At 57.7% G+C, this 57,671-nt stretch carries 42 protein-coding genes (2 of these 42 running past the window's edge); 22 read left to right on the top strand and 20 right to left on the bottom strand.

Annotated elements, in window-relative coordinates; genetic code table 11:
• Window positions 1-786, top strand: partial view of an ATP-binding cassette domain-containing protein gene (locus HB393_RS02675; RefSeq protein ID WP_213803579.1) — the 3' portion only. The gene continues 27 nt to the left of window position 1, outside the view; only the last 786 of its 813 coding nucleotides appear in the window; the start codon falls outside the window, past its left edge; the stop codon is at window positions 784-786.
• Between the two features lie 60 nt (window positions 787-846).
• On the opposite strand, the gene HB393_RS02670 is transcribed toward HB393_RS02675, so the two are convergent.
• Window positions 847-1,797 (bottom strand): FkbM family methyltransferase, encoded by a 951-nt coding sequence (locus HB393_RS02670; RefSeq protein WP_213803578.1) that lies wholly within the window; start codon window positions 1,795-1,797, stop codon window positions 847-849.
• 559 nt (window positions 1,798-2,356) lie between these two features.
• On the opposite strand from HB393_RS02670, the gene HB393_RS02665 reads away from it, so the two are divergent.
• From HB393_RS02665 to HB393_RS02655, 3 genes are all read left to right on the top strand, one after another.
• Window positions 2,357-4,555: a dehydrogenase E1 component subunit alpha/beta gene (locus HB393_RS02665; RefSeq protein WP_213803577.1), complete on the top strand. Its 2,199-nt coding sequence runs from the start codon at window positions 2,357-2,359 to the stop codon at window positions 4,553-4,555.
• A 112-nt stretch (window positions 4,556-4,667) separates the two neighbouring features.
• Window positions 4,668-6,968 carry a DUF1800 domain-containing protein gene (locus HB393_RS02660; RefSeq protein ID WP_213803576.1) on the top strand — a complete coding sequence of 767 codons (2,301 nt, stop codon included), beginning with the start codon at window positions 4,668-4,670 and terminating at the stop codon, window positions 6,966-6,968.
• Between the two features lie 184 nt (window positions 6,969-7,152).
• On the top strand, window positions 7,153-8,475 hold the full coding sequence (locus tag HB393_RS02655; RefSeq protein WP_213803575.1) for a DUF1501 domain-containing protein: 1,323 nt from the start codon (window positions 7,153-7,155) through the stop codon (window positions 8,473-8,475).
• 615 nt (window positions 8,476-9,090) lie between these two features.
• Here the strand turns inward: HB393_RS02655 and HB393_RS02650 are convergent.
• Both HB393_RS02650 and HB393_RS02645 read right to left on the bottom strand, forming a co-directional pair.
• On the bottom strand, window positions 9,091-9,489 hold the full coding sequence (locus tag HB393_RS02650; RefSeq protein ID WP_213803574.1) for a DoxX family protein: 399 nt from the start codon (window positions 9,487-9,489) through the stop codon (window positions 9,091-9,093).
• A 55-nt stretch (window positions 9,490-9,544) separates the two neighbouring features.
• Window positions 9,545-10,468, bottom strand: coding sequence for an alpha/beta hydrolase (locus HB393_RS02645; protein WP_213803573.1), 924 nt, complete (start codon window positions 10,466-10,468; stop codon window positions 9,545-9,547).
• A 119-nt stretch (window positions 10,469-10,587) separates the two neighbouring features.
• Between HB393_RS02645 and HB393_RS02640 the strand changes: the two genes are divergently transcribed.
• From HB393_RS02640 to carB, 3 genes are all read left to right on the top strand, one after another.
• Complete coding sequence (locus HB393_RS02640) at window positions 10,588-10,899, top strand: Rieske 2Fe-2S domain-containing protein (protein WP_213803572.1); 312 nt, start codon at window positions 10,588-10,590, stop codon at window positions 10,897-10,899.
• Window positions 10,900-11,312: 413 nt separating this feature from the next.
• The gene (gene carA, locus HB393_RS02635) at window positions 11,313-12,452 is read left to right on the top strand and encodes a glutamine-hydrolyzing carbamoyl-phosphate synthase small subunit (protein WP_213803571.1); all 1,140 of its coding nucleotides are present in this window, start codon (window positions 11,313-11,315) and stop codon (window positions 12,450-12,452) included.
• A gap of 90 nt (window positions 12,453-12,542) precedes the next feature.
• Complete coding sequence (gene carB / locus HB393_RS02630) at window positions 12,543-15,830, top strand: carbamoyl-phosphate synthase large subunit (RefSeq protein WP_213803570.1); 3,288 nt, start codon at window positions 12,543-12,545, stop codon at window positions 15,828-15,830.
• Here the strand turns inward: carB and HB393_RS02625 are convergent.
• Window positions 15,827-16,306: a hypothetical protein gene (locus tag HB393_RS02625; RefSeq protein WP_213803569.1), complete on the bottom strand. Its 480-nt coding sequence runs from the start codon at window positions 16,304-16,306 to the stop codon at window positions 15,827-15,829. The genes carB and HB393_RS02625 overlap by 4 nt on opposite strands.
• A gap of 125 nt (window positions 16,307-16,431) precedes the next feature.
• Here HB393_RS02625 and HB393_RS02620 point away from each other — a divergent pair, with 125 nt between their 5' ends.
• A complete protein-coding gene (locus HB393_RS02620; RefSeq protein ID WP_213803568.1) occupies window positions 16,432-17,472 on the top strand; it encodes a dihydrodipicolinate synthase family protein in 1,041 nt (346 codons plus the stop codon).
• Between the two features lie 342 nt (window positions 17,473-17,814).
• Here the strand turns inward: HB393_RS02620 and HB393_RS02615 are convergent, their stop codons facing one another.
• The 6 genes from HB393_RS02615 to HB393_RS02590 form a co-directional block, all read right to left on the bottom strand.
• The gene (locus HB393_RS02615) at window positions 17,815-18,867 is read right to left on the bottom strand and encodes a tetratricopeptide repeat protein (protein WP_213803567.1); all 1,053 of its coding nucleotides are present in this window, start codon (window positions 18,865-18,867) and stop codon (window positions 17,815-17,817) included.
• 91 nt (window positions 18,868-18,958) lie between these two features.
• Window positions 18,959-19,732, bottom strand: coding sequence for an OmpA family protein (locus tag HB393_RS02610; RefSeq protein ID WP_213803566.1), 774 nt, complete (start codon window positions 19,730-19,732; stop codon window positions 18,959-18,961).
• Window positions 19,733-19,833: 101 nt separating this feature from the next.
• Entirely contained in the window at window positions 19,834-21,195 is a 1,362-nt protein-coding gene (gene tolB, locus HB393_RS02605) for a Tol-Pal system beta propeller repeat protein TolB (protein WP_213803565.1), read from the bottom strand.
• Between the two features lie 30 nt (window positions 21,196-21,225).
• The gene (locus HB393_RS02600) at window positions 21,226-21,948 is read right to left on the bottom strand and encodes a TonB family protein (RefSeq protein ID WP_345944987.1); all 723 of its coding nucleotides are present in this window, start codon (window positions 21,946-21,948) and stop codon (window positions 21,226-21,228) included.
• A 96-nt stretch (window positions 21,949-22,044) separates the two neighbouring features.
• Window positions 22,045-22,470 (bottom strand): biopolymer transporter ExbD, encoded by a 426-nt coding sequence (locus HB393_RS02595; protein WP_213803564.1) that lies wholly within the window; start codon window positions 22,468-22,470, stop codon window positions 22,045-22,047.
• A 3-nt stretch (window positions 22,471-22,473) separates the two neighbouring features.
• Window positions 22,474-23,247 (bottom strand): MotA/TolQ/ExbB proton channel family protein, encoded by a 774-nt coding sequence (locus tag HB393_RS02590; RefSeq protein WP_213803563.1) that lies wholly within the window; start codon window positions 23,245-23,247, stop codon window positions 22,474-22,476.
• A gap of 178 nt (window positions 23,248-23,425) precedes the next feature.
• Here HB393_RS02590 and recN point away from each other — a divergent pair, with 178 nt between their 5' ends.
• The 8 genes from recN to HB393_RS02550 all read left to right on the top strand — a co-directional run bounded on the left by recN (window position 23,426) and on the right by HB393_RS02550 (window position 33,090).
• Window positions 23,426-25,120: a DNA repair protein RecN gene (gene recN, locus HB393_RS02585; protein ID WP_213803668.1), complete on the top strand. Its 1,695-nt coding sequence runs from the start codon at window positions 23,426-23,428 to the stop codon at window positions 25,118-25,120.
• Between the two features lie 373 nt (window positions 25,121-25,493).
• Window positions 25,494-26,501, top strand: coding sequence for a 4-hydroxy-3-methylbut-2-enyl diphosphate reductase (locus tag HB393_RS02580; protein ID WP_213803562.1), 1,008 nt, complete (start codon window positions 25,494-25,496; stop codon window positions 26,499-26,501).
• A 33-nt stretch (window positions 26,502-26,534) separates the two neighbouring features.
• Window positions 26,535-28,559, top strand: coding sequence for a squalene--hopene cyclase (gene shc, locus HB393_RS02575; protein WP_213803561.1), 2,025 nt, complete (start codon window positions 26,535-26,537; stop codon window positions 28,557-28,559).
• A 60-nt stretch (window positions 28,560-28,619) separates the two neighbouring features.
• The gene (hpnH, locus tag HB393_RS02570) at window positions 28,620-29,756 is read left to right on the top strand and encodes an adenosyl-hopene transferase HpnH (RefSeq protein ID WP_213803560.1); all 1,137 of its coding nucleotides are present in this window, start codon (window positions 28,620-28,622) and stop codon (window positions 29,754-29,756) included.
• 2 nt (window positions 29,757-29,758) lie between these two features.
• Window positions 29,759-30,205: a hypothetical protein gene (locus HB393_RS02565; protein WP_213803559.1), complete on the top strand. Its 447-nt coding sequence runs from the start codon at window positions 29,759-29,761 to the stop codon at window positions 30,203-30,205.
• 87 nt (window positions 30,206-30,292) lie between these two features.
• Window positions 30,293-31,288, top strand: coding sequence for a hopanoid-associated sugar epimerase (gene hpnA / locus HB393_RS02560; protein ID WP_213803558.1), 996 nt, complete (start codon window positions 30,293-30,295; stop codon window positions 31,286-31,288).
• On the top strand, window positions 31,285-32,001 hold the full coding sequence (locus HB393_RS02555) for a nucleoside phosphorylase (RefSeq protein WP_213803557.1): 717 nt from the start codon (window positions 31,285-31,287) through the stop codon (window positions 31,999-32,001). Before hpnA ends, HB393_RS02555 begins: the two co-directional genes overlap by 4 nt.
• A gap of 36 nt (window positions 32,002-32,037) precedes the next feature.
• Window positions 32,038-33,090 (top strand): zinc-dependent dehydrogenase, encoded by a 1,053-nt coding sequence (locus tag HB393_RS02550; RefSeq protein ID WP_213803667.1) that lies wholly within the window; start codon window positions 32,038-32,040, stop codon window positions 33,088-33,090.
• A gap of 8 nt (window positions 33,091-33,098) precedes the next feature.
• Here the strand turns inward: HB393_RS02550 and HB393_RS02545 are convergent, their stop codons facing one another.
• A complete protein-coding gene (locus HB393_RS02545; protein ID WP_213803556.1) occupies window positions 33,099-34,544 on the bottom strand; it encodes a sigma-54 dependent transcriptional regulator in 1,446 nt (481 codons plus the stop codon).
• Window positions 34,537-37,545 (bottom strand): ATP-binding protein, encoded by a 3,009-nt coding sequence (locus tag HB393_RS02540; RefSeq protein WP_213803555.1) that lies wholly within the window; start codon window positions 37,543-37,545, stop codon window positions 34,537-34,539. The genes HB393_RS02545 and HB393_RS02540 overlap by 8 nt, the downstream gene beginning before the upstream one ends.
• Before the next feature lie 329 nt (window positions 37,546-37,874).
• On the opposite strand from HB393_RS02540, the gene HB393_RS02535 reads away from it, so the two are divergent.
• Complete coding sequence (locus HB393_RS02535) at window positions 37,875-38,801, top strand: alpha/beta fold hydrolase (protein ID WP_345944986.1); 927 nt, start codon at window positions 37,875-37,877, stop codon at window positions 38,799-38,801.
• Here the strand turns inward: HB393_RS02535 and HB393_RS02530 are convergent.
• The gene (locus HB393_RS02530; RefSeq protein WP_213803553.1) at window positions 38,798-39,490 is read right to left on the bottom strand and encodes an alpha/beta fold hydrolase; all 693 of its coding nucleotides are present in this window, start codon (window positions 39,488-39,490) and stop codon (window positions 38,798-38,800) included. The genes HB393_RS02535 and HB393_RS02530 overlap by 4 nt on opposite strands.
• Before the next feature lie 81 nt (window positions 39,491-39,571).
• Here HB393_RS02530 and HB393_RS02525 point away from each other — a divergent pair, with 81 nt between their 5' ends.
• Window positions 39,572-40,606 carry a M20/M25/M40 family metallo-hydrolase gene (locus tag HB393_RS02525; protein ID WP_213803552.1) on the top strand — a complete coding sequence of 345 codons (1,035 nt, stop codon included), beginning with the start codon at window positions 39,572-39,574 and terminating at the stop codon, window positions 40,604-40,606.
• Here the strand turns inward: HB393_RS02525 and HB393_RS02520 are convergent.
• A complete protein-coding gene (locus HB393_RS02520; protein ID WP_213803551.1) occupies window positions 40,603-40,989 on the bottom strand; it encodes a DUF3592 domain-containing protein in 387 nt (128 codons plus the stop codon). The two genes, HB393_RS02525 and HB393_RS02520, sit on opposite strands and share 4 nt — an antisense overlap.
• 73 nt (window positions 40,990-41,062) lie before the next feature.
• On the opposite strand from HB393_RS02520, the gene dnaE reads away from it, so the two are divergent.
• On the top strand, window positions 41,063-44,614 hold the full coding sequence (gene dnaE / locus HB393_RS02515) for a DNA polymerase III subunit alpha (protein WP_213803550.1): 3,552 nt from the start codon (window positions 41,063-41,065) through the stop codon (window positions 44,612-44,614).
• Window positions 44,615-44,629: 15 nt separating this feature from the next.
• On the opposite strand, the gene pyrF is transcribed toward dnaE, so the two are convergent.
• Together pyrF and HB393_RS02505 are read right to left on the bottom strand one after the other, a co-directional pair.
• Complete coding sequence (pyrF, locus tag HB393_RS02510) at window positions 44,630-45,391, bottom strand: orotidine-5'-phosphate decarboxylase (protein ID WP_218623857.1); 762 nt, start codon at window positions 45,389-45,391, stop codon at window positions 44,630-44,632.
• 72 nt (window positions 45,392-45,463) lie between these two features.
• The gene (locus HB393_RS02505) at window positions 45,464-46,024 is read right to left on the bottom strand and encodes a septal ring lytic transglycosylase RlpA family protein (protein WP_213803549.1); all 561 of its coding nucleotides are present in this window, start codon (window positions 46,022-46,024) and stop codon (window positions 45,464-45,466) included.
• 249 nt (window positions 46,025-46,273) lie between these two features.
• Here HB393_RS02505 and thiD point away from each other — a divergent pair, with 249 nt between their 5' ends.
• Window positions 46,274-47,086 carry a bifunctional hydroxymethylpyrimidine kinase/phosphomethylpyrimidine kinase gene (gene thiD, locus HB393_RS02500; RefSeq protein WP_213803548.1) on the top strand — a complete coding sequence of 271 codons (813 nt, stop codon included), beginning with the start codon at window positions 46,274-46,276 and terminating at the stop codon, window positions 47,084-47,086.
• A 210-nt stretch (window positions 47,087-47,296) separates the two neighbouring features.
• Here the strand turns inward: thiD and HB393_RS02495 are convergent, their stop codons facing one another.
• A complete protein-coding gene (locus HB393_RS02495) occupies window positions 47,297-47,512 on the bottom strand; it encodes a hypothetical protein (RefSeq protein ID WP_213803547.1) in 216 nt (71 codons plus the stop codon).
• 284 nt (window positions 47,513-47,796) lie between these two features.
• Between HB393_RS02495 and thiS the strand changes: the two genes are divergently transcribed.
• A complete protein-coding gene (gene thiS / locus HB393_RS02490; protein WP_213803546.1) occupies window positions 47,797-48,033 on the top strand; it encodes a sulfur carrier protein ThiS in 237 nt (78 codons plus the stop codon).
• A gap of 102 nt (window positions 48,034-48,135) precedes the next feature.
• Here the strand turns inward: thiS and HB393_RS02485 are convergent, their stop codons facing one another.
• Window positions 48,136-49,671: an FAD-binding oxidoreductase gene (locus tag HB393_RS02485; protein ID WP_255550718.1), complete on the bottom strand. Its 1,536-nt coding sequence runs from the start codon at window positions 49,669-49,671 to the stop codon at window positions 48,136-48,138.
• A gap of 197 nt (window positions 49,672-49,868) precedes the next feature.
• The gene (locus HB393_RS02480) at window positions 49,869-53,069 is read right to left on the bottom strand and encodes a DUF5107 domain-containing protein (protein WP_213803544.1); all 3,201 of its coding nucleotides are present in this window, start codon (window positions 53,067-53,069) and stop codon (window positions 49,869-49,871) included.
• 592 nt (window positions 53,070-53,661) lie between these two features.
• Here HB393_RS02480 and HB393_RS02475 point away from each other — a divergent pair.
• Window positions 53,662-57,129, top strand: coding sequence for a TonB-dependent receptor (locus HB393_RS02475; RefSeq protein ID WP_255550717.1), 3,468 nt, complete (start codon window positions 53,662-53,664; stop codon window positions 57,127-57,129).
• 16 nt (window positions 57,130-57,145) lie between these two features.
• Here the strand turns inward: HB393_RS02475 and HB393_RS02470 are convergent, their stop codons facing one another.
• On the bottom strand, window positions 57,146-57,671 hold the 3' portion of the coding sequence (locus HB393_RS02470) for a DUF6734 family protein (protein WP_213803543.1). 377 nt of this gene lie beyond the right edge of the window; 526 of the gene's 903 nt are visible here — the last part of the coding sequence; its start codon lies beyond the right edge, outside the window; its stop codon occupies window positions 57,146-57,148.

Genomic DNA, 57,671 nt, shown 5'->3' with positions numbered 1-57,671 from the left:
GTCAACATCGCCCGCGGCAGCAACACCGTACTCCACGACATCAACCTCACCATCGCCGCCGGCGAACACATCGCCATCCTCGGCCCCAACGGCTGCGGAAAATCCACCCTCATCAAGACCATCACCTGCGAGTGCTACCCCATCGTCCAGCCGGATACCTCCGTCAGCATCTTCGGACGCGCCCGTTGGGACCTCACCGAGCTCAAGAAGCGCCTCGGCGTCGTCTCTGCAGAACTTCCCGGCAAACCCACCCTCCACACCACCGGCCGCGACGCCGTCCTCACCGGCTTCTTCTCCAGCTCCACCCTCTGGCCCAACCTCCTCTCCTCCATCACCCCGGAGATGCAAGCCCGCACCGACGAGGTCCTTCACCGCATCGGCGGCGTCTCCCTCGCCAACAAGCCAGTCGGAGAGATGTCCGCCGGCCAGCAGCGCCGCATCATGATCGGCCGCGCCCTCGTAGGTTCAGCCCACGCCAGCTCAGAGCAAGCGGCCTCCTCCTCCATGCTTCTCCTCGACGAGCCCTCCAACGCCCTCGACCTCGCCGCCCAGCAGGACCTCCGCGACCTGCTCCGCACCCTCGCCCAGCAGGGAACCGGTATCCTTCTCATCACCCACCACATCGCCGACATCATCCCTGAGATCAACCGCATCATTATGTTAAAAGACGGCCGCATCCACGCCGACGGCCCCAAAGACACCCTCCTCACCGCCCCCATCCTCAGCGACCTCTTCCAAACCGAGGTGCGCCTCACCCAAAAAGACGGCTTCCACCACGCCTGGTAGATCCCAACGATTGCTATTTATAGAAGGACTCTTGAAACCCACACACCAAGAGCATCCCTCTTATGCACTCACACTCAGCGGTTTTAATTTCAAGCTGCGTTCCACCACATTCGGATGGGCCAGGCATCGGAAGCCATGTCCTGCCATCCGCCGCTTGACCCGCATGGGATCTCGGCTCGCTATGAAATTCTGGCATCCCTCATGAGAGCGTTCATTCAATCGAATGACATCCGTTGCCGTCTCAAGCAGTACCGGCCCAAATATCGTCTTATACAGCCCGAAGATCGTATAGCCAGCGGTCCGAAGAAGAACACAGACCGGCGATTCCATTCCGTGATCGTCCTCGAAGATGATGTCCCTTATTCTTCCAGCGCTGAGTACATCCAGACTAGCGTTGAAGGTGGCTAACTCGTGACCTTCAATGTCGATCTTCAACACCCCAGCCTTCCCGTCGCACTGCTCAAGAATCTCGGTCAGGGTAATAGTAGGAACCTCGACCTCCTTGAAATCGCCGTCCTGCCATCGATCCAACGACGCTAGCCCATAATTGCCCGCAAAATCTTTCTCCGGAAAACGGAGATGCGCCGTTCCTTTGTGGGTACTCACAGCCATCTGATTGACGCAGATGGACGCAGACATCGTTGGATACACGCCCACCCACAACGATCTGTTTTTATCCAAGTGTTTGAAGAGTTCAGGATGCGGCTCAAAGGAGAAGATCTTCTTCGCCCCCGCGGCGATCGCCACAGAGGACATGTACCCGATATTCGCGCCCACATCGAGGAACACATCGTCCGGCTCTGTCAGCCGGAAGATTCCTTCCACCACGGACATCTCAAACAGGCCATGATGTGCGATCGTCCGACCCATCACCTCGGACGTATTCACCTCGATGGGAAGCTTCCATGGAAGCTCAACCGTGACGAGCCCCTCCTCGGTATGCTTGCCGAACACCCTGCGGAGTAGAGCTCCTGGCTGGAGCAGATACTCCGGCTTGTTGACAGACCTCACTATATTCTGCATGCACACCAATACCACGCCCCATGTATCACTTGCACGAGTTAGTTTGAGTAAAAAAGCAACCAAATGCCGCAATGCAGTGAAATGATTCGGCTAAGTACATCCAGGCCAACACATGCAAAAGAATGCATCATCCAGGCGGGCATCATGAAAAACAGAAAACTTGTACAAAATGAGACACCTGATTAAGTGTCGATTTAGGAAAATCCAGAAATAAACTTTAGATTCACGGCCGACGATACGAAAATGACGAACAAGAAGCGAGCATCCGTGCGACCATATCCGCATAAAGAAGATGCACTTGTAACTTCTTCTCCACAGGGAAATTTGCCCATAAAACAGCGAAGAACATCGTCGCCAGGATCGAAATAACTCCGACATCAGCCGCGATCCCCAACCCCTCACAAGTCCATCTTTAGATGAGAGAATCGTAAGAGAATTGTGCGTTGGAACGGACCTCTCATAGGATGTTATTGAGTTCTGCGCGAGGCCTGCCGTAAGCAGGACAGCAGGGCCTTCAAAATGGTAGAAATTGGCTGAGGAGAACCGCATGGCTCGTCGCTCGGGAAGCGTCGCGGAAGAGGGTAAGCTAGACAGCAAAGAGCAGGCTTTCGAGCAGGTTACGGCGGATCTGACACCGGAGCGCCTGATCGAGTTCTATCGGCTGATGTATCTCTCCCGCCGCACGGACGACCGCGAGATCGTTCTCAAGCGACAGCAGAAGATCTTCTTCCAGATCTCCTGCGCAGGCCACGAAGCCTTGCTCGTAGCAGCCGGAATGGCCCTGAAACCAGGCTACGACTGGTTCTTCCCTTACTACCGGGATCGCGCCATCTGCCTGACCCTGGGGAACACCGTCGAAGAACAGCTCTTGCAGGCAGTAGGGGCAGCCGACGATACCGCCAGCGGCGGACGCCAGATGCCCTCCCACTGGTCCAGCCGCAAGCTGAACATCGTCACCTCTAGCTCCTCCACCGCAACCCAGTGCCTGCACGCCATCGGCTGCGCGGAGGCCGGACGATACTTCTCGCGCCATCCCGAAGCCGCTGCCAAGCACGAAGGCGACTACCGCGAGTTCAAAGACGTTAAATTCCACGGCGACGAAGTCGTCTACGTTTCCATCGGCGAAGGTTCGACAAGCCAGGGCGAGTTCTGGGAGTCCTTGAACACCGCCAGCAACGGCAAGCTCCCCGTCGTCTACGTGGTAGAGGACAACGGCTACGCAATCTCGACCCCAGTAGAGGCAAATACTCCCGGTGGCAACATCTCGCGCTTGATCGCGAACTTCCCCAACTTCCACTTCGCGGAAATCGACGGGACCGACCCCATCGCCAGCTACAAAGCAATGGTCGAAGCAGTCGCCTACTGCAGAGCAGGGAACGGACCCGCACTGGTCCACGGCCATGTGATCCGCCCCTACTCGCACTCCATGAGCGAAGATGAACGCGACTACCGCTCTGCGGCCGAACTCGAGGCAGACGCGCTGCGGGACCCCATCGCCAAGATGCAGGTGTGGCTTCTTCGTGAGGGAATACTCGACGCCGACGGCATCAACGCACTGGAAAAGAAGGTCGACGAGGAGGTGCAGCAAGCCTCGGACCGCGCCGTCAGGGCCAAGGCCCCCGAGGTCTCCACGATCCTGCGCCACCAGTACTCAGAAGATCTAAGCTGCACAGACGCCCGCTTCGACACCGCGCCCGTCACGGCAAACGACCCCGCCGAACGCACCATGGCGGACCTCATCAACACCTGCCTCAAGGACGAGATGCGCCGCGATGAGCGCATCGTAGTCTTCGGCGAGGACGTCGCAGATGCCACCCGAACCGCGCTCCTCCAGGACGAAAAGATCAAGGGCAAAGGCGGCGTCTTCAAGCTAACCTCCGGCCTGCAGCGCGAGTTCGGCAACGACCGCGTATGGAACTCCCCACTCGCGGAGGCAAACATCGTCGGCCGCGCCATCGGGATGGCCGTCCGCGGACTGAAGCCCGTCGTCGAGATCCAGTTCTTCGACTACATCTGGCCCGCAATGCACCAGATGCGCAACGAGCTCGCATTGATCCGCTGGCGGTCGAACGCAGGCTTCAGTTGCCCGCTCGTAATGCGTGTGCCAATCGGCGGCTACCTCACTGGTGGCTCCATCTATCACTCGCAGAGCGGCGAGAGCATCTTCACCCACACTCCCGGCGTACGCGTAGTCATGCCCTCCAACGCCCTCGACGCGCTTGGACTTCTCCGCACAGCCATCCGCTGCGACGATCCCGTGCTCTTCCTGGAGCACAAGCGCCTCTACCGCGAGACCTTCGGACGAGCCGCATATCCAGGCCCGGACTTCTGCATCCCCTTCGGCAAGGCAAAGATTGTGCGTCCCGGAAAGGACCTCACCCTAGTCACCTACGGCGCGGTAGTTCCGCGCGCATTGCAGGCAGCGCAAAAGCTGCACCGCGACGCCGGCATCGACGTCGAACTCATCGATCTGCGCAGCCTCAGCCCCTACGACTGGGAGACCATCGCCGAGAGCGTCCGCAAGACCAACCGCGTCATCATCGCCCACGAAGACATGCTGAGCTGGGGCTACGGAGCCGAGATCGCCGCCCGCATCGGCGACGAGCTCTTCCACGACCTCGACGCCCCCGTACGCCGCGTAGCAGCAATGGACACCTTCGTCGCCTACCAGCCGCTGTTGGAAGACGCAATCCTGCCGCAACCGGAAGACCTCTATCGCGCCATGGCAGACCTGGCAGCCTTCTAACGCTCCTCAAAGAACGGCATCGGCGCAACTGAAGCATCGAGCCGGGGTTCCCTCTAGTGTGTGTTGAAGTCCTGACGCAGACCATCCCCTGCGTTGGACAAAGGAGTGGACCATGAAGCCTCGCAAGTCCTTTGCCGCAACTTGGAAAGCTCCGATCCGCACAGGTGCAGCCGGACTGCTCTGTATCTTGCTAGTGGAACAGCCACTTCTAGCCGCCGGAATCGCCGCGAAGAACAGCCCCAAAGCACCCATCGCAACCCCACAGATTCAAGGCGAACAGAGAGTCTTGCACGCCCTCAACCGCCTCACCTTCGGGCCGCGCCCGGGCGAGCTCGAGGCCGCCCAGACCATGGGCCTGGAGAAGTGGTTCGAGCGCCAGTTAAATCCTGCCTCCATCGACGACTCCGCGCTCGACCGCCGTCTGGACCAGTTCCCCGCGATGCGGATGCAGCAGGCGGATCTGATGGACCGCTACCCCAGCCCGCAACTCCTGCGCCAGATGATCCGCACGAACGCTCCTCTTCCAAGCGATCCCGTGAAGCACGCCATCTACGCCGATCAGATCGCCTTCTACAAGGTTGCCCAGGCAAAGAAGGCAGCGACCGCAGCATCGCAAACCCCGGACAGCGTGGCCACCCCAAAGAGGACGCAGAGCGCCGATCCCATGTCGATGGAAGCCGCAAAGATGGCGTCCGAAGATCAGGAAGACAAGCAAAAAGCAGACAACGGCGACCCAGCCACAGCCGCAACGGCGACCCACCGCGACCAGTTCTACCCAGAGTCCGACACCGCAAGGATCCTCAATCTCCCGCCCGATCAGCGAGTGAATCGCATCCTCGCAATGCAGCCCCAGGAGCTCATCAACTTCCACAACAGCCTCAGCCGCAAGGAACTGGCCACCTTGGTCCAGGGTCTGGACCCCACACAAAAGGAAACCCTTGGATCGCTCCAGGGCTCGCCCCGATTGATCGGCGCGGAGCTCTCGGAGTCTCGCCTCCTGCGCGCCATCTACAGCGACCGCCAGCTCGAAGCAGTCATGACCGACTTCTGGCTCAACCACTTCAACGTCTACCTCAAGAAGAACCAGAACGAGCCGTACTTCCTGCCCTCCTACGAGCGCGATGTAATCCGGCCAAACGCGTTGGGCAACTTTGAAGATCTGCTCGTGGCGACGGCCAAGAGCCCCGCCATGCTGATGTACCTCGATAACTGGCAAAGCATCGGACCGTCTTCAGCAGCAGCGAAGAACGGCCAGCGCTTTGCCTTCCTGGCGAGAAACACCCAGGTAAAACAAGCGCTGAAAGATCGCGGCCTGAATGAAAACTACGCCCGCGAGCTGATGGAGCTCCACACCCTGGGCGTGCAGTGCGAGGTCAGCGAAGATCATCCCGCAACCGCCCTCAGCCCGGCATGCGGACACGGATACACCCAGCAGGACGTCACCCAGGTAGCAAAGATCCTCTCCGGCTGGACCATCGACCGGCCTCTTCGCGGCGGCGAGTACCGCTTCGAGCTCCGCCGCCACGAGCCCGGCTCCAAGCAGGTTCTCGGTGCAGTCATCCCCGAGAGCGGCGAAAGGGAAGGACTCGAGGTGCTGCACCGGCTCGCCATCAGCCCGGCCACGGCACAGTTCATCTCCAACAAACTCGCGATCCGATTCGTAAGCGACACCCCTCCACAGACGCTCGTCGACCGCATGGCAAAGGCCTTCGAGGCCAGCCACGGAGACATCAAGACGGTCCTGCGCACCATGTTCCAATCGCCGGAGTTCTGGGCCCCGGACGTATATCGCGACAAGGTCAAGACCCCGCTGGAGTTCGTCGCCTCCGCCGTTCGCGCCAGCAATGCGGACGTCGGGAACGCACTCCCTTTGGTCCGGTCGTTGGACCGCCTGGGTATGCCGCTCTACGGAATGCAGACGCCCAATGGATACAGCTGGCTGGCCGAGCCTTGGGTCAGCAGCAGCGCACTGGTGAACCGCATGAACTTCACGCTGCTACTCTGCGGCAACCGCCTGCCCGGGACCCGTACAGACTGGCCGCAATACCTCGGTGCTCCCAACGAATCCCTAAGAAAGTCCGTCGCGTTCAACACCCCGGACGCCGATGCTTCGGCGGCCATAAGAGAGAAGAAGCTCGAGCAACTGTTAATCGGACAGCCCGTCAGCGAGCGAACCCGCGAGACGGTGCTACGCCAGTTCAAAGACACTGCAACCCAGCTACAAGCCGCGAGAGACTTCCCCCTCAAGCCCGTTGATCCGCAGATGCTCGCAAACTCCCCGCCAGACCCTTCGATGGCAACCCAGCAGGACGCGCCCGAAGCTGCACCCTCAGACCATCTAGGCCATATAGACCGCCAGTCCGCCATCATGGCCGGACTACTGCTCGGTTCGCCAGAGTTTCAGCGGCGCTAAGTCGCCGCAAGCTACCCTGGCGCAGCAAACCAGCAAAGAAGACGCGAAACTTACACCCTGAACTGGGTTAATACAGGCTGGGCCAGATTAATCAAGTTCGAATAATCAAGATAAGGTTATTGCATCAAGCAGGACGCCGTAATGTTTCGGCGCACGCTGGGAATAGCTCTTTAAGGAGATCGGAATGTCCATGAACAGGGAAGAGTTGATCGACCGGAGTACCTGGGGCTGCGATATGCAAGGGCGCGACCTGCCCCGCCGCGGCATCACCCGGCGCGGCTTCATGAAAGGCGGAGCCTTGGCCCTGATCGGCACTTCCGTGATCCCCGCCTTCCTCGAACGCAGCGTCATGGCGGAGGTCACCACCGCGGCAGCCAGCAAGAAGAAGCTTGTGGTTCTCTTCCAGCGCGGCGCGGCGGACGGATTGAACATCGTCGTCCCTTACCAGGAGAAGAACTACTACGCGATGCGCCCTTCCATCGCGATCCAGCAGAAAGACGTCCTGGATCTGGACGGCTTCTTCGGCTTGCACCCCGCCATGGCCTCGTTCAAGCCGCTCTACGAGCAGGGACACCTCGCCATCGTTCACGCCGCAGGCTCCCCCGACACCACCCGCTCGCACTTCGACGCCCAGGACTACATGGAGAGCGGCACCCCCGGCCTCAAGGCCACCCAGGACGGCTGGTTGAACCGCGCCCTTCAGGCAGAGCCGACCACCTCTGGCAAATCATCGGCCTTTCGTGCCGTGGCCCTCGGAACCCAGGTTCCCCGAACCCTCCAGGGCAGACTGCCCGCAATCGCCGTCAATAATCTGGCCGACTTCTCCATCGGCGGCAAAGGTCCCCAGACCTCGCCCATCAGCAACGCCTTCCAGGCCATGTACGACCAGAGCACCGACGCCGTCCTCCACGGAACCGGACAGGAGACCTTCGAGGCGGTAAAGATGCTGAAGGCCGCCGACCCCGCCCACTACCAGCCCGCCCCTGGGGTCGTCTACCCAACCACCCCCTTCGGAAACAGCCTGAAGCAGGTAGCGCAACTCATGAAGGCAAACCTCGGGGTGGAGGCTGCCTTCTCCGATATCGGCGGCTGGGACACCCACCAGAACCAGGGAAACGTAAACGGCCAACTGGCCAACCGCCTCAAGGAGTTCTCCGACACCATCGCCGCCTTCTGGAAGGACATGGGCTCAGACGCCGAAAATCTAACCTTGGTGACCATGTCCGAGTTCGGCCGGACGGCCCGCCAGAACGGAACCGGCGGAACCGACCACGGCCATGCAAACGTCATGTTCGTCCTCGGAGGTTCGGTCAAGGGAGGAAAGGTCTACGGCAAGTGGCCCGGATTGGCCAACGAGCAACTGAATGAGGGCCGCGACCTCACCGTCACAACCGACTTTCGGCGGGTCTTAGGCGAAGCTGCCTACAAAACTTTGGGCTCTAAAAATCTGGAAGTAATCTTTCCCAACGCCCAAATCCGACCCAATACATTCCTCAATTTTGTTTAGAATCATGGGCTTGACGTCGTATTTCGTATTACGCAAACTTTGTAAGTATCCCACTTATCGTAGAAAAATACGTTTTGAAGGATTTTAGGAAAACAATAGACAACTTTTTTCTTGGTCCCGCGTCTTATTGATTGTAGTAACCAAACGCCGGGCTTTCAGTTCCCGCGGTTCCGGCTTCCCTTATCTGCACGACCCCTCCCCTCCCTAATGTAAGGCCCCCAGAGCACCGGGGGCCTTCACTTCCTTAAGTCGCTAATAAACAACGTAAATTCAAACTCTTACAGCATTTATCCTCAAAATCTCCAACAAAATGGCTGTCAAGCCCCAAAACTACCTAACCCAAGCGAGAGCAACCAGATACGAGTGGCACTTTAGTTAAGCCAATTCACTAGAATAGAAGTAGAGATCAAAAAGAAAGAGCCAAACCGCAACCGACAAAGCCCTTCTCTCATGATCAAAGCCCCAGAACTTGAAACAGCCGTAAGTCGAACTGGCTCTCGTATTTGGACACAAACCGTCTGGAATCTGTAATTTAGGAGAGCCTTATCTTCCTAAGTGACTCATTCCAAGCCGCTTCCGCCCAGAGATGGGGGAAGGGGCAGCGGATCGGGAACCCTAGTTGAAGCCAATATTGCGGTCTAGGGCGAGCGACCCAGGGCCATAGAACAACAGCATGATGGCCAGAGCCGCCAGCGCTAGGATGTAGTTATAGATCCCAAAGCCCTGATGGATGCCCACAAGCGCAAAGGCAGCCAGCATATTGACGGCGACCAGCCCAGCGGCCAGCCTCGTAAGCAGACCGACGACCAGCAGAATGCCGCCGACGAACTGCGTGAAGGCCGAGACGTATCCCAGCCAGTAGGGAACGCCGAGCGTGACCACGTAGTGCACGTAATGGTTCAGCGCCCCATGCGGAACGACCCTCTCGTAGCCATGAACGGCCATCGAAAGTCCCAGAACGAGCCTCATGAGGAGTGCCCCGAAGGGTTGCAGGCCATTGAGCCACTTAGTCATAGCGATCTCCTTGGATCTCGGATGAAATTAAATTGGAAAGAACAGCCGGCAAAGTTCACCGCACAGAAGCTCGAGGCACAGATTGATCGAGAAACCGCGTGAGCAACGGCAGAAACTCCGGTTGGCTGGAAAGCTGACCAGCATTGGCATTGAACTCGACGGCGATCTTGGGATCCGCGGCAGTCTTGAACGCAGGAGAAGCCTTATTGCCGGAGAGCAGCAGCTTCGGCGTACGCAAACTCCCAAGAGGTTCAGCAAGCGGAAATCTCTCATGAAAGAGGAGTCGAGCCGGCAGAAGGCTCGTGCGCGGATCGAGCAGCAGAACGTCAAGCAGATCCGTATAAGGAGACTCAAGGATCAGCGCAGGTGTCTGCGGATGCGCAACCGCCAGATGAGCCGCAAGCGACGCGCCGACCCCGACTCCATAGGGAACGATCTGCTGCTCCGGAAGCCTACGGCTGGTGTGAAGATAGCGCCACGCATCCTCCGCATCGGCGGTCATATTGCTCTGACTCGGATGGGTTGTCGAACTCTGTCCATAACCGCGGTAGTCCACGGCGAAGATGTTGACGCCCAGGCCATGCAACACAGCCAGCGAAGCAGACGCATCCGCAAGCGATCCGTTGCCGCTGGGCAGATAAAGCAGCGTCGCGTCGGAGTAGCGGCCACCCGGTGCGGCAGGAATCCACCAGCCGCTAAGCTGCGGCACAGCAGAGTCATCAGGAGCGAAGCGGACGAACTCCACGGAGCCATCGGCGATCGGAGGGTGTGCGGCAGCGGTCCGCGCCGGATGCAGAACGATCTGCCACTGGCCCACATAGAAGAGCAGGCAAAGCGTCAGATAGCCGCAGACGAGCGCGGCGAGGATCACGGCGGCAACCGCCTTCAGGATCCAGCGCGGATCGACGTCCACCGTAGCCGGGCGGCGGGCAGAGGGCGGGGAAGTTCTTGAGGTAGAAGGCTGGGTGCGGCGAGGCATCTGATGGTCTTCAAGAACTTTAGCACCTCGCGATCCCCAAACGAGCCAGACCGTCAAGCGGGATAGCGGTCACGGGCTACCATGGAAGAAGGTCCAAAGACGTATCAGGAGGAGTTGCTGTGGCGCAGTGGGTGCGGTTGTGTAGCGTGGCGGAGGCCCCGGCCGTGGGGCACGTCCAGGAAGCCGAGGTCGATGGTGTGGCGATATGCCTCGCGAACGTAAACGGCGAACTCTCTGCGTTGGATAACTGGTGTCCCCATCGCCTTGGACCGTTGGGACAGGGCTGGATCGAAGGCGATGCAGTAATCTGCCCCTGGCACTCCTGGGCCTTCAACATGAAGACCGGACAGGCGGAGTATCCGGTGCACGAACATGTCGATGTCTTTCCGTTGAAAGTAGAAGGAGATAATCTCCTGGTAGACATCGAATAGTTGCGCCGGAAGCGTCATAAGAACCAAGGACGGCACGTCCCCGGAATTGAGGAAAACTTTTACTCAGGAAAAGGGGCGGTCTGGTCTAAGCTGCAGACAGGTCAAATCGCTCAAACTCACGAACGGTCTGTATCCAGGGGTCAATTATGAAAATTCGCCGCATCATTCTCGGTTTGTTTGCTTTCGTCGTTCTGGCTGGTTCGGTCGTACCCGCAAATGCCGCGCCTCGTCACCACCGCCACAGACATCATCGTCATCACAGACCCTAGGATTGGGTGGAAAGCAACCCGGGACCCGGCCGAACTGTGCCGGGTCTTCTACTTGCCTGTACTTGCCTACGCGATTTATCGAGATGGCCTGATTTCCAGCGCCAATACTGATAGAATCGATAAAATCCACTCCTCGGAGAGGCAATGCAGGCAATACTGGCGCTTGAAGACGGGCGCATCTTTCGTGGTACAAGCTTTGGCGCCGGGGTGGAGTGTTCCGGCGAGGTGGTCTTCAATACATCGCTGACCGGATATCAGGAGATCTTTACCGATCCCTCCTACGCAGGTCAAATCGTCGTTCTGACGAACCCTCACATCGGAAACTACGGCACGACTCCCCATGATGCGGAGGCCTCGCGGCCCTACATCGAAGGTTTGGTGACTCGCGAATTTTCTGCGATCAGCTCCAACTGGCGTTCCACCGAAGTCGCTGATGAATACCTGGAACGCAATGGAGTTCCGGTAATCTCCGGCATCGACACGCGAGCCGTCGTGCGTCATCTGCGCGCCAACGGCGTGATGCGCGGCGTGATCGCGAGCGGAGAGAACCTCGACGTCGATGCGCTGGTAGCGAAGGCGCGATCCATCCCCAAGATGGACGGAACTGACCTCGCCAGCGGAGTGAGCACCAAGAAGATCTACGAGTGGAGCTCGACCGAGCCGAAGAACCAGACCGACGACAAGCTCCTCACTCAAGCCATCGACGGCAGCGGCGAACAGATGCACGTTGTCGCGTACGACTTCGGCATCAAGGAGAATATCCTGCGGATGCTGACGCGGGAGAACTGCCGTGTGACGGTAGTTCCAGCGAAGACAAGCGCAGAAGATGTACTTGCGATGAGTCCCGATGGAGTCTTCTTCTCTAACGGACCTGGTGATCCGGAGCCGTTGGACTATGCAGTAGAGACGGTCCAGAAGCTACAAGGCAAAGCGCCCATCTTCGGTATCTGCCTGGGACATCAGATCTTTGGACTGGCCTTGGGTGGCAAGACGTACAAGTTGAAGTTCGGACATCACGGAGGGAATCATCCCATCCTGAACCACCAGACAGGCAAAGTAGAGATCACAGCGCAAAACCATAACTACAACGTCGACCCCGCGTCCCTGCCGGACGATGTGGAGCAGACACATACCAATTTGAACGATCAGACGTTGGCTGGCCTGAAGCACAAGACAGACCCGATGTTCAGCGTCCAATATCACCCCGAGGCCAGCCCGGGACCGCACGATTCGCACTATCTCTTCAAGGACTTCCGCAAGATGATGGAAGATTGGAAGAAGTGAAGCACTAATTTAGAGCATGTGCATTCAGGGCGCAGCAGTCGGGGCGCCCTTTGAAACGCCATCGAGACTTGTAAGCGAGAAAGAAAAAAGATGCCACGCAGGAATGACATCGCGAAGATTCTGGTGATCGGCTCAGGGCCGATTGTGATTGGGCAGTCGGCCGAGTTCGACTACTCCGGCACGCAGGCGTGCAAGGCGCTCAAGACAGAGGGCTATGAGGTAGTGCTGGTGAATTCAAACCCAGCCTCCATCATGACCGATCCTGAGGTCGCGGACCGCACCTACATCGAGCCATTGAACCCGGCCTATGTAGAGGAGATCATCCGCGTCGAGACGGATATGATGCTTCCTGGCGCAGGCGTCTTCGCAGTGTTGCCGACGGTAGGTGGACAGACGGCGTTGAATCTGGCCGTTGATTTGGCGGAGTCAGGCGTGCTCGAGAAGTACAACGTCGAGTTGATCGGCGCGAAGCTCGAGGCGATCAAGAAGGCAGAGGACCGTCTGCTGTTCAAAGACGCGATGAACAAGATTGGTCTGGACATGCCGCGATCCGTTCTGGTGAACACGGTGAGCGCCGGCCTGGACTTTGCAGGAAAGATCGGCTTTCCAGTCGTCATTCGGCCTTCGTTCACACTGGGTGGTTCGGGTGGTGGTATCGCCTACAACCGCGAAGAGATGACAGAGATTCTTTCGCGCGGCATCGATCTATCTCCGGTAAGCGAGTGTCTGATTGAGGAGAGCGTCCTCGGCTGGAAGGAGTACGAGCTGGAGGTGGTGCGTGACCTGAAAGATAACGTCATCATCATCTGCTCGATCGAGAACTTCGATCCGATGGGTGTGCATACGGGAGACTCGATTACCGTAGCTCCGGCCCAGACTCTGACCGATCGCGAATACCAGTGCATGCGCGACGCGGCGATCCGGGTGATTCGCGAGATCGGTGTCGAGACCGGAGGAAGCAACGTACAGTTCGCGGTGAATCCGCAGAACGGCCGGATGACGGTGATCGAGATGAATCCGCGTGTGTCGCGTTCGTCTGCACTGGCATCGAAGGCAACCGGCTTTCCGATCGCGAAGATCGCTGCGCGCTTGGCGGTAGGCTACACGCTCGACGAGTTGCAGAACGACATCACCAAAGCGACTCCGGCTTGTTTCGAGCCCACCATCGACTACGTAGTAGTGAAAATTCCGAAGTGGCAGTTCGAGAAATTCCCCGGCGCTGATGAAGGTTTGGGGCCGCAGATGAAGTCGGTCGGCGAGGTGATGGCGATTGGCCGCACCTTCAAGGAAGCCATGATGAAAGCCGTCCGTTCGTTGGAGACGGGCAAGAAGGCTACAGCGGATGACATCGAGCCGCGGCGTCTGACGCAACGGTTGGTGACACCACATCCCGATCGCTTGTCGTATATTCGCTACGCGTTCGAACGAGGCATGTCTGTGCGCGAGGTTGCGAGGATGACCTCGATGGATCCGTGGTTCTTATATCAGATCAAACAGATCACCGACGAGATCAAGGCGATCGGTGGGAAAACGATCGACGAGGTGACGGAACACGACCTGCGCACTGCGAAACGGATGGGCATCTCCGACGAACGGTTGGCGGCTGGTTGGGGATTACAAGGACCGACGGCTACTGCCGAGGTACGCGCTTTGCGGAAGAGACTGGGCGTAATGCCTGTCTATAAGCTGGTGGATACCTGCGCGGCGGAGTTCGAGAGCTTTACGCCTTATCTCTACAGTTGCTACGACGAAGAGGACGAAGCAGCACCGACGAATCGCAAGAAGATCATGATTCTGGGAAGTGGACCGAACCGGATCGGACAGGGAATCGAGTTCGACTACTGCTGTTGCCATGCAGCGTTCGCACTGCGCGAAGATGGCTACGAGACGATCATGGTGAACTGTAATCCCGAGACAGTCTCAACGGACTACGACACCAGCGATCGGTTGTACTTCGAACCGCTGACGCTCGAGGATGTGCTTGCCGTGTATGAACATGAGGCGTCGTCGGGTGCGGAGATCGGAATGATCGTGCAGTTCGGTGGGCAGACTCCGCTGAATCTCAGCCTGCCGCTCAAGAAGGCTGGTGTGCCGATTATTGGGACTTCGCCGGAGTCGATCGATCTCGCCGAAGACCGCAAGCGGTTCGGCAAATTGATCGAGGAGCTGCGGATTCCACAGCCCGAAGGCGCGATGGCGACTAGTGTTCCCGAGGCTGTCGCAGGGGCAAATCGTGTCGGTTATCCCGTATTGGTTCGTCCTTCCTATGTGCTGGGTGGACGAGCGATGGTGATTGCTTATGACGATGAGGCGATCGTTCGCTATATGAGCACGGCGATTGAGTACTCGCAGGAGCGTCCAGTGTTGATCGATCACTTCCTCGAGGATGCTATTGAGGTCGATGTCGACGCATTGAGCGATGGCGAGGATGTGGTGATCGCGGGAATCATGCAGCATATCGAAGAGGCTGGAATTCACTCGGGCGATTCGTCGTGCGTGTTGCCTGCGGTTGACTTGAGCCAGGAAGTTCTGACCACGATTCGTGAGTACACGCGGCAGTTGGCGAAGGCGTTGAACGTTATGGGTCTGGTGAACATTCAGTTCGCCATTCAGCGCGGCAAGGTATTTGTGATCGAGGTAAATCCGCGTGCATCGCGGACGGTTCCTTATGTCTCGAAGGCTACTGGCGTTCCGCTGGCCAAGATCGCTTCGCGCATTATGGTGGGTCGCAAGTTGAAGGAGTTATTGCCGGAGCAGGTCGCGAGTGGGAAAGATCTTGAGACAGGTTCGCATTTCTTCGTGAAATCGCCAGTGTTTCCGTGGGGTAAGTTCCCAGGCGTCGATACGGTGCTTGGACCGGAGATGAAGTCAACCGGCGAGGTGATGGGAGTTGCGGACAACTTCGGTGAGGCCTTTGCCAAGGCGCAGAGCGCTGCAGGGCAGGTGCTTCCGCTGGCCGGAACGATCTTCCTCAGCGTGAATGATCACGACAAGGATGGTCTGGTGTCGCTCGCTCGTCAGTTCGTCGAGATGGGATTCCATCTGGTTGCTACTCATGGCACGGCTGAGGTGCTTGAAACGGCAGGGCTGCAGCCGGAGCGAGTTTACAAGGTGAAGGAAGGCCGTCCGAATGTGGTCGACCTGATCAAGGGCGACCGAATTCAGCTCATCATCAATACGCCTCATGGGCAGGATACGTTCTTCGACGAGAAGGCTATTCGGCGGGCGGCGGTGCTGGCTCGCATTCCTACGATTACTACGCTGGCTGCGGCTCGTGCCGCGGCAGAGGGAATCTCTGCGTTGCAGGAAGGCGCTCTCAGCGTGATTGCGCTGCAGACGTTGCATGCGGAGCGGATTGCGGCAGAGACTTTGAGCTAGTCGAGTCCGAAGCGGGCGCCGACGGAGTAGGCGATCATGGCCAGCGGAGCCCAGGTGCCAACCAGCAGGCCGTCTCCGCCCATCAGGCCGCTTCCGTTGCCGATGTCGAAGAAGGTTCGCCAGAGCTTGTCGATTGCTCCACAGGACTCGCAGAGACCGTTTCCGGTGGGAAGATCCAGAACCCAAACGCAGACGACGGAGAAGAGCAGCAGGCCGGAGATCCAGACGTAGCGGGCGATCTCGTTCTGCTGCAGCTTGGCTACAAGATATCCGCCGATCAGAGGAACCAGAAAGGCTGCTGCTGTTCCGATCAGCTTGGGGTTGTTAGCGTCCGGATCGGGATGCGTCAGGGTTATCGCGCCGATGGCGATCGCCAGGAACAGGATCGCGATGAATGTGTGGGTGAGGAACCAGAAGGCCTCACGCATGAGATCTCCGATGGATTTTCCCTGCGTGATGTCTTGTTTAATGGCCATGGCGTGTCTGTGGTGAGATTACTGCATTTATGGCTGCCCTGGGCATCTCCTTGCATACGGCTTTTGTTGCAGATGTCCATGATTGGTCAAAGCGGACAACGGCTGTGACCTCATAGAATAGAAGCATGCTGCTCGAAGGACTCTTTCTACCCCTGACTACACCGTTCTATCTGGACGGACGCCTCAATCTTCGCAAGATGGAGCATAACGTCGATCGCTACTCGAAGACGCCGGTTACGGGTCTGGCCGTGCTGAGCGAATATGGCGATCCGACTCTGCTTACGGAGGAGGAGACTCGCGAGGCGTTGCGGTCCGCGATGGAGGCGGCTGCGGCGACGAAGGTGATGCTGGCAGGAATCTCCCGGGACAGCGTGGCTGGGACGGTGGAGTTGGCCGTTTACGCCGCGAGTCTGGGCTACGATGCCGCGTTGGTCGGTGTGCCGACGATCCTGCGTAGAGGTCCTCGGGTGAAGGAGGTGCTGGCTTACTTCCAGTCGGTCGCGGATCAGTCTCCTTTGCCGTTGGTGTTGGTCAGCAGTGTTGCTGGCACGCTGGCTACTGAGGCTGTGATTGAGCTGGCAGCGCATCCGAATATTCTCGGGCTGGTTGATGGCGACGTTGGCAGAGTCGGTCAGATCAAGTCTGCAACAGCGTCGGTGAAGCGGGATGTCACTGTGACCACTGTCTTTGCGGCTGTCACGAACAGGATGCTTGCGCTGCGCGATGCCATTGGGGGAACGTTTATCTCCGCGGATACTTTGACCGATGGGGCCACGGCTTTGGCTGTCGCTCCGCCTAAGGCTTCGCTCCGGACGCGGACTAAGACGGTTGGTTTCCAGATTCTTACGGGAGGTACGGTGAGGATGCTGGAGGGGCTGAAGGCTGGGGCGGTGGGGGTTATGCCGCCTTTTAGTGCTTCTGCTCCGCAGGGTTGCTATGAGGTGCTGGCGGCTTGGAAGGATGGCGATATGCCTCTGGCGGAGGAGAAGCAGTTCCGGGTGCAGCCTGCGGCGGCCAGGATTGAGGGTGAGCTGGGGTCGGCAGGGATTCGGTATGGGTGCGATCTGAATGGGTACTTCGGTGGGCGTCCCAGGTTGCCGTTGTTGCCGGTTAGCGGCGAGGAGCGGGCGGAGATAGAGCTGCTTCTGCGGGCTATTCGGAACTAGACCCCCTCCCCCCTGTTTTTGGGCAAAATACTCCTTTGATGGGGGTTAGCTTGGGACCTTCGCCTGTGTGGCTCCGGTTTCGCTGGTCGTCGCCTATCGGTCAAATTGGCAAACAGCTCGTGGAGCTCTGCTGCACTGGGCAGCGAAAGTGTCTGGCGTTGAGCCAGTTTTAACTTCTACTTCTATTTTAGTGGGGGAGGTATAACTAAAGTGCCATTTGGATCTGGTTCATTTTGAAAGGCTTAAGTAGATTTAGGGCTTGACAGCGTGATTTGCTGCGGATTTTGAAGATGAATTTGTAACTCTTGATGTATGTGGAGTTATGGAGTGCTGGCGAAAAGCTTATTGGGCCCCTGTGCGGCGTGGAGTGGGGGCGATTCCCATGCCGTTGAGCTTGCTGCGGGCTGACATGGCTTCGGGGGAGTTGGGGAAGCGCTGGATGAGGGCGCGGAGTTCGCGTACTCCAGCGTCGTTCTGCTTGAGGGCGATCAGGGCCTGGCCCTTGTGCAGGTGCGAGACGGGGACCTTGTTGTTGTCGGGGTACTGTTCCAGGACCTTGTCGTAGTTCTTTACGGCGGCGGGGTACTGGCCGGCACGGTACTCGATCTCGGCCTGGTAGTAGAAGGCATTTCCGGAGAGGGGATTCTCGGGATAGTACTTGGTGACGTCACCGAACTCCGAGGCCGCTAAGCCGTACTTTGCGGACATGTAGTCGCCCAGGGCGGTCTTGTAGAGCTCATCTGCAGGCGGTGCGGAGGGATCCGACGTGGCTGGCGTCGGAGGCAGGGAGGCGGTGGGGAGAGGTGCGATGGAGGGGGCGACGGACATGGGAACTCCAGCCGAAGGCTTACCGCCCTTTCTGACGACAGGGGCAGGAGGAGTCGTAGATGGCGCGGGCTGACCGGAGTCCATGGGGGGAGCACTTCCGGGGGAGACGCTGCTTCCGCCGGGCTGGTTTTGCATGTTGGCGCTCATGGACTGCTGCTGATTCTGGATGTCCTGGGTGAGCTTCTCGAGACGGGCGAGACGGGTCTTCAGCTCGTCGAGCGAATCGTTAAGGGACTGAATCTGGCCGGAGACCTGATCGATCTTGCCGTTCTGGGCTTCCTGCTGGACCTGCATGTGTTTCTGCAGGGTGTCGAGATTGGTGGACATGCGATTGACGGCGTCGGCGCTCTGCTGGACGAGATCCTTCATGACGCCCATGCGCTCGTCGTTGGACTGCTGCAGACGGGCTACGGCGTCCTGCAACTGCTGGATCTGGGTCTGCAGTTGGACCATGTCTTTGTTGACGGCGAAGGTGGGAGTCGCGCAGGAGGCGAAGAAGAGGACGGCACCCAGCAAGAGAGTGGAGTTCTTGCGGAAGGGGAGAGGGAGATTGTTTTTTATCAACATGGGCGACGTGACCTGCCTAGCTTTCTAAGCTGCCCAGCCCTTGCGTTCCGAGGAGCGCAAGGGCTGGATATTTGTATTCGATGCGCTGGGACTAGCGATCGAGTGAGAACTGGGCGCGGCGATTTTCCTGCCAGCAGGTCTCGTTCTGTTCGGTGCAGAACTGCTTTTCCTTACCGTAGCTGATGACGCGAAGGCGGTTGGGAGCGACGCCTGCAGCCATCAGAGCGGTGCGGGCTGCATTGGCACGGTTTTCACCGAGGGCCAGGTTGTACTCTGCCGAGCCACGCTCGTCGGCGTATCCGCCGATGACGACGCGAATGGCAGGGTGCGCTGCAAGATAGGAGGCTGCCTGCGCGGTCGCGGCCTGGGCGTCGGGGCGAAGGTCGTAGCTGTCGTAGTCGAAGAAGGCGTCCTGGACGTTCTTGTGGAACTCTTCATCGGAGCCCATATCGCCCGGCAGATTGCCGCTGGGAGGGGGAACCGTGGGAGCGACAGGGACGCGTACCGTGACCCGTACGTTGGCCTCTGCTGTGCCGCCGTCACCTTTGGCGGTGAGGTGGAAGTTGGTGGAGTTCGCGGGCGAGACGGTCTGGGTGCCGTTCGCGTTTACCTGGCCGACTCCGTCGATGGTGACGGAGGTCGCGTTCTGCGTCCGCCAGTTGAGGACGACGGTCTGGCCAAGGTCGATCGCCAGAGGATCAGCGGTGATCGAAGCTGTTGGCGGGGCAACCGTAGGAGTCGTAGGCCCGAGGCTGTTCGGATCGACGCCACTGCTCTTCTTGTGGCAGCCTGATACAAAGCTGAGGGTAAGCACTACGGCGGTCATTAGAATGACCTTGCTGGATGTCGTACGGGTCGGGCTCATGTTTTTCTCCTGCGCGGTTGTGTTGGGATCCAAGGAATCGATTCGAGGTTTCATAGATTTGCAATGCGGCAAGGACGATCTCTCAATCAAAGAGTAGCGGTTTACTTCCAACTCCAGTTTGGCATGTCTGCGCCAGTACCGGTTAAGGCACGCTTCTGGGTTCCGTCGGCCAGCATGGTCCAGATCTTCATGTGATCGGCTCGTCCGTCCGCGGTGTTGGCGTAGGTGATGTGCCGTCCGTCGGGGGACCAGGAGGGAAAGTCGCAGCGTCCGCCGTCGTGGGTGAGTTGAATCCACTTTTTGGTGGCGACCTCCATGACGTAAATATCCTGTCCGCCGGGGGCTCCGGGGCCGTACTTGCGGTTCCAGGCGAAGGCGAGAAACTGGCCGTTTGGAGACCATGACGGCGAGGTGGCGTAGCCGCCGTCGGTCATGCGGGTGACGCCGGAGCCGTCGCTATCCATGACGTAGAGCTGTGGCAGGCCGGTTCTGCCGCTAATCCAGGCGATCTGCGCGCCGGTCTTGGGGTTGTAGACCGGGGAGACGTCGGGGCCGCGGAAGCTGGTGATGCGGCGGGCGAGGTTGCCGTTGAGGTCGGCGATCCAGATCTCGGGGTCGCCGGAGCGGGAGGAGGAGTAGGCGATCTCCTTGCCGTTGGGAGCCCATGCCGGGGAGAGGTTGGTGCCTCCGACGGCGGGGAAGTTCACCATTCGGCCGAGCAGCAGGGAGTAGGTCTTGATCTGGAAGCCGTCGCGTCCGAGCGAGGAGAAGGCGAGGCGGGAGTTGTCGGGGGAGACGCGGGGGGAGAGCGAGACGGTGCCGAGGTGGGTGATGGCGTGCTGATTCGCGCCGTCGTAGTCCATCTCCCAGATTTCCTTGTTGCCGCCGCCGATTTTGACGTAGTAGATTTTGGTCTCGGCGATGCCTGCGACGCCGCCACCGAGGCGGAAGATGATCTCGTCGGCGAAGCGGTGGGCGATGAGGCGGGCCGAGTCTTCGCTGGGTTCTTCGCTGTATTGCTTGGCGAGGACCTGCGGGTATTGGGTGTTCTTGGCGTCGAAGAGGAAGCCGTTGGCGACGAGGCGACCGTTCTGCACGCCGAGGCTGCCGAAGGCGACCATGGCTGCGTTGGCGGGATCGCTGGACCACTGCTGCAGGTTCATCTCGTTGGGAGCGCCGGGGGTGACCTGGGGCGCGAGGCTCTTGGAGACGATGTCGAAGATGCCAGCGTTGGCGAGGTCGGAGTAGAGGGTGGTGTCGAAGGTCTGCTTGAGGGGAGTGGTCTGGGCGTCGGCAGAGGAGGGTTTGAAGTCCGCGACCGCGATGCGGATCGTGGAGACACCGGTGTTGGTGCCGGTGAAGACGTTGTCCTGCGCGCGGGCTCCGATGTTGGCAACGGCAAAGAGCAGCGACAGAACCTGTAGCTTACGAGAGGTTGTGTAAAGACGGGCTAAGCTGAACATGCTGTTCCTATGGTAGATGCGTTGGTGGTGTCATGGGTGGGCAGGGGGATCAAAGTAATACTGCACGTTGATGTGGCTTCCGCTGTAACCGTCGGGAAGCGGCCCAAAGGTATCAATATGTTGCACGGCACGAAGGGCGGTCTGATCGAGGGTAGCATCGCCGCTGGGCGTCTCGATCTGGATGTGGGAGGGGGAGCCGTCGCGCTCGACCTGAAAGGTGATGTAGACGCGGTGTCCGGAGGCGTGGTTGTCCAGCATGGAGGTGTACCACTGGGAGGCCACTTTGCCTTTTAACTGCTGCACATAGTAGGCATAGCGGACGCCGAAGCCTGCATCGGGAATGCCAACGCTGATGGTTCCGGCGCTGGTCTGGGTGCTGCTCATGGCGATGCGGACGCCGGAGGTCTCGCCGGTGGTGGCTTTGTTGGTGGGCGGTTTGGGTGGCTCAGGGTGCTTGGGCGGTTCGGGGGTGGTCTTGTCCGCCGTCTTTACGGGCTTGGTGGGCTTGACCGGAATGGGGATGGCTTCAGGTTTGGGGACTTCGACGGTCTTGGGCTTGGCCTCGGTGGGCGCGGGGGTGGGTTTTTCCGAGGTGAGGACGTTGTCAGCGTTGGTGGGCTGCTTGGGTGGAAGCGGCAGGGCGTTGACCATAGTGGCCTGAACGGCTCCCTCGGTGGGGCTGGAGTCTCCCCAACTGTGGCCGGTGACGTGAAAGAGATAGCTACCGCCGAAGATCAGGGCAAAGACCAGCACATGCAACGAGAGCGAGCCCGCGAAGTTGGCGCGCAGGTTGTCGCTGAGGACGTCGTCGTTGCGGTTGAAATTGGGATGCGTCGCTATGGCATCCTCCTACTGCTTCAACGGTTGGGTGACGATGCTGATGTTGGTGATGCCCGCTTGTTTGACGGCGTCCATGACGGAGGCGAAGGCTCCGAAGGGAACCTGTTCGTCAGCGCGAAGATAGATGACCCGCTTGGCGGGTGGCCCGGAGCCTACACTCTTCAGGCGGGTGGCCAGATTATTGATGTTGATCGGCTTGTCCTGCAGGAAGATGTTCTGGTCTTTATCGATGGTGACGACCATGCGCTCTTCGGTCAGTTGATTGACGGAGCGGGTCTTGGGGATCGCCACTTCGACGCCGGACTGAAGGACGGGCGCGGTGAGCATGAAGATGAGCAGCAGCACCAGCACGACGTCGACGAGGGGCGTGATGTTGATCTCGGCGAGTGCGGTCTGGGTGCGGGTCTGTCCACCACTGCGGGAGGAGAAGGCCATGGGTTAGAAGGTCCTCCGACGAGACTCGTCCGCAGCGGGAGGGGCTGTCGGGGCGAGCATGGCTGCGTTTTCGATGGCGTTGAGGAGCTCGCGGCCGAAGTCGTCCATGCGGGCGCCGAACTCGCGCAGGCGGGCGGTGAGCTGGTTGTAGCCGACGACGGCAGGGATGGCTACGACGAGGCCGGCGGCGGTGGTGATGAGGGCTTCGGAGATGCCTGGAGCTACGGCGCGCAGGGTGGCGGCTCCGGCTGTTCCCAGGCCGTGGAAGGCGTCGATGATGCCCATGACGGTGCCGAAGAGACCGATGAAGGGCGCGATGGCGGCGATGGTGGCGAGCCAGGTCATGCGGCTCTCCATGGCGGTGAGAGCTTCGCTGGAGGCGGTTTGGGCGGCACGTTCGAGCGCGACGGGATTGCGGGGCAGGCCGCGGCCACCGGTCTGGCGCTGGTATTCGTCGTGGATCTCGTTGAAGACCGAGACCAGGGGGCTGGGCTTGAACTGGTCCGCGACGGTGGCGAGCTCGCTGAGTCGGCTCGATTTGCGGAAGGCGCGGATGAAGCGCTGTCCCTGCATCGCAGCTTTCCGGAAGCTGGACCACTTGGAGAACATGATGGTCCAGGAGAAGATGCTGGCGAGGAGAAGCACGACCAGTACGGTGAAGGCTACCGGGCCGCTGTTGTGAATCATCTCTGCGAGGGCGCTGGTGTCAGACGCGATCGGCGGTGCAGAGGCAGGATCTTCCTGAAGGAGCAAAGCAAGAGCTGAATACAAGACCATAGTTTTAGGGACCGCCAACCTTAGTGTAAATGGGCGATGTTTTCGATAGGGGGCTTTAAAGTCTTTTGGGGAGCATCTTTTGTGGTGCAGGTTGTGGGATCGCTGGGATATGCAGGGCTGGAGGGATTTTGTCTTGCCAGGTTTGCTATTCTCGCGATACGTCGTTGCTGAGGAAGCCATGCTGCTGGAGTTGCGCGCGGAAAATTATGCGGTCATCGATCACGCCATCGCCGGCTTCGGGCTGGGACTGAACCTGTTAACTGGCGAGACCGGGGCGGGCAAGTCGATTTTGATCGATGCGCTGGCCTTGTTGCTGGGGGGGAAGGCGTCTTCGGATGTGGTGCGGCATGGCGCGGATAAGGCCGTGGTGGGCTGTGTCTTTGAGATGACTCCAGGGGCGGCCGTGGTGTTGGAGGCCAATGGGATCGATGTTGAATCGGATGAGATTCTGCTGCGCAGGGAAATAGGGTCCAACGGCAAGGGGCGCGTGTTTATCAATAACCAGCCTGCTACGGTGGGGGTTTTGCGGCAGCTTGCGCCGGAGCTGGCTCTGGTTCACTCGCAGGGAGAGACCCTGGGATCGTTCGATCAGGCGCAGCAGCGATTGTTGCTGGATCGCTTTGGTGGGCTGAGCCATGAGGGGGTGGCGGCGGCTTTTGCGGCCTGGCGTGAGACTTCGGAGAGGCTCGAGGAGCTTGAGTCTGCGGAGCAGGATCGCTTGAGGATGGCGGATCTTTGGCGCTTTCAGAGTAGGGAGATCGAGCAGGCGGGGTTGGTCGCGGAGGATGAGGATACGCAGCTCGAAGCGGAGAAGCGGGTGCTCTCCAATGCGGAGAAGCTGTATGCCGCGGCTATGAGTGCGCATGATTTGTTGTATGAGTCGGAGAACTCGGCTGAGAGCACGCTGGGGTCGGCGCTGAAGAATCTGGAGGAGCTGGCGCGGTACGACGACCGCTTCAAGGAGCCTGCGCAGCAACTCGCGGCGGCGAAGGCGGCTGTCGAGGATGTGGACGCGGGGGTGAGGGAGTTTGCGGAGAGTGTGCATTCTGCTCCCGGGCGGCTGGAGGAGATTGAGGATCGGCTGGCGGCTCTGGATAGGCTGAAGCGGAAGTATGGGCAGACGCTGGCCGAGGTGATCGCGTTTGGGGCGGAGGCGGCGCGGCGGTTGGCCGAGGTGGAGAATCGCGATGCTCTGCTGGTGGAGCTGAAGGCGCGACAGGCGCAAGAGGCGGAGGCGTATGTTGCTGCGGCGAATGCTCTAACCGCTGGTCGTACGGAGGCTGCCGCACGGCTGGAGAAGCTGGCGGAGGCTCAGATCAACGATCTGGCGATGAGTGTGTGCTTCAAGGTGAAGGTGACGCCGGAACGCTCTCCAGAGGGCTGGACTCAGCATGGCTGGGACGATATTGAATGCTTGATTGCGACCAATGCGGGTGAGCCGTTGAAGCCGCTGCATGAGATTGCTTCGGGCGGTGAGATGTCGCGGGTGATGCTGGCGCTGAAGGTGACGGTGGAGGAGGCTGCGGGGAGTAGTTCAGGGCGGAAGAAGAAGGTTCCGCTGCCGAGGACGCTGGTCTTCGACGAGATCGATATTGGCATCGGAGGACGGGCGGCGGAGGCGGTGGGGCGCAAACTGAAGATGCTCTCGAAGGGGCAGCAGGTGCTGTGCATCACGCATCTGCCGCAGATCGCGGCCTTTGGGGATCAGCACTTCCTTATCGAGAAGACAGAGAAGCGTGGCCGTACCCAGACGGATGTGAGGCGCATGGACGATGTGGAGCGGGTCCAGGAGATTGCACGGATGTTGAGCGGGGCAACGCTGACGGAGACGAGCCTTAAGCACGCGCAGCATCTTCTGCAAAGCAGCCGGTAGTTTTGCCTCTCGATCGTCCCATAGCCGACACATCCATGATCCGGCCTATCGCATCCGACTTTGGTAGGTGCTATTGCGCCCAAAGGAGAATTTCATGGCTACTGAGATCAAAAAATGTGCGCATGAAGGTTGTAGTTGCACTCCGCCGGATGGAGAGAAGTATTGCTCTGAGATTTGCAAAGATTCTAAAGGTGTTACGACCCTGGGGTGCGGTTGTGAACACGCTGGTTGCAAGGGACACGTTTAGCTGTTGGCGTATGTTCCCTCGGTGGGGCCGCGAGATATCTTTCGCGGCCCTGGGTGTCCCATTCGGATGCACCTCAAATGGTTCAAAATCACCCCTTTGATGCGATGAACGCGGTATACTTAGGGAGTGACTACAACAGCCCTTGACCATCCGGCAGTTAATCAGACCGACAATACCGTAACTACCAAGCGGGTGCTGTTGCTTAAGCCACGCGGATTTTGTGCGGGTGTTGTTCGTGCTATTGATATCGTGCAGATTGCGCTGGAGACATTTGGCGCGCCGATCTACGTTCGCAAAGAGATCGTGCATAACAGCTACGTCGTTACCGACCTGGCTAAAAAAGGCGCAATCTTCGTCAATGAACTGGACGAGGTTCCGGAGGGTGCACGCGTGATCTACTCCGCGCACGGCGTCTCTCCCGCCGTCCGGCAGCGCGCCAAGGAACGTGGCTTGAAGGTGGTTGACGCCACTTGTCCCTTGGTTACGAAGGTTCACGTCGAAGCCATAAAGTTCGCCAAGCAGGGATATTCGCTGGTACTGGTCGGACACCGGGACCATGAAGAGGTGGAAGGTACGCAGGGCGAGGCTCCCGATGTAACCCAGGTCGTTTCGACGTTGGAAGAGGTTGCGGCGCTGGTTGTTCCTGATCCGAACAAGGTCGCTTATCTGACCCAGACCACGCTCTCCCTCGATGAAGCGCGTTACATGATCGAGGCTTTGAAAGCCAAGTTTCCCAATATTGTTGGTCCGCATGCGCAGGATATCTGCTATGCGACCGAGAACCGCCAGGTAGCGGTGAAGAACGTCGCCCACGGGGCCGATCTGGTCCTGGTGGTGGGTTCGAAGAATAGCTCCAATTCGAATCGTCTGGTTGAGGTTTCGAAGAATCTGGATACGAATTCCTATCTGATCGATAGCGCAGACGCTATTCAGCCGGAGTGGCTGGATGGAGTCAACACCGTGGCTGTTACCGCTGGCGCTTCGGCGCCGGAGGTTCTGGTCAAGGATGTGGTCGAGTATCTCCAAACCATGGGATACGGCGATGTCGATGAGGTTGAGGTGATGCCGGAGAATGTCCGTTTTGGGTTACCTCCGGAGATCGTTCAGGCTATCGCGTCGGCCCCTGCTCGCTAATCGTACGAGAAAGAGTCAGAGACTTAGTCGCACATGAGTACACTTCCAGGAAATCCGCAGACGGTCGCGAAGCCGGCACAGCCGCGCTATGGCCGAATGGACCTTGCTCTGGAGCATGTCGTCAGCGGCATTAACCGCGCGAAGGACTGGTTGCTCGGTCAGCAGCATGCAGATGGTTACTGGTGTGGAGAGCTCGAAGCCGATGTGATGCTCGAGGCCGACTACATCTTCATGCATGTTTTGCTGGGGACGGGTGATCCGGGCAAGATGAAGCGGGCCATCAATGAGATTCTCCGGCACCAGAATGAAGATGGTGGATGGAGCCAGTATCCTGGCGGTCCTTCCGATATCAACTATGGCGTGAAGAGCTATCTGGCTCTGAAGCTGATGGGCTGGTCTGCCGAGCATCCGGTTTTGGTGAAGGCGCGGAATTGGGTTCTGGCGCATGGCGGCGTGGTGGAGTGCAATACTTTCACCAAGATCTATCTCTGCTCGCTGGGCCAGTACGACTACGATGCCGTTCCGGCGATTCCGCCTGAGATCGTTCTCTTTCCGAATTGGTTCTACTTCAACATCTACGAGATCTCTTCGTGGTCGCGCGGCATTCTGGTTCCGCTGTCGATTATTTATGCGAAGAAGCCGTTCAAGAAGATAGCGCCTGAGCAGGGAATCGAAGAGTTGTTCGTTGGTGGACGGGCGAACTCCGATCTGCATCTTCGCTGGGATAAGAAGTGGATCAGTTGGCGTAACTTCTTCCTCTTCTGGGATCGCGTGGTTCACATGTTCGAGCGCGTCCATATTCGTCCACTGCGCAAGGTTGCTTTGAAGGCGGCCGAAAGGTGGATGCTGGCACGGTTCGAAAAGACGGATGGGTTGGGCGCGATCTATCCCGCCATGATGAACTCGATTGTCGCGATGCGTTGCCTTGGCTACTCGGAGGATGACCCACAGTTCATCCGCGCCATGGACGAGTTCGAGAAGCTCGGGATCGATTGCCCCGATGGCGAGCCCAGCTATCCGACGCCGACCTTCAGGATGCAGCCTTGCTTTCCGCCGGTTTGGGATACGGCGCAGGTTCTCTCCGCGCTGGGCGAGGCGGGACTTGGCCGCAACGATCCGCGCCTGCTGCGGGCTGCGGATTGGCTGCTCTCGAAAGAGGTTCGACACAAGGGCGATTGGGCTGAGAAGGTCAAGAATGTCGAGCCTGGTGGCTGGTACTTCGAGTTTAATAATGAGTTTTATCCCGATGTCGACGACACGGGTGAGGTGTTGCTCGCACTGAAGTGTGTGGACAACCCACGCGAGCGCTACCAGCATGAGGTCTGCCAGCGTGCACTGAATTGGATCTGGGCGATGCAGTGCAAGAATGGCGGCTGGGCGGCCTTCGACAAGGACAATACGAAGACAATCTTCCAGTACATTCCGTTTGCCGATCACAATGCGATGCTCGATCCGCCGACGGTCGATATTACCGGCCGGATACTGGAGATGCTGGCGCAGTACGGATTTACGCGCGAGGACAAGCGCGTGGAGAAGGCGATCCAGTTCGTCCTTAAAGAGCAAGCTCCGGATGGGAGCTGGTTTGGCCGCTGGGGCGTCAACTATCTATATGGCACTTTTTTGGTGCTGCGTGGCCTTGAGGCTATCGGGATGTGGAGCCATGAGCCTTGCATTTTGCAGGCGACCGAATGGATTCGCATGATGCAGAACCCCGATGGCGGATGGGGAGAGGCGTGCGGCACCTATGACGATCCGCTGGCCAAGGGAATTGGGGCGAGTACACCATCGCAGACCGCGTGGGCGCTGCTGGGACTGCTTGCGGGCGGAGATATGCGCTCCGACTCTGTCGCCAAGGGAGTTCGCTGGCTGATCGATCGCCAGCACGAAGATGGAAGCTGGGATGAACTGGTCCCAGGAAGAAACGGTGAGAGCTATTACACCGGAACTGGTTTTCCCCGCGTCTTTTATCTTGGATATCACTTGTACAAGCAGTACTTTCCTCTGCTTGCGCTAACAACTTATAAGCGTGCGGTAGAGAAGGAAGCAGCCGCACGGTAACGAACGCTCGCCAAGCAGAGAATGGCGACGATTTGAATTTGATTTGAAGGAGAGCTCAGGATGGCCGTACCCGTCTCGCAAGCCTGGACCGTTGCAAGTTACGTTTTGAAGCAGAAGTTTCTTGGCCGCAAGAAGTATCCGTTGGTGCTGATGCTGGAGCCGTTGTTCCGCTGTAACCTGGCGTGCGCGGGCTGCGGCAAGATCCAGTACCCGGCCCATATTCTGAAGGCGGAGCTTTCGCCGGAGGATTGCTTCAAGGCGGTTGAAGAGTGCGGGACCCCGATGGTCGCCATTCCTGGCGGAGAGCCGTTGCTGCATCCGCAGATGCCGGAGATTGTTGCTGGCCTGGTGGCGCGTAAGAAGTACGTCTATATGTGCACCAACGCGCTGCTGCTGAAGGAGAAGCTGCATCTCTTCAAGCCGAGCAAGTATCTTTCGTTTTCGGTCCACGTTGATGGGCAGCGGGAGCATCATGACTTCTCGGTCTGCCGCGAAGGTGGATACGATATCGCGATGGAGGGTGTGCACGCCGCAGTGAAGGCTGGCTTCCGCGTTACGACGAACACCACGTTGTTCGATGGTGCGGACCCGAATAGCGTTCGCGCTCACTTCGACGAGCTGATGGTCGCTGGGGTCGAGAGCATGATGGTCTCGCCCGGCTACACGTACGACAAGGCTCCGGACCAGAAGCACTTTCTGGGGCGTGCGCGTTCGAAGAAGATGTTTCGGGCTATTTTGTCGAACCGTAAGAAGACTTGGAGGTTCAATGCCTCGCCTATCTTCATGGAATTCCTGATGGGTAAGAAGGATCTGACTTGCACGCCTTGGGGTATGCCGACCTTCAGCATCTTCGGCTGGCAGAAGCCTTGCTATCTACTGCAGGATGGTTACGCTGACTCTTTCAAGGAGTTGATGGAGACTGTGGAGTGGCAGAACTATGGCACCGAGTCCGGCAATCCACGCTGCGCGAACTGCATGGTTCACTCGGGTTATGAGGCCAGCGGTGTCAACTATACCTTCGGATCGATCAAGGGCTTGCTGCAGACTGCGAAAGCGATCTTCTTTAGCGGCTATGAGGATGAAGGTGCGCAGCGGATTCTGAACGAATGGAAGCCAGCGAGCCATGGACCGTTGGTTCAGATTGCGGCCCCCGTAACGCACACCGCGGACCATCTACAGGAAGTCTCAGGAGACTGATCATGGCAACCGATATGCAAGAGTCGGCAAAACTCGAACAGCTTTCTCATCTGAACCCCGATGATATCGAGGTAGCAGCGGGCCGCGAACGCGAACAATTGGAAGGCTGGGTGCCGGAGCTGGCGACGGATGCGGAGGTTCGCGAGGCGCTGGAGAAGGCCTTCGACTATCGCGGCGATATCACCATCACGCGCAAGGATGGCACGAAGGTGGAGGGTTATCTCTTCGACCGGCGTTCCGGGTATTCGCTTGCGGATTCGTTCGTTCGCATCATCCCCACCACAGAGAAGACCAAGGTAAATGTGTCCTATGCAGATATTGCGGCGCTTACCTTTTCGGGCCGCGACACGGCCGCGGGTAAGACCTTCGAGGCGTGGGTTGCCAAGTACTGGGCCAAGAAGGCTGCAGGTGAGCAAAACATTCAGATTGAGCCGGAGAAGCTGGACTAAGCACCTCCTCAGCGTCGCGGGTCCGGTCGCGAGTGGACTAAGCCACAAATACTTCCGTACACTCCTGCGCGGAGGAAAGAACACGAATTGCGCGTATTCATTACAGGAGCAACGGGCTTCGTCGGCAGCCATGTGGCGCGATGTTATGCCGGTTCGGGCGCACAGCTTCGGCTGTTGACGCGTTCTAACAGCCGCCTGGATGCGCTTGCCGGCATCGATGCGGAGACGGTGGTGGGGGATCTGCGTCGGACCGAAGGATTGCGCAGTGCACTGACCGGCTGTGATGCACTGGTGCATGTGGCGGCCGACTACCGGCTGTGGGTTCGCGATCCGCAAGAGATGTACGCCGCGAATGTGGATGGCACTCGGGAGCTTCTAAAGCTGGCGCGAGAGGTTGGGGTGCAGCGTGTCGTCTATACCTCGAGCGTCGCCACCATGGGCTTCAAGACGGATGGCACGATTGTCGATGAGAGGACGCCGGTCTCACTGGACGACATGATCGGGCACTACAAGCGGTCGAAGTTTCTTGGGGAGCAGGAGGCGATACAGGCTGCCCGCTCGGGGCAGCGTGTCATCATCCTGAATCCGACGACGCCGATCGGTTCGGGAGATGCTAAGCCGACTCCTACTGGAAGGATCGTGGTGGACTTCCTGAATAAGAACTTTCCTGCGTATGTCGATACGGGTTTGAACCTGGTGGACGTGGGAGAGGTGGCGCGGATGCATCGCGTTGCGCTTGAGCGTGGGACGTCGGGGGAGCGGTACATTCTTGGTGGGGAGAACCTGACGCTAAAGCAGATCCTCGACCGTATGTCGGCGATTACGGGGTTGCCCTCGCCGAACTTGAAGGTGCCGCATTCGGTTGCGATGATCTTCGCCTTTTTCGATGAGAACTTTACTGGCAAGCTGCGCGGCAAGGAGCCTCGGGCTACGCTTGAGGCGGTTCGCATGGGAAGGAAGATGATGTTTGCTTCCTCCGCCAAGGCTGAACGGGAGCTTGGATTCAAGGTACTGCCGGTCTATAACGCGCTGCGCTCGGCTATCGATTGGTTTATCGCGCATGGATACGCGCCTGCCCGATGAGGATTGCGATTCTGGCAGCGCTGCCTGGAGAGTTGAAGCCGCTGGTTCGCGGGTGGGAGCGCATCGCTTCGCCTACGCCGGGTATTTCTCTTTGGGTGAAGACTGCGGGCGAGGATGAATACATTGCAGTGTGTGGGGGGATGGGGACGCAGGCTGCCTTGCGCAGCTTTGCCGCAGCGGAGCATATCGGGACGCTTGACCTGGTGCTTTCGGTGGGGTGGGTGGGTGCTTTGAATGATGGGATGAAGGCTGGTCAGTGCTATATCGCCTCGGAGGTGATCGACTCGCTTACAGGGGAGCGGTTTTCGCTTACCGATGGAGACCGGAAGCTGCGGTTGGTAACGAGTCCGCGAGTTGCGGATGAGGCTGAGAAGCTTCGGCTGTCGAAGACCTACGGCGCGTCTCTGGTGGACATGGAGGCGGCGGCGGTGGCGAGGCTGGCGCAGATACGGGGCATTCCCATCTGCTGCTTTAAGGCGGTCTCGGATGGGCGGGATGCCAGGCTTCCGGATCTCAACCGGTTTATCGATGCGCGAGGTCAGCTTCGACTTCTGCCGTTTCTGGGGTATGTTGCTGTGCGTCCTGGATATTGGGGCGCGTTGATGCGGCTGGGAAGTACGAGCGCGAAGGCGGCAGAGGCGCTTGCGGTGAGTGTCCATAAGTTTCTGGAAGAGAAGAATGTTGATCGAACCAACCGGACAGGAGTTGTTTAGCAAGTGACGAAAGATATCGCAGAGGTTCCATCTACCATGCGCGCCGCGGTGTACCGCGGGGTGAACGATGTACGTGTCGAGACGATTCCGGTGCCGGAGATTGGGCCGGGTGAGGTGCTGGTCAAGATTCATACATGCGGTATCTGTGGGACGGATCTGAAAAAGATTCATAGCGGATCGCACGATGCGCCGCGGGTCTTTGGGCATGAGATGTCCGGCACCATTGCGAAGGTGGGCACTGGGGTTGCCGGCTTTGGTGTTGGGGATCGGGTGATGGCGTATCACCATATTCCGTGCGGCGAGTGTTACTACTGCCGCAAGCAGACCTTTGCTCAATGCGAGGTCTACAAGAAGGTCGGCTGTACTGCTGGTTTTGCGGCTTCGGGTGGCGGCTTTGCTGAGTACATTCGCGTGATGGACTGGATCGTTCGCCGTGGTTTGGTGAAGATTCCCGACGGCATCCCGTTTGAGCAGGCTGCCTTTCTCGAGCCAGTGAATACTTGTTATAAGGCGATTCGGTTGCTCGATCTGCAAGCGGATGAGACTGTGCTCGTCGTTGGGCAGGGGTCTATCGGAATCCTGCTGGCGGCACTTGCGCGGCGGACGGGAGCTACGGTTTTTACCAGCGATCTTTATGTGGAGCGGCATGCTGTCGCTGCGAAGTTTGGTCTCGACCACCCGCTTGATGCAAAGGGCGATGTGGTCGCCGCCGTGAAGGCTGCGACGGAGGGGCGAGGGGCGGATGTGGCGCTAGTGGCGGTCGGAGGGAATGCGCTTATCCAGATGGCGATGGATGCGATCCGTCCGGGTGGCAGGGTGATGCTCTTTGCAAGTACGCAGCATGGCGAGGCGCCGTTCGATCCGGCGGCGGTCTGCATGGACGAGAAGACGTTGATGGGGTCTTATAGTGCGTCAGTGGCGATTCAGGATGACGTCACACGCATGGTCTTTGAAGGCTATGGGACTGACTTCGATCTGACCCGTCTTATCTCGCACCGATTCTCATTGGAGGATGCCGTCGCGGCGATTGATCTGGCTTCGCATCCACAGCCGGACTCATTGAAGATTGTGATTCAGCCGGGTATCTGAGAAGTTAGCTAATCGCGGTTGCGCTTCTTCACTTCGACGTTCAGCCGCTTGATCTTCTGGTTGAGGGTGGAGAGCGGGATCTTGAAGTATTCGGCGGCTTCGGTCTGGTTCCAGTGGCAGCGCTCCAGGCGATCGGAGATGATGCGCCGTTCGATCTCTTCCATCAGGTCGAATAGGGAGGCGTCCGGCTTGTGATCGAGGAGGCTGGAGGAGTAGGTGCTTCCGGTCAGTTGCGATGGGAGCAGATCGGGTGTGATGGTGCGGGTGGTTGAGAGCACCACGCCGCGCTCCATTGCGTTCTCCAGTTCGCGTACGTTGCCGGGCCATTCGTAGTCCATCAGGACACGCAGCGCCTCGGGGGAGAGCGATCTGTTTTCGGTGCCGTTCTCATCGGCGTAGAACTTCAGGAAGTGCGCTGCTAAGAGCGGGATATCCTCGCGTCGAGAGCGCAGCGGTGGTAGTTCGAGGCAGATGACGTTTAGCCGATAGAAGAGGTCTTCGCGGAAGCGGCCTTCGCGTACGGCCGCCTGCAGGTTTACGTTGGTGGCAGCGACGATGCGCACATCGACTTGAATCTCGCTGGTTCCGCCGAGATGCATGAAGCGGCGATCCTGGAGAACGCGCAGAATCTTGGCCTGCATGTCCATTCCCATGGTGCCGATCTCGTCGAGAAAGAGCGTGCCTCCGTTGGCGACCTCGAAGAGGCCTTTCTTGGCACTGATGGCGGAGGTAAAGGCTCCCTTGACGTGTCCGAAGAGTGTTGACTCCAGAAGCTCCGAGGGGACGGCTCCGGTGTTAACCGGGACGAATGGCCGGTCGCGACGTGGGGAGTTGGCGTGGATTGCCTTGGCGATGAGTTCCTTGCCGGTGCCACTCTCGCCCTGAAGCAGTACGGTGGAGCGGCTGGGGGCAATCTGCGCGACGACGTCGAAGAGGCGGAGCATTGGCTCGCTCTTGCCGACGATGTTTTCAAAGTTGTAGCGCTGTTTCAGGGTGCGCTTGAGCTGAACGACCTCTTCTTCCGCACGGTGCCGGGCGATGGCGGTGCGGATGTCGGCGAGCAGCTTCTCGTTATCCCAGGGCTTCTGGACGAAATTCTCCGCGCCAGCGCGAATGGCGTCGACGACGTTGCCCATGGTGCCGTAGGCGGTGATCATGATGACCGGAAGATTAGGCTGCATCGCGGTGATGCGGGGGAGAAGATCGATACCACTCTCGCCGGGAAGTGCCAGATCGAGCAACAAAAGATCGTACTCGTTGCGCGAGAGCAGTTCGAGTCCGGCCGGGCCATCGCCGGCCATCGCAATGGTGAATCCTTCGAGGGTTAGCAGTGTATCGAGCGATTCGCGGATTGCGGCTTCGTCGTCGATGATGAGGATACGAGGACTGCCGCCAGCCCGTGGGGCGCGTTCCAACTGCTCGGGCACTACGGCTATCTCAGTTGCTTCAGACATGTATCGTGTTTCTCCCAACTTCTTCCGACTCGTTTTGGACCGCGGGCGCTGTCCCGTTCAAGGGGACGGAGCGCTGTTCCGGCTGAACTACAGGACGCACGCCGGATGCGGGGAACTCCAGTTGGAAGGTGGTGCCTACGCCGGGCTCACTTTCGACGTGAATCTTCCCTGCATGCTCCTGCATGATGCCGTAGCTTACGGCGAGGCCCAGACCGGTGCCTTTGTGCTCGCCCTCTTGAGGCTTGGTCTTGGTGGTGAAGAAGGGGTCGTAGATGCGGTGCAGGTGGCCACGCTCGATACCTTTGCCGGAGTCCGTCACCTTGACGATCACACGCCCCGCGATCTCGCAGGTTGTGATCTTCAAGGTTGGATTCTCGATGCCGAACATTGCATCCTTGGCGTTCAACAGGAGGTTCAGCACGACCTGCTGCAGCTTCCCCTGGTTTCCGTGGATTTTTCTCAACGCCGGATCGAAGTCGGTTTCGACACGGATCTGGGCGGTCTTCATCTGGTGTTCCAGCAACGTGAGGCTATCGCCGAGCAGATGGTTAAGATCGATGCTGGTGAACTCGGCCCCACTGGTGCGCGAGAAGTTCAGCAGGCCGTTGACGATCTCGGAGGCACGGAAGGTTTGCTGCGTGATCTTCTCGAGGACCGGAGCGAGCCGCGCATCGTCGCGCATGTGCTTGGAGAGCATCTGGGTATAGCTGGAGATGACGGCGAGTGGCGTGTTTACTTCGTGGGCTACGCCGGCGGCGAGGAGTCCGATGGAGGAGAGCTTCTCCGCCTGCGTCAACTGCGCCTCGAGCTGCATGCGATCGGTGATGTCGTCGACCAGGATGATGCGACCCACGGCGACGAAGTTTCGCGTTACCAGGGGAGCGATGGCGATGTTCGCGATACGCACGTCGCCGGTTGGAAGCTGCAACCGGAACTTATAGAGCGTATGCGTGCCGTGTTCGTCGCGCACGCTGTTGAAGCGGGAGACGAAGTCGGCGGGGAAGACCGCGCTAAGAGGCTGGCGGAGGACCTCTCCACGGGGCTTCGCGTACATCACTTCCATCTCGGTGTTCCAGCTCTCGATGCGGTCTTCGAGGTCGACCGCGAAGATGCCGATGTGGATGGATTCAACGATGTTTTCGTGGAACTCCTTGAGCCGTTCGAACTCTGTAATCTTCTGCTCCAGGCGGCGATAGAGCTGGGCGTTCTGGATGGCGATTCCGATGTATCCGGCGAGGGACTCCAGGAGCTCCATATCTTCGCTGGAGAGGAAGTCTCCGTCGTCGGTGCGGCCCAGACCGATTACAGCTACGGTTCGGGTTCCTGCGCCCTCGCGGTTTGCTACGCGGCAGGGCAGATAGTAGTTGAGGTCCAGGCGGCCCGCGCTGCGGCGCTGCGTCTCGGGCAGGCGCAGTACCTGCTGCGGGTTCTCGAGGAAGAGATGGTTGTTCGAGCCGGGACGATCGAAGTCCAGGAATCGCGTATCGAGTGCGCGTAGCTCCGCGGCCTGGAGGTCGGTGAGGCCGTGGGAGGCAGCTAGTTCGAAGTGACGTACGCCGTCGGTGGGTTCGTTCTCATGGGCGAGAAATACGGCGACTCGTGTCACCAGCAGAGTTTGCGGCAGCCGCTCGACGATTGAATCGACCAGGGCGCGAAGGTCGGTTTGAGCGTTGAGGCCGCGGCCGAAGTCGACCAACGTTTCTCGGTAGTCGAAGCGTTTTTGCTCGAAGAGGCGATCGACGCGGGCCTGAATGGCGCGCCTTAGAGGCTCGAAGATGATTCCGGTGATGACGATTCCGGCCAGCAGTCCGTAGAAGCGCAGACCTGGAAGCCGGGTGTGGACGGTCTCGCCGACCAGTGCGACGGTGCCGAAGTAGAGTCCTACCAAGGCGGCGGTGGCCAGGGTGTAGGTGACGCCGCGCTTGAAGATGAGGTCGACGTCCATCAAGCGGTAACGTACGATCGCCCAACTGAAGGTGAGGGGGAGGAAGACCAGCGAGAGCCCTGCGACCTTCATCAATAGGCTCGGGACTTCGCGGTCCGCAAGATACGGAATTACATAGAAGGCCGTGAAGGGGAGGACGGCGAGCAGCGTTCCTCGTGTCAGCCACTTGAGTTGCTGACGCTCCAAGGCTGAATCGGCGTGACGATAGCGGAAGCGGAAGACTATCGCCGCGATGACGTAGTAGAGCGCCAGGTAGCCAAGGCCGATCTGATCCAAACGGTGGAGCAGGAGTTCCGTCGCGGACCATTCTCTGATCGCGGTGTATTGCAGTCCGATGAGGAATAGACCGGGCAGATATAGCAGGGCGCTGAGCAGGCGCTTTCGTCCGGAGTGACGTTGCTCTACTCCGGCGTTGGAGGAGAAGCTTACTGCGAAGTGCAAGAACAGGGCGGGTTGGAGGGCTCCCGCGGCGATGTTGCCCCAGTTGATGATCCAGTCCAAGGTGTCGAGCTGACCTGTGAACTTGAACGCGTACAGGACGAACGAGACCAGGCAGAAGACGTAGAAATGGGTGGATTTCGGAGCGGTCCAGCGCCGGAAGAGAACGTAGATGCCGATGCAGAGATAGACGAGAGCGATGAACCGCATGCTCTGATTGAAGGAACGATCCTTCGGCTCCAGGATGACCTTGATATCGAGTTTGGTGCCGTCGTTGGGGTCGGGCGTACGGGCGTCAGGCCGCAGGATCGAATATGTCGCGTGTCCCCAGATGCCGCTGTGGAAGGCTTCGCGGACGTAGGGAGCTAGACGCGGTGTTGGCCGGTCGTTAATAGCTTGAAGGATGTCGCCGGGGCGGACGCCAGCTCGCTGGGCGGGAGAGTCTGTTGGAACGCGCTCGAAGCGAAGTCCTCCTGGGACCTCTACCAGCCAGGCTCCATCGGTGGGGGTATCGAATCTGCTTTCCTGACGAAAGTTCAGCGTCGCGAACAGGCATATTGCCAGCGTCGCCACTGCCAAAGCTACGGCAAGGATTCGTGTTTGGAAGGCGTTCTTCATAAACACTCAGCAGTATCTAGACCCGCATGCACATGGGATACCAAATGACATATGCAGTGCAATGAACAGTTAACGGTGCAGCAAGAGCTTTAAAGCTTACTGAAAATCATATCGCATTCATTAATAAGGATATCGAGCAAATTATTGAAGTTTCTAATCTTGATCGGAGACTTAATCTTATTTGTTGGTCACTTTATTCCCTCCTTGTGTCCTCGGGCCGCATCAATTAACATTGTTGTAACAATCGAATTGATGAGAGAAACGACCCGGGCATTCAGATTCGCTTAGTCAAGTGTTCTGGAATGAGTCGTTTCAATGTGGGGAATTCTGTGAAGGTTGAAGCAAAAGGACGTTTTGAGGATCGCTTCGTACAGGTTGACGGAGTCGGCGTCCATTATCAGCGGGCGGGATCTGGCCGTCCTCTGGTGCTCATCCATGGTTTGGTGGGGTCTGCCAGAAACTGGCGCCAGAACATTGCGAGCCTTTCCAAGCATGCCTCCGTTTACGCGATCGATCTGGTGAATATGGGAGAGTCCGACCGGGTGCACGGTCTGGATGCTGGTTTAGAAGCCACAGCGGATTTTCTGGTTCGGTGGATGGAAGCCGTCGGCCTCGACGAGGTCGATGTCGCTGCGCACTCCCACGGTGGCGCGATTGCAATGATGCTGGCAGCACGCCATCCGAAGCGGGTGGGCAAGCTGATCCTCTTCGCTCCGGCTAATCCGTTCTGCGATCTGGGCCGTCAGCTTATTTCGATTTACAGCACGCGTCCGGGCCAGTGGCTGGCCAGCCTGATTCCTGTGCTGCCGACTTTTGTGAAGGCAACGATGCACAGCCGGATGTATGGGGATCCAGCTCGCGCTACGGCGGAGGCGCTCGAGGGCTACACTCACGGACTGTCCATACCGGGCAGCGTGGAGCATGTGCTTCAGATCGTTCGGCGCTGGTATGACGATATGGCGTTGCTGCGTTCTTCAGGTTTGCCCAAGCTTGCTCACAAGCCTGTCCTGCTGATCTGGGGGGATCGGGATCGTGCTGTGAGCCTTACTTCTGCTCGTGAGCTGCAGAAGCTTTTGTCGCGGTCTCAGCTTCAGGTGCTTCCCGGGGTTGGCCATATTGCCTTCGAAGAGATGCCTGATGTCTGCAATGAAGCGATTCGGCTGTGGCTCTCTTCCGAAGATACAGCGGAGACCGCGCCGTCCTTTGCGATGCACTATCCCAGCGAGCCTTTGCGTCAGCTTGAGAGGGCTGTTTAGTTTAGACCGAAGTGACTGCCCAACCACCTGCGCAGGATCTCCTGCATCTGGTCGAGTTTTGGGGTGGGTGAATCTGCTGTTCCCTGAAAGAAGTGATCGGCTCCCGCTACCCAGTGGATCTCTTTGGGCTCAGCGGCTTTCTGTAGAACCTCTTCGACCAGTTCGCGTGGACCGTACTGGTCGTGGTCGCCGCTGATGAAGAGCTTTGGGCCGGCGCATTGGGGCAGGAATCCGTAGCTGTAGTCACGGCCTTCTGCTCGGACCGGAACCCCCAGGCCGACCAGACCTTTGACTCGTGGATCTCCGCAACAGGCTCGCAAACCGACGCTAGATCCGAAGGAGAAGCCAGCAAAGAGGATGGGGAGGTTGAGATGCTGCTCTATCCAATTAAGGACAGCGCGGACGTCCTCCTGTTCGCCGTGTCCTTCGTCGTGCTCGCCCTCGCTCAGACCGACGCCGCGAAAGTTGAATCGAACTACCGGCAGACCTAACGAAGAGAATGCCTTCATGGCGTGGTAGACCACCTTGTTGTGCATGGTGCCGCCGCCCTTGGGGTGGGGATGGCAGATGATTGCGGCGTAAGTAGCGTTCGGGCTACCGCTATTCAAGACTGCTTCCAGGCGGCCAGCGGGGCCGTAGAGATCGTCGATGGAGCTTATGCGCGAGAAGGTCGATGTCGCATCGGTCATAGCATCCAGTGTATCGGTCCGATTCGGGCAATCTGCTCCATCGGTCGCCCTCCTTCATCGACTCTGCCGTATTCTGTCAACATGGCGATCGATCCCATTGAACTTACGCGTCAGCTCGTCAACATCGAGTCCACTACCTACCATGAGGGGTTGGCCGGGGCCTTTCTTCACGAGTACCTTACCGCGCAGCGTTATGCAGTCGAACGGATGGCGGTGGAACAACCCGCCCACACAACTCCGGGGTGTGGGCAGGATGAGCGGTTCAATCTCTATGCCGCTCTGCCTGGGGTGACTCCTGATGTGGTGCTCTCCACGCACATGGATACCGTACCGCCGTTCTTCGGGTGCACGGAGGACGATGAGTTTCTTTATGGACGCGGGACCTGTGATGCGAAGGGCATTATCGCGGCACAGGTGGCGGCAGCCGACCGTTTGCGCGAGTCGGGTGTGAAGGTTGGCCTCCTTTTTGTCGTGGGCGAGGAGCGCGATTCGGCGGGGGCGAAAGTCGCCAATGATAATCCGCGAGGTTCGCGTTTTTTGATCAACGGCGAACCGACCGACAATCGACTCGCGCTGGCTTCAAAGGGGGCGCTGCGTGTTGAGATCCGGGCGAAGGGGCGTATGGCTCACTCGGCCTACCCAGAGTTGGGGGAGTCGGCCATCGACAAGCTGGTGGCTGCGCTGAACGATGTTCTGGCCATGCCTCTTCCGGTCGAGCCGGAGATTGGTCCCTCGACGCTCAATATTGGCCTGATAAGTGGTGGACGCGCTCCCAATGTCATTGCCGATAAGGCCGAGGCCCACTTGCTGGTTCGGCTGGTTGCGCCGTCGGACGATATCCGCCAGGCGATTCTCGAAACTGTGGGCGACCGAGCCGACGTCGAGTTCTCGCTCGACCTGCCCTTCGTTCGCATGCGGAAGGTCGGGGACCTTCCTACTATGATTGCCAAGTTCACCACCGATATTCCGTCGCTTACAGCCTGGGGAGAACCTTTTCTGCTGGGTCCTGGCTCCATCCATGTCGCTCATACGCCGGACGAAAAGATCGCGAAGAAGGAGTTGTTAGAGGCGGTGGAGCTCTATGTTCAGCTGGCCGAGGATCTCAGCCGTTCTTAGGCTCCCTGCGAGCCTGAAAGAACATGGAAGGGTAGATTTCCTTGGTTATCCTGCTCGAGAACAGCGGTGGAGTCAGGATTTTTCGGGTCGTACCGGATGTTCACTGGTGGGGTGCCGGGCCGGATTGCGGCTATCTCGCTCCGGCTCAATGCGACGCTGCGGAAGTGCCCGCCAAAGTACTCGCCGTTGAGGGTGAAGTAGAAACTCGTTTCAATCTGCTCCGGGGTAGCGAGTGAGGTTACCTCTTCCGCCGCCGGAACCAGTTTCCAACTGAGCACTTCGCCCGTTGCTATAGGCCAGGATTGCGCCAGACGCAGCCTCTTTTTCTGGGCTTTCGTGCGAATCCAGACACGAAGGGAGTCGATGAGGAAGATTCCACTCATTTGCCGAAATTCTAACTCTGCGGCGCAATAGCAGCCAAGTTTTCCTCTCTTCACATCGGTCTAAACTAGACTTATGGCAGCAGAGTTTACCCACCTCCACCTCCACACTGACTACTCTCTTCTGGACGGCGCCTGTGACGTCGACAAACTAGCGGCCCATCTGACCAACCTCGGGCAGACCGCCGCAGCCATGACCGACCATGGCAATATTTACGGAGCCGTTCACTTCTTCGACGCCATGAAGAAGAAGAACCTCAAGCCCATCCTCGGCTGTGAGCTTTACATCTGCAAGAACGAGGATCACCGTGCGCCGGGGGCGGGCGACAAGTACAACCATTTTCTGGTTCTTGCGGAGAATGAGGCTGGCTACAGGAACCTGGTCCGCCTTACTAGCGAGGCGGCGCTGCATGGGTTTTATGGAAAGCCGCGCGTCTCCAAGGACTTCCTCTCCCGGCATACGGAAGGCTTGATCGGTTTCTCCGGCTGTCTTGCAGGTGAGGTCAACCAGCACCTGATGGCGGGGAAGTACGACGAGGCGAAGCAGACTGCTGGTCTGTACGAAGAGATGTTCGGCAAGGGTAATTTCTTCCTGGAGGTCCAGGATCACGGCCTGGAGCCCGACAAGCCAGTATGCGAGGCGCTCTTCAAGATGGAGCGGGAGTTGAACATCCCGATCATCGCTACCAACGACAGCCACTATGTAGCTTCCGATGACTCTCGAGCTCACGAGATCCTGCTTTGCGTTCAGACGGCCGGCAGCATGAACGATCCGAAACGCTTCAAGTTCGACACGCAGGAGTTCTACATCAAGTCCGCTGACGAGATGTACCGGACCTTCAGCGAGAATCCCGAGGTCTGCAGCCGCACGATGCAGTTCGTCGATCGCTGCAACCTGAAGCTCTCCAAGGTCGACAATCCGTTTCCTGACTTTATTGTTCCCGAGGGCGAGACGCTCTTTACTTACTTCGAGAAGGTCTGCCGGGATGGACTTCAGAAACGGTTGGAGACCTCGGTTGCTCATTTGCGCTCCCGGGGCTTGCTACGCAAGACCATCGCCGACTATCATGCCCGTCTGGACCGCGAGATCGGCATCATCAAGGACATGAAGTTTCCCGGCTATTTCATGATTGTCTGGGACTTTATCCGATACGCGCGAGAGCAGAATATCCCTGTCGGCCCTGGCCGTGGTTCGGCTGCTGGATCGCTGGTCGCGTACTGCATGGAGATTACGGACGTCGATCCGCTGCAGAACGAGCTGCTCTTTGAGCGCTTCCTAAACCCTGAACGTATCTCTATGCCGGATATTGATATCGACTTCTGCATGAACCGTCGCGGTGAGGTGATCGAGTACGTCAAGCGCAAGTACGGCAACGATCAGGTCGCGCAGATCATTACCTTCAACACCATGGCCGCGAAGGCCGCGATCAAGGACGTCGGACGCGCTCTCGATATGCCCTATGGCGAGGTCGACCGCATCGCCAAGATGATTCCAGCAACGATCGGGATCACTATCGATAAGGTGTTGCAGGATAAGGGACCACTCACCGCTGCTTATGAGGCCGATCCAAAGATCAAGGAATTGATTGACGCTGCGCTTCGTCTTGAAGGTCTCATTCGCGGTGCGGGTGTTCACGCGGCTGGCGTCGTAATCGCCCCTAAACCCTTGACGGAACTCGTCCCTGTCACGCGTACTAAAGATGATTCGATCGTCACGTCCTACGATATGGGCGCCATCGAGAAGATGGGTCTGCTCAAGATGGACTTCCTTGGGTTGACGACCCTTACGGTCATCGACGACTGCCTCAAGCTCATCCAGCAGACCAAGGGCCTCAAGCTCGACATGGCCACCATTCCACTCGACGACACAAAGACCTACGAGCAGGTCTTCCACAAGGCCCTTACCTCCGGCGTCTTCCAGTTCGAATCGGGAGGCATGCGCGATGTCCTTCGCCGTTACAAGCCCAACACCGTCGAAGACCTCACCGCCCTGAACGCCCTCTACCGCCCCGGACCCATCCAGGGCGGCATGATCGATGAATTCATCGAGCGCAAGTGGGGACGCCGCGCCGTTGAATACGAGCTTCCGGAACTTGAATCCATCCTCTCCGAGACCCTTGGCGTCATGCTCTACCAGGAGCAGGTGATGCAGATCTCAAACCGGCTCGCCGGCTTCACTCTCAGTCAAGCCGACATGCTCCGCCGCGCCATGGGTAAAAAAGACGCGGCCGAGATGGCCAAGCAGAAGATTAAGTTTATGGAGGGCGCTGCCGAGAACAAGCATCCCAAGGCCGTGGCTGGAAACATCTTCGACCTGATGGCGAAGTTCGCTGAGTACGGTTTTAACAAGTCTCACTCCGCTGCCTATGCGCTTCTCGCCTATCACACCGCCTATCTGAAGACCCATTACCCCATCGAGTTCATGGCTGCGCTGCTGACCAGCGAAACCTCAAAGCCCGAGAACGTCGTCAAGTACATCTCCGAGTGCCGTGAGATGAACATCCCCGTTGTGCCGCCCAACGTTCAGCTCTCCTACGCGAACTTCACCCCTATCCAAACCGAGAAGGGGGACGCCATCGGCTTCGGTCTGGCGGCCATCAAGAACGTCGGCCATAACGCCATCGAATCCATTATCGCCGCACGCAATGAGCTGATTGCAGCAGGGAAGCCGGGCTTCAATACGCTATGGGAGTTTTGCGAGAAGGTCGACCTGCGCCTGCTCAACAAGCGGGTTATCGAGTCGCTGATCAAGTCCGGGGCCATGGACGGCTTCGGCGGACGGGCGCAGGTTATCGCTGCCCTCGACAAGGCGATGGAGCAGGCGCAGAAGTCGCAACGAGATAATGCCGCCGGCCAACACGGTCTCTTCGGTATCTTCGACGCCGACCTGGGTAACGCCGCCGACCGCACTGACTCCGAAGCCAAGTTGCCCAGCGTGCCAGAGTGGGATGAGCATACCCGCCTGCAAAACGAAAAGGAGGTGCTGGGGTTCTTCGTCTCCGGCCATCCTATGGACAAGTACCGAGAAAAGCTGCGAAATATGAAGGTCGTTGATACGGCGACTGCCTGTGAGATGAAGCCGGAGCCACAGGTGTTTCGCCGGGGCCGGAACGAAGAGCCGCAGAATGAGATTGCAATCGCGGGGGTTATTACTGGTCTGAAGGTCGCCAAGTCTAAACGATCCGGCGAACTCTATGCGCAGGCTTCTCTTGAAGATACCGTTGGCAAGATCGAGCTGATTGCCTTCCCTCAGTCTTATGAGAAGCTTGCCGAGAAGCTGAAGATTGATGTGCCTGTGCTGGTCAAGGGGGTGCTGCGGGGGGAAGAGGATTCGGCTCCGAAGCTCGCCATCTCTAGCATCCAGGCCCTTGAGGATGTAAAGCTGAAGCTGCCTGACTCTCTTCGCATCAAGGTCCCGCTGCATAATCCGGACGAGGCGCTGCTGGAGAAGCTGCACGCTATTTTGCTTGGCGCGCCGGGGAAGGGCAGGTTGTTGCTCGACTTGGAGGAGCCGGGGGAGTTCTGCGCGGTGCTCGAGCCTCACGGAGTTCAGGTTGCCGCCGATCGGCTTTTTATCGATCAGATTGAAGAGCTTGTCGGCCGTGGTGGCGTGCGGGTTATGGACTAAGGATTGACCAGGATTCTATAGGGATCGAGCCTTGCGAATCTCTGCCAGAATGTTTCGGGCTGCGGCGGCAGGGTCGGTTGCCCGCGTAATAGGTCGTCCGACTACGAGCATCGAAGCTCCCCTGGAGATCGCCTCGGTCGCCGTTGCTACGCGGCGTTGATCGCCTGCGGCTTCTCCCGTTGCTCGAATTCCCGGCGTCACGAGAGTGACTTCGCTGCCCAGAGCAGTACGAAGCGTCTGCACCTCTTCCGCCGAGCACACCATGCCGTTGATCCCTGACTGCCGTGCCAGTTTTGCGAGGCGGAGTACCTGCTCCTGGGGGTTGGCTGTTACGCCTACTCCTGCAAGCTCAGTGGAGTCCATGCTCGTCAAGACTGTTACTGCCAGTAATTTAGGAGCGCCGGGAGCATCGGCTGCGTGGGCTGCGGCCGCCATCATCGCTGCTCCGCCCCCGGCGTGGATGGTCAGAAGGGAGGCCCCTGTGGCCGAGACGGTTCGCACTGCTCCCGCGACTGTATTGGGGATGTCATGGAGCTTTAGGTCGAGAAAAACTTCAAAACCCCGCTTGCGGAGCGTCTCGACCAGACCGTTCCCAGCAGCATAGTAGAGTTCCAACCCTACCTTGAGCCAACGGCAGGAGTTTTCCAGGCGATCAACCAGGGCCAGTGCTTCGGTTGCGGTGGGGAAGTCCAACGCTACTATTAACTGTTCCTGTTCGGACGGGCCGGATGCGATGGCTCCGTCCGATTCAGAGGGGACGGGTAGGACTTGACTCAAATCTTCCTTCACGGGAGGCTTCACAGAGCCAGTTTATCCCGTAAGACCCTTACAACGGTACGGAAGGATGATCTATTGACCGGCCATTACAGGCATGGGCATATGAAGTTGCGCTACCAGATCACGCGCCAGTTGCGGATCTCCGCCACGTACAGGCTCGAGCTTCACTTTGCCGACTCCGGCCAATCCGACCGCCCTGGCGGCAGCCAGTGACAGATCGACGACACGGTTCTCGGGGACTGGTCCGCGATCGTTGACGCGGACGAAGATCGAACGGCGATTCTTGAGGTTCGTCACTCGCACCCAGCTTCCGAGGGGGAGGCTGCGGTGGGCGCAGGTCAGGCTGTTCATGTCGAACGATTCACCGTTCGCTGTCTTCTTCCCCTGGAACTTCAGTCCGTACCAGGAGGCTTGTCCGACCTGGAACCAGCGCAGTGTCTTGGCCACGCGGGATGGGGCAGGGGTCTTTGCGGCGGAGGCATCCGTCTGCTGGGCGCCTTGCGCGACTGGCTGGCAGTCGGCATCGCTTGTAGCCCCAGCAACACTCATGGTCAGGATCAACATTCCGGCTGCGACTCCGCGCTTCAGTCCTCGCGTCCTCCGCCCTTTGATCAGGATAGGTTGTGTTCTCATAGGCACTCTCCAGCTCCTATTGTCTCGGCTCAAAAGGGCTAAGTCAAACATTGGAATGGAGTTATCGTCTAAAATTACTTGCCAGTCCGGTTGCTTAATGGTATAGATTCTCTATAGAGTGCGGGTCGGGAATTGGCGTGAATTTATCGTTTTCCATTCCAAATCACCCTCTCCTGGGATCTTTCGACCCGATTTTCCTTTTTTTAACATTTATCGTAAAAAGTGCGTTTTAGCCCCTCCGACCCCTCCATGCAGACCGTTTTGACGATCGCCGGCTTCGATCCCTCCTCCGGCGCCGGAGTCACTGCGGACCTCATGGTCTTCGCCGCGCATGGTCTCTTCGGCACCTCCGCTATCACCTCACTCACTGTGCAGTCGACTCAAGGGGTACGTTCGACGCATCCCATTGCGCCCGATGTCCTGCTCGCCACGCTGCGATGTCTCGCTGAGGACCTGCCGCCTGCCGGGATCAAGATAGGGATGCTGGGGAGTGCCGCGGCGACGATGGCGGTGATCGAGTTTGTCGAAGAGCTGCGCAGTCATCTTCCTCATATTCCTATCGTTCTCGATCCAGTCCTGCGTTCGAGCTCTGGGAGGGAGTTGCTGGAGCCGGAAGGCGTCGAGCTTGTTCGCACCCGTCTTCTTCCCCTGGTTGATTGGATTACACCCAATATTGACGAGCTTGGTTTCCTAAGCGGTCTTTCCGTCGTGACCAAGGCTGAGGTGCCGAACGCTGCGCAGGTCTTGCAACGCTTGGGTGCTGCTCTGAACGTTCTGGCCACCGGAGGGCACCTTACTCCGCCCGACGATCTGCTCTTCGCGGTCGAAGCCGAGCCGGTCTGGCTGCCTGGCGAGTACATCGCTTCGAGGTCGACCCACGGAACGGGCTGCGCTCTGTCGAGTGCGCTGTTGAGCCGCCTCGTATTGGGAGATGAACCTTATGCTGCCGCACTCGCGGCGAAACAGTATGTCTCCGAGGCCATTCGAACCGCGACGCCTCGAGGAATGGGACGTGGTCCACTCAATCATCTTTGGCCAGTGGATTTTCGTTCCCTTCGCTGAATTCTTCCCTTAAAATTGTTCGTCTGTAAGAAACCAAAGGTAACTTTCGCCATCTCTCAGGCTAAGTTCCGGACGGTCGGGCCTTATGCTGCGCTCTCAACTGCCGATAGGAGAGATGGAGGCTTCCCGATGTCAAGTTCAGCTATTCCCACCCAACAATCGCTGACGGCCCGATGTGCCGACCTACACCTATTACCGACTAGTTACTACCTAGTCCCGATTGCTAGTCCGGTACGCCGACGCGCGAACCGAGAGCAGGGTCATGCCCTTGAGGTACTGGGTCATGCTGTGGAATACCTCGTGGACTCCCGTATGTTCCTGGTCGACCAGCCCGCTACACTCGCCGATTCGGAGGCTGTTCAGTTGCTTATGCAACTCAGCCGCGAGGTCTTTAGCGAATGTAGAGAGGTTACCAGTCCGATGCATCGCCTACGCCTCTGGATCTCCGGCCGCTTTGCCGTTCCGCGGATTCGGCTGGAGGCACCCTTGTCTGAGCGCTCTGGCCGGCCTCACAACTGATTTTAAAGGCGGCCACCGGGTAATGGTGCGGCAAAACCTGGCGCATGTCTTCTGTGACTCGATCGAGGAGGCTAACGATGTCTCCATCGACTGTAGCGTAATTAGCGCTAACTCTTTGTTGTCGAATAATTTAAGTGCAGGCTCTCCAGAGAGAGGCTATTTCAATCTCAACCTGCTAGGCTTAACGTTGCATGCCGATCAATCTAGTTGTGAATGGTCAACCCCGCCTCTTTGAGTCGCTCTCTCAGCCCGTCACTTTAGAGCAAATTATTGTTGAGCTGGGACTCAAAGGCGACCGCGTGGCCGTTGAGCACAATGGGAATATCGCACCGCGAACCTCCTGGACCGAAACCGTGCTGGATGGGGGGGACCGCCTTGAAGTTGTCCACTTCGTCGGTGGCGGAGCTGTCGATCCGCGAGCTAGATAGTGGTTGCATGGCATCTTACCGCGAAGTTTGCGAGGAAGATGCCACTGTCGTTTCAATCAAGGCCAAGATCGTGTCACTTCGCGACGTTTGTCCAACATGCTCTCAGGCGCGCACACTCATGGAGCTGTGAAAGATGTTGTTTGGGTCGTATTGCTTCTTGACGCGTTGAAGCAGAGGGTAAAGGTCTCCCGCTCCGTAGTAGAGCTGAGGCCAATAACTGTATCGGAGCATATCTGCATCGGGGTAGTTCATGTAGCAGCCTTCGTATCGTTCCCCATAGGGTGTGCCCTGGTGATCGGATGAGACGTGAGAGCCGGTGTAGACCGCGGTAAAGAAATCATCCATAAACTTCAGTCGGCCTGCGTCCTGCTCCGGATCTCTCCAGTAGCACTGCCACTGGAGCTTCATGATGGAGGAACGTTGGGGCATGGCTGTGTCGTGTGCCCGGTCCGAAATGTTGGTCGCACCGCCGTACCCGTCGATAGCGAGGACGGAGCCGTGTGAATCGATCTGGGGCGAAGTCAGGTACTTGTATATGGCGGAGGACTCGGCTGAGGTGAAGGTCTTCTTCATGTAGGCGGATTTGTATTTGGCGCGAATGCCTCCGCCCGAGCCTCCGCCGGCCAGCGTAGCTTCCAGCCACGGACGGCGAACGATTTGATATGGATCGTTGGGAGAACCTGCAGGGGTGGTCCTCTGCGTTGAGGTTGTGGAGCCTGGTGCCGAAGGGCCGCTCTGCGTAGAGTCAAACTCGGCGAAGCGTTGGAAAAACTCCTGCAACACAGAGAGATTCGAGGCCGTGCCGTCGGGATTACAAAACTGCACATGCATGCCGATGCGGCCGTTGGGGTTATTGTTTGGCCCCATGACCATCACCACTGAGAGCCCCCAGGTATCGGGATCTTTGGCGCGTCCCTCCCAATAGTCGCCGAAAAGTGCGAGGAGCTTGATGAACTTCTCCTCGGTCATGGTCGCCCAGGGAAAGGTAAGTGTGGCCTCCGCTACCTCGCGAGGAGCAGTGGGAAGCTTATCGAACAGAAAGTTCGTGATGATGCCGAAGTTCCCACCGCCAGCTCCCCGGCAGGCACGAAATAGATCGGGATCATGCAGCTTGTCTACCCTGCGCTCGATGACCTTTCCCTTTGAGTCGACAGTAAGGATGTCGATGCCGGTGATCCAATCCACGGTCAAACCGTGCAGGCGTGAGAGCAGGCCATAGCCTCCGCCCGATATATGACCTCCCGCGCCTACGGTGGCGCAGGTTCCAGCGGGAATGGTGACACCGGCGCGTTTGTAGAGGACCTGGTAGACCTCCCCGAGCGAGGCCCCGGGAGCGATGCGGAATGGACTGCCCGTGGGACCGGCATCGACCGTATTATGCAACGACAGATCGATGATGGCGCCGTTCGGGTTGTTGGAGACGAAGTCTTCGTAGCAGTGGCCTCCACTGCGCACGGTCGGGCGAATCCCGGAGGATACGATGCGTTGCAGCGCCTCGGCCGTCTCTGCGGTGTTGCTGCAGATTAGAATACGGCTGGCCGCCTCCGCGTCGTTGGCAGGGAACCGTAGATTGTGGCCTGTCTTTAATGTGTCAAACCGTGGGTCTTTACGATCAATCGTGACAGAGCTGGCTGGCAATGGATCTCCATGAATGCAGGGTGGATGAAGCAGATGACAAAACAGCGCTGCCAGACCCAGGGTCATGAACGCCAATGCGGTGAACTGCCGATAGGATATCGCGTGTCTCTGTGATCTTCCACGGGGAAGATGTGGATCGTCTCATTCGAGTGACATCTCAACCTTCCCAGCACACCTGCCGTATGCTGTTTGGTCTGCTACCTCTGCTGAAGAGGCAAGGCAGCCAGTGCTACCCGTGAGAGATGGTGGGACATGAAAGTATCTGGGAGCAGAAGGGAGTTTTTGAACGATCTTTCAGCCTCTGCCGCTTGATGGAGAGCGGTTTGTATCATTCCGATGGCGTACCATCGTGCGCCTGAGTAATCGTTGATCTCCGTTGCAGGTTCAACGGTGGCGAGACTGCTTTTGAGCTCGGTTGCAGAGCGGTCCGCATCGTCTGTTCCCAAGGCTTGTTCCGCTTTGATTGCCCAGACGAGGTTAGAGAAGTGTTTATTGGCCGCGGCTTTCTTATAGAGCATTTCTGATTCCTGAGGCTTGCCGCAGGTTCGCGCGATCTGAGCCAACCTGAAGTACGTTTGAGATGAACCGTTCGGCTCTGACCCTGCCAAGAGAGACTCTGCCTGAATGCATTCCCCTGATTTGGAACTTGCTTCAGATTGCATCAACTTAATCTCGAAGAGAACTTGTCCCGAGGTGATGCCACCCTCTTCCCTTGGAAAGAATCGATCCTTGAAGAGCGATAACGCCTGCTCATATTGCCCCGCCTCCGCTCGTGTCAAGGCAAGTTGGTAGACGAGGTTTGCCGGCATCTTCGATTGTGGCGCATCGGTCAGAGGATAACGAGAGAGCGCAGCGGCGCGCTCCTTTGCACCGACGCGGGTTAGACTCATCGCTTGATCCAAGCCGGTATAGATCTCGGCGTTGTCCGGATCGTTCTGGACACCCTCAAGAAAAGAGGGGAGTGCGAGTTGAGTATTCCCTTTGATTTGAAGCCAGGCTTTGCCGAGATCCAGATCGACGATGGGCAGATGAGGAGCGAGCTGTTTTGCCTCGGTCCAATGCTGAATTCCCACATCGTACAAGCCCTTGGAAAAGAGTAGCGTGCCAAGCAGGTAGTGAGCCGTCGCGTCCTTATTGTTCGCAAGCAGTGCGTTTTCCAGTACCAACCGGTCTGTCTCCGTGGAAGGGAAGACCAGGTTCGGCGAAAGCTGCGCAGCCGTCTTCCAACCCTGACGGGCATCGGCGCCAAGTTTTTCTCTGCAGTAGGCAGCGTAGTAATGGACCAGAGGATGACTCTGCGGTAAGACAGAGCCAGGCTCACTCTGATCCGCCGGGACGGCCGGATAGGTTTGGTTCAGGATCGACAACGCCTTCTGGTAGAGGCCAAGTCGCATATACTCCGTTGCAACTCGAAGCACGCGATACGGATCGGCGGCTAGATGTTGTAAGTCCGGAGCGCCGATCTCTAGCTTCCAGAGGTCGCTCGTCGGGTTTGCCGCAAGGCCAAGCTGAGCCAGCCTGTCTGCCTCTGCGGCGTTTCCCAGAGCGCGTGTGACGGCTTCCATCTCCTCCTGTGCGAGTAAGTCGTTCGGTGCGGCTTCGACGGCCTCTTTGAGAAGGATATAGGCTGTCTGAAGCTGTCCCTGTTGGGCTTTTAACTCTCCGAGCTTCCTCGCTGCCGGAGCTCGCATAAGGGCCTGGCGATAAGCGATGTCGTAAGCCGCTTCTGCCTCTCTACGATAGCCTAGTCCTTCTTCTGCGACTCCCAGGTAGTATGCCAACACCGAGTTGGGAGTGTCCTTTTTTTGTGCGGCACGAAGCAGTTGTGCGGCCTCCGGATAATGCTGGAGCGATGCCGCAAGTCTTCCTGTCGCCACCTGAAGCGAGAGGCTTTTGGGATATATCTCCAGCGCTCTATGGTAGGTTGCACTTGCGAGTAAGACCTTTCCATTCAGCTCCTGGTCCGTGCCGACCTGTAGCCAATCGTCTTCCGATCGCGCGGCAGGTGCAGGAGCATGGTAGCTCTCCTGAGGCCCCGTTTTGATCGTCGGCTCCGGATCCCAATCGTATTCACCATCGGTCTGCCTCAATAAAGATCTGCCCTCGTGGTCTTTCAGCTCAAAGGTCACTTTTGCTGCATGATCTTTGGTCGAGACCGAATGCGACCATGTAGTCTCAGGGGAGAGATCTAGAACGCCGCTCCACAGCGTCTGCCCATTTTGAGTAAAAGATAATCGAGCTCCTGGAACTCGCTCGTTTACGTTCAAGACGGCTGATACCGACGAGTCATGTGCTGCCAATCGCACCACACCGGCTTTGTTCGCCCGCGAGATGCCCTCTGTCCCGCGTACTGGCATCCAGTACTCGCTAAACCGGATCGTCTGCCCGGGGTCCAGAAACGCATAGGTCTCCTGGTTGCGAAAGAGTCCAGCCTGCACCTCGACATAGGCGCTCTGGTCGTCGGAGAGAGCCGTACGCCATGCGAGTCCGTCCGTATCCGATCCCCACGACCAGATCTTCTTCGCAGGAAGATCCCGATATTCCGAAAACTGAGCTACTCCGGCGTTGCTCTTCGGATGCCAGACTCCCATGAAGGTTTCATGGCTGCCATGCGAAAAGTAAGATACGGGCCCATCGGTGTGATTTCCTACGAAGCTTAAATCTTTTCCGCCCGCTCGAAGCACCGGCCACGGATAGACGTCGGTGAAGCCGTGTGAGGCAGCGAACCTCATCGGGTATTCGATCCGTGAATCGTCCCACACCTGCACGCCGGCGTTGTCCCACCAATAAAAGCGGTGGCGAACGTCGCTGCGGTTGTAGAGCGTGACGCGCTCTTCGATCAATGTGGAGCGGGGTCTCAGAATCAGCTCCACGTTCCACTGCATTCCATAGGGGCGATCGATGTTACCGATCGTTATAGATGCACTTCCATCTGAGTGGGTCGTATAGGCGAAGTCGATTGGTGACAACGACGCCCAATTGTGGGAGACGGGAAAGTTATATTCCACGCCGAAGGCCGCCCACGCGCCGCGATGCCCAATCTCCGCCTTCTTTATCGAAGAGTTCGCATAGAACATCGAGCGTCCGTTGATCTTGTCGATGCAGGTATAAAGATGCCCACCGAGATCCGGCAGTACCGTGCATTTTAGATATTCATTTTCGAGGAAGAGCGCACGCCAGACATGTTCTTCCTTCTCCCCGGATAGATTCGTTCTGAGGGTGTAAGGGTAATTGAACTCGGTGTTGGCATAGGTATCAAAGGGGGGATTTGGATCGGGATGGCCTTCTTCATAAGTAGGCAGCGTGAGCGTTCCCTGCCAGGCCTTTGCTTGGGCGTTGAGCGAACGTTCGGTGAGGGAAAGGACGCCAGCGAGCAATATCCAGAGCACAATTTTCATAGATCTCGTTTCGTCCAAAGCTGTCTTCGGCTGGAGCGATGTCAGCTTTGTTCAATATCGCTTGTGCATCCATAAACTCATGTCGCTCAGCGGTTAACTAACTGTAGGACTTTAAAGCCCTGCAGTTAGGATGTGATAGCCGTTTCCAGCGTTAGTAGGACCTGACTCGTGCAGAACTTTTCTCATCAAAGTAGTTCAACGGCGTTTGTTCTATCTACAGCCGCAGATGCCGTATGAAAACTTCACGAGATATCAGACCGATGGATACTCCCTTCTCAAGACCTGGTGTAGCTTATCCCGATAAATCACACGATAGATCCGCTACTTTATTTGCGAAGACTATCTTATTGTTTGCTTCTTAGACATTATTTTGATACTTTGAGCGCCACTCATATTACCGCCTTTGGTAGATGCCTAATAAAGGGTGCATGAAAGGGTCTCTCCCTAGATCGATTGCAAAATCAATGGGATCGTTTTTCGTTCTTTCCTTAATTCGAGCAATTGAGAGATTAGTTTTGTAAACAAAGATCGACAGCCGAGCAGTTCGTTGCACAAAAGTTCAGGGACGGCCCGCAGAGTTTTAGGAGGTTCCATGAAAAAGCAACGAATGCTGGCAATGTTCAGTATCTGCTGTGTCGTGTTGGTTCTCGGACTTGGTTTGGTCCAAGCGCAGACGGTGACCGGTTCGGTACGAGGTGTGGTAACAGATCCCACCGGAGCAGTAGTCTTCGGCGCGAAGGTTGCTATCAAAAACGTTGATACTGAGGTCGTCACGTCCACAACGACTGGGCGGGCGGGACTCTACAGCGTTTCCTTTCTCACTATTGGCAATTACACCGTTACTATCACTGCACCAGGATTCGGGTCTACGTCCGCAGGCCCGTTTGTGCTTCAAATCGATCAGATCGCCAAAGTTGATCTACAACTGCAGATTGGATCCGCAGAGAGTACGGTTGAGGTAGCAGCCAACGTAAGTCCCATTCTCAATACGGAAAATGCCACACTTGGAACAAGCATCAGTTCTAATACCCTGGAGAGCATGCCCTTGAATGGATTGAACGTCACCTATGCCGCCATGTTTGTGCCAGGCGCGGTCAATCCCACAGCCGCTTCAATGGGCGGGCTGGAAGGCTCGTACCGCAACACCTCTCAAGATGGAGTTCCTTCCTTCAGTGGCAATCGAAAACAGGGAAACAACTTTGTCTTGGACGGTATCGAGATCAATGAGACGATCGCCAATACGAGCGGATATAACCCTTCCCCTTACTCGCTTCAGGAGATGCGTATTATCACCGGCAATGCAGATGCTGAGTATGGAAACGTAAATGGTGGCGAAGTCATTATGGTTACCAAGAGCGGAACCAACCGTTTCCATGGCAACGCATTCGAGTACTTTAAGAACCAAGATCTAAGTGCCAACAGTTGGGGTAATAATTACAGCGGAGTTGCGAAGGGAAGATTTACACAGAACCAGTTTGGAGGGTCTATCGGTGGTCCTATCTTCAAGGACAAACTATTCTTCTTTGCTGATTATGAAGGGCTGCGATACAACATTCCTCCAAGTGAATCTCTTTCAAGCGTGCCTGATGCATTGGAACGTGCAGGAGATTTCAGCGAATTATTAAGTATTGAAGGAATCCAGCTCTATAACACGTCGAACGGAACTGGAGCCGCGACGCCGTACCCAAACAATCGTCTGCCAGCTATCAACAACCCGGTGGCCAGATATCTGTTTGCTCATCCCGCCGCCCTCCCATTACCCAACCATGCCCCTCTTGCGAATACGGTGACACAAAGGAACTATCTCGGATTTGTAGCCTCTCGAAATGTGAACAATCAGGTTGATGGGCGTATCGACTACACCATCAACCACAGCGACACCTTGATGGTCAAAGGTTCCTATGGGGACGCTCATGACGAGCAGACACAGGTACCGCTGCCTATCAACTTCCCCATGAAGAATGACTATCCTTTCTATATGGGCGTCGTCGATTGGATCCATACCTTTTCTCCATCTATCGTGAATGAAGTTCGGGTTGGATATTCACGGGTGGTTCAAAGCGTTGGGAACGTGACGGATCCTAGTGGCCTCTTTGGAAGGAACGGCAATGCAACGGTCGGAATTCCTTTTGCAAGTCAGCCTATTGTTGGATTTAGCCTCATGAGCATTGGTAATTCGGATAACAGCACCTTTGGCGTGCTCAACTCCGCTGGGCAGATCGCTGTAGACAATAACTTCAGTTATGGGGACAGCCTCACTTGGGTGCACGGCCACCACATCACGAAAGGCGGTGTGCAACTTGTTCGCTACCAACAAAATTACTTCAACCCCAGCAACCTAGGTGGACTGTTGGGAGGTTTCAGCTATACAGGAGCCTACACCTCTCCAAATGGTGGCGCATCGGGTGGAGACGGGTACGCGGACTTTGAATTGAATGCTGCCCAGAGTGCCTCTGTGAGTGGACAGAGCGGCCCATTCGGACAACGGCAATGGCGCGATGCGGTCTATGTTCAGGATGACTGGAAGATACTTCCCAATCTGACTTTAAATATTGGTCTGCGATACGCCTACGATCAGCCGAATTACGAGGTCAATGACAAGATGGTCAGCGTCGATTTGCAGAAAGCTTACTTCGCGCCAGTGACCACCCCGATTGCCTCGCTCCTGAGATTCGCTGGAAAGGACGGCAACAGTCGCGCTCTCGTGAATCCGTACTATGGACAAGTTATGCCTCGAGTCGGATTCGCGTTGCAAGTGGACCCCCGTGCGGTTCTGCGCGGAGGCTATAGCATCACCAATGCGATGGAGGGGACTGGAAATGGTCTTCGTATGACGCAAAATGCGCCGTTCCTCACTTCATTTACCAGTAACGCCACGACTCCCTCGCCGACCAGTGGCGGAGGACCTTTGCGGGTAGAGAATGGATTCGCGTCGGCTACTCCTACTCCCGGCAACGGAACACAATATGATGTCTGGGATCCTAACTTTCGCTCCTCGTCGGTTCAGCAATTCAATCTTACAGCGCAGTTTATGGTCGCCAGTAAAACCACTGCGCAGATGAGTTACGTAGGAGAGCTCGGACAGCATTTGGCGGTTCCCGTGCTCATCAATCAGTACATCGCTCCTGTACCCGCTTCCTGTCCGGGGGATACCAGTGGATCTGGATGCGTAGCCTTGGTTGCGCCTTATTATTCATTGGTCGGTGGAAACAGTCAGATTGTAGAGACTACCTCACGAGGAAATGAGAAGTATCACGCGTTGCAGACTACTCTCCATCAACAGGAGACCAATGGACTGGAATTTACGTTCAACTACACATGGTCGAAGTCGATGACAAATAGTCCCGGCGGTTTCTTTGGTGTTAACGGAGTGATCGGAGGTTATTCTTTTTGGCAAAATGCATACGATCCTCGCGCGGATTACGGACGGTCCAACTTCGATGTGCCCAACAACTTTAGTGGAACAGTGGTCTACAACCTCCCTATAGGCCGTGGGAAGAGATTTGGCGGGAGTTGGAATTGGGTTACAGACGAGGCGCTAGGCGGTTGGGAACTCGCCGCGAATGCGCTGTTTGCCAGTGGGTTTCCAATTAATATCTATCAGAATTCGAACGACAATTTGAATACTGCCGCGGATAGTTTTAACTATAACGGTGTGAGCAGGGTCAACCAATACTTCAAGCCGAGGCTTATCAATCGATCTCCAGCTCACTGGTTTGGGACCGATGCTTCGGCGGTACCATGCACAACCGCTGGCTCTAAAGTAAATAGCCTGGGAGCGGCGTGTGCCTTTGGTCTGACCTCGTTCAATCAATTCGGAAATAGTCAGAACAATACAGAACGTGCTCCGGGATCCAGGAATATAGATCTATCGCTCTTCAAGGCATTTCGTACAAAAGGAGAACAGGTCATCAAGTTTCGTGTAGATGCTTTCAATGCATTTAACATGGTAAGTCTGGCTGCTCCACGTTCCCGTGTAGGTAGCAGCACCTATGGTGTAATCACCAGTGCACTTTCTGCGCCGCGGCAGTTTCAGTTTTCTGCTGTCTATCAATTTTGAGATTGATTTGCTGTCGTCAGATCATACGTTGGAGCAGCGATTCGCAACGTTGGAAGTAAGCTGGATCGTCGCGACGCATGCGCGCTTCGATACGCTGTCCGACGCCTGAGTGGCTCTTGGAGCCGCCGAGTAGATGTGTGAATCCAACGCGTGCGGCCTGGTTTGAATCAAGCGAATCTTCAAAGGTCGGAAAGAGATATTGAATACCTACTCCCCGGAAGGGTGAGGTGGGATGAAAGCGATGGAAGTCGATGCAGGCTGCAAGCGAGAACTGCTCGATGAGCATGGTGAAACATTCTTTTTCTGCAAAGAGATTCCAGGTGGGGCGATGGGCGGGATTGGTGGCGAGGTCGATGGCGAGCCCCGAGTAGTAGCGGAGGAACGGTATATCGCAGCCTCCGAGAATACCGCAGTTTTCTTCACGGAAGCGCTCCGGATCGCGGGATCGCATCCACTCCCATTCGGTAGGGAGCTGAAGATCGTTCGCCGAGAATACCTGTTCGATCTCTCGCGGACCGAAGGCATCATGAATCGTGTGAAAG

Origin of the sequence: Granulicella sp. dw_53 (assembly GCF_018449545.1) — a bacterium.
In the GTDB taxonomy this organism is placed as follows: domain Bacteria; phylum Acidobacteriota; class Terriglobia; order Terriglobales; family Acidobacteriaceae; genus Edaphobacter.
Note: the sequence above shows the minus strand (reverse complement) of the source record. Positions and strands in the feature narration are given on the sequence as shown.

What these genes read in the sequence shown, in the direction of transcription:
- HB393_RS02665 (WP_213803577.1), top strand. Translation starts at nt 2,357, where the DNA reads ATGGCTCGTCGCTCGGGAAGCGTCGCGGAAGAGGGTAAGCTAGACAGC.
- HB393_RS02660 (WP_213803576.1), top strand. Translation starts at nt 4,668, where the DNA reads ATGAAGCCTCGCAAGTCCTTTGCCGCAACTTGGAAAGCTCCGATCCGC.
- HB393_RS02655 (WP_213803575.1), top strand. Translation starts at nt 7,153, where the DNA reads ATGTCCATGAACAGGGAAGAGTTGATCGACCGGAGTACCTGGGGCTGC.
- HB393_RS02650 (WP_213803574.1), bottom strand. Translation starts at nt 9,489, where the DNA reads ATGACTAAGTGGCTCAATGGCCTGCAACCCTTCGGGGCACTCCTCATG.
- HB393_RS02645 (WP_213803573.1), bottom strand. Translation starts at nt 10,468, where the DNA reads ATGCCTCGCCGCACCCAGCCTTCTACCTCAAGAACTTCCCCGCCCTCT.
- carA (WP_213803571.1), top strand. Translation starts at nt 11,313, where the DNA reads ATGCAGGCAATACTGGCGCTTGAAGACGGGCGCATCTTTCGTGGTACA.
- carB (WP_213803570.1), top strand. Translation starts at nt 12,543, where the DNA reads ATGCCACGCAGGAATGACATCGCGAAGATTCTGGTGATCGGCTCAGGG.
- HB393_RS02625 (WP_213803569.1), bottom strand. Translation starts at nt 16,306, where the DNA reads ATGGCCATTAAACAAGACATCACGCAGGGAAAATCCATCGGAGATCTC.
- HB393_RS02620 (WP_213803568.1), top strand. Translation starts at nt 16,432, where the DNA reads ATGCTGCTCGAAGGACTCTTTCTACCCCTGACTACACCGTTCTATCTG.
- HB393_RS02615 (WP_213803567.1), bottom strand. Translation starts at nt 18,867, where the DNA reads ATGTTGATAAAAAACAATCTCCCTCTCCCCTTCCGCAAGAACTCCACT.
- HB393_RS02610 (WP_213803566.1), bottom strand. Translation starts at nt 19,732, where the DNA reads ATGAGCCCGACCCGTACGACATCCAGCAAGGTCATTCTAATGACCGCC.
- tolB (WP_213803565.1), bottom strand. Translation starts at nt 21,195, where the DNA reads ATGTTCAGCTTAGCCCGTCTTTACACAACCTCTCGTAAGCTACAGGTT.
- HB393_RS02595 (WP_213803564.1), bottom strand. Translation starts at nt 22,470, where the DNA reads ATGGCCTTCTCCTCCCGCAGTGGTGGACAGACCCGCACCCAGACCGCA.
- HB393_RS02590 (WP_213803563.1), bottom strand. Translation starts at nt 23,247, where the DNA reads ATGGTCTTGTATTCAGCTCTTGCTTTGCTCCTTCAGGAAGATCCTGCC.
- recN (WP_213803668.1), top strand. Translation starts at nt 23,426, where the DNA reads ATGCTGCTGGAGTTGCGCGCGGAAAATTATGCGGTCATCGATCACGCC.
- shc (WP_213803561.1), top strand. Translation starts at nt 26,535, where the DNA reads ATGAGTACACTTCCAGGAAATCCGCAGACGGTCGCGAAGCCGGCACAG.
- hpnH (WP_213803560.1), top strand. Translation starts at nt 28,620, where the DNA reads ATGGCCGTACCCGTCTCGCAAGCCTGGACCGTTGCAAGTTACGTTTTG.
- HB393_RS02565 (WP_213803559.1), top strand. Translation starts at nt 29,759, where the DNA reads ATGGCAACCGATATGCAAGAGTCGGCAAAACTCGAACAGCTTTCTCAT.
- HB393_RS02555 (WP_213803557.1), top strand. Translation starts at nt 31,285, where the DNA reads ATGAGGATTGCGATTCTGGCAGCGCTGCCTGGAGAGTTGAAGCCGCTG.
- HB393_RS02550 (WP_213803667.1), top strand. Translation starts at nt 32,038, where the DNA reads ATGCGCGCCGCGGTGTACCGCGGGGTGAACGATGTACGTGTCGAGACG.
- HB393_RS02545 (WP_213803556.1), bottom strand. Translation starts at nt 34,544, where the DNA reads ATGTCTGAAGCAACTGAGATAGCCGTAGTGCCCGAGCAGTTGGAACGC.
- HB393_RS02540 (WP_213803555.1), bottom strand. Translation starts at nt 37,545, where the DNA reads ATGAAGAACGCCTTCCAAACACGAATCCTTGCCGTAGCTTTGGCAGTG.
- HB393_RS02530 (WP_213803553.1), bottom strand. Translation starts at nt 39,490, where the DNA reads ATGACCGATGCGACATCGACCTTCTCGCGCATAAGCTCCATCGACGAT.
- HB393_RS02525 (WP_213803552.1), top strand. Translation starts at nt 39,572, where the DNA reads ATGGCGATCGATCCCATTGAACTTACGCGTCAGCTCGTCAACATCGAG.
- HB393_RS02520 (WP_213803551.1), bottom strand. Translation starts at nt 40,989, where the DNA reads ATGAGTGGAATCTTCCTCATCGACTCCCTTCGTGTCTGGATTCGCACG.
- dnaE (WP_213803550.1), top strand. Translation starts at nt 41,063, where the DNA reads ATGGCAGCAGAGTTTACCCACCTCCACCTCCACACTGACTACTCTCTT.
- HB393_RS02505 (WP_213803549.1), bottom strand. Translation starts at nt 46,024, where the DNA reads ATGAGAACACAACCTATCCTGATCAAAGGGCGGAGGACGCGAGGACTG.
- thiD (WP_213803548.1), top strand. Translation starts at nt 46,274, where the DNA reads ATGCAGACCGTTTTGACGATCGCCGGCTTCGATCCCTCCTCCGGCGCC.
- HB393_RS02495 (WP_213803547.1), bottom strand. Translation starts at nt 47,512, where the DNA reads ATGCATCGGACTGGTAACCTCTCTACATTCGCTAAAGACCTCGCGGCT.
- thiS (WP_213803546.1), top strand. Translation starts at nt 47,797, where the DNA reads ATGCCGATCAATCTAGTTGTGAATGGTCAACCCCGCCTCTTTGAGTCG.
- HB393_RS02480 (WP_213803544.1), bottom strand. Translation starts at nt 53,069, where the DNA reads ATGAAAATTGTGCTCTGGATATTGCTCGCTGGCGTCCTTTCCCTCACC.
- HB393_RS02475 (WP_255550717.1), top strand. Translation starts at nt 53,662, where the DNA reads ATGAAAAAGCAACGAATGCTGGCAATGTTCAGTATCTGCTGTGTCGTG.